41 protein-coding genes and 1 pseudogene are annotated in these 43401 nt (G+C 68.3%); 24 read left to right on the top strand and 18 right to left on the bottom strand.

Annotated features, from left to right (window positions below; genetic code table 11):
* A pseudogene (locus ACN675_RS14155) lies at positions 1-420 on the bottom strand (hypothetical protein); the annotation flags it as partial.
* Positions 421-486: 66 nt separating this feature from the next.
* On the opposite strand from ACN675_RS14155, the gene lspA reads away from it, so the two are divergent.
* From lspA to rarD, 6 genes are all read left to right on the top strand, one after another.
* Positions 487-1086 carry a signal peptidase II gene (lspA, locus tag ACN675_RS14160; RefSeq protein ID WP_420751444.1) on the top strand — a complete coding sequence of 200 codons (600 nt, stop codon included), beginning with the start codon at positions 487-489 and terminating at the stop codon, positions 1084-1086.
* A 17-nt stretch (positions 1087-1103) separates the two neighbouring features.
* Entirely contained in the window at positions 1104-2012 is a 909-nt protein-coding gene (locus ACN675_RS14165; protein WP_420751483.1) for an RluA family pseudouridine synthase, read from the top strand.
* Positions 2013-2021: 9 nt separating this feature from the next.
* The gene (locus tag ACN675_RS14170; protein WP_420751484.1) at positions 2022-2666 is read left to right on the top strand and encodes a hypothetical protein; all 645 of its coding nucleotides are present in this window, start codon (positions 2022-2024) and stop codon (positions 2664-2666) included.
* A gap of 65 nt (positions 2667-2731) precedes the next feature.
* Positions 2732-3079: a hypothetical protein gene (locus ACN675_RS14175; RefSeq protein WP_420751445.1), complete on the top strand. Its 348-nt coding sequence runs from the start codon at positions 2732-2734 to the stop codon at positions 3077-3079.
* A 178-nt stretch (positions 3080-3257) separates the two neighbouring features.
* On the top strand, positions 3258-4934 hold the full coding sequence (locus ACN675_RS14180; protein WP_420751446.1) for a hypothetical protein: 1677 nt from the start codon (positions 3258-3260) through the stop codon (positions 4932-4934).
* 55 nt (positions 4935-4989) lie between these two features.
* Positions 4990-5916 carry an EamA family transporter RarD gene (gene rarD / locus ACN675_RS14185; RefSeq protein ID WP_420751447.1) on the top strand — a complete coding sequence of 309 codons (927 nt, stop codon included), beginning with the start codon at positions 4990-4992 and terminating at the stop codon, positions 5914-5916.
* A gap of 97 nt (positions 5917-6013) precedes the next feature.
* Here rarD and ACN675_RS14190 read toward each other — a convergent pair whose 3' ends face one another.
* From ACN675_RS14190 to ACN675_RS14200, 3 genes are all read right to left on the bottom strand, one after another.
* Positions 6014-6463, bottom strand: a complete 450-nt coding sequence (locus ACN675_RS14190) for a hypothetical protein (RefSeq protein ID WP_420751448.1) — start codon at positions 6461-6463, stop codon at positions 6014-6016.
* A gap of 151 nt (positions 6464-6614) precedes the next feature.
* A complete protein-coding gene (locus tag ACN675_RS14195; RefSeq protein ID WP_420751449.1) occupies positions 6615-6926 on the bottom strand; it encodes a hypothetical protein in 312 nt (103 codons plus the stop codon).
* A 4-nt stretch (positions 6927-6930) separates the two neighbouring features.
* Positions 6931-7254: a hypothetical protein gene (locus ACN675_RS14200; protein ID WP_420751450.1), complete on the bottom strand. Its 324-nt coding sequence runs from the start codon at positions 7252-7254 to the stop codon at positions 6931-6933.
* 475 nt (positions 7255-7729) lie between these two features.
* Here ACN675_RS14200 and ACN675_RS14205 point away from each other — a divergent pair, with 475 nt between their 5' ends.
* Positions 7730-7891, top strand: coding sequence for a hypothetical protein (locus ACN675_RS14205; protein ID WP_420751451.1), 162 nt, complete (start codon positions 7730-7732; stop codon positions 7889-7891).
* Between the two features lie 91 nt (positions 7892-7982).
* On the opposite strand, the gene ACN675_RS14210 is transcribed toward ACN675_RS14205, so the two are convergent.
* From ACN675_RS14210 to ACN675_RS14220, 3 genes are read right to left on the bottom strand one after another with little or no spacing between them, the layout of a single operon-like run.
* Complete coding sequence (locus ACN675_RS14210; protein ID WP_420751452.1) at positions 7983-8744, bottom strand: hypothetical protein; 762 nt, start codon at positions 8742-8744, stop codon at positions 7983-7985.
* A complete protein-coding gene (locus ACN675_RS14215) occupies positions 8741-10942 on the bottom strand; it encodes a hypothetical protein (protein ID WP_420751453.1) in 2202 nt (733 codons plus the stop codon). The genes ACN675_RS14210 and ACN675_RS14215 overlap by 4 nt, the downstream gene beginning before the upstream one ends.
* Positions 10939-11286, bottom strand: coding sequence for a hypothetical protein (locus tag ACN675_RS14220; protein ID WP_420751454.1), 348 nt, complete (start codon positions 11284-11286; stop codon positions 10939-10941). The genes ACN675_RS14215 and ACN675_RS14220 overlap by 4 nt, the downstream gene beginning before the upstream one ends.
* Positions 11287-11504: 218 nt before the next feature.
* Between ACN675_RS14220 and dnaE the strand changes: the two genes are divergently transcribed.
* Together dnaE and ACN675_RS14230 are read left to right on the top strand one after the other, a co-directional pair.
* Complete coding sequence (gene dnaE, locus ACN675_RS14225; RefSeq protein WP_420751455.1) at positions 11505-15041, top strand: DNA polymerase III subunit alpha; 3537 nt, start codon at positions 11505-11507, stop codon at positions 15039-15041.
* A gap of 391 nt (positions 15042-15432) precedes the next feature.
* Positions 15433-17010: an FMN-binding glutamate synthase family protein gene (locus tag ACN675_RS14230; protein ID WP_420751456.1), complete on the top strand. Its 1578-nt coding sequence runs from the start codon at positions 15433-15435 to the stop codon at positions 17008-17010.
* On the opposite strand, the gene ACN675_RS14235 is transcribed toward ACN675_RS14230, so the two are convergent.
* Entirely contained in the window at positions 17007-17261 is a 255-nt protein-coding gene (locus ACN675_RS14235) for a hypothetical protein (protein WP_420751457.1), read from the bottom strand. The genes ACN675_RS14230 and ACN675_RS14235 overlap by 4 nt on opposite strands.
* 118 nt (positions 17262-17379) lie before the next feature.
* On the opposite strand from ACN675_RS14235, the gene ACN675_RS14240 reads away from it, so the two are divergent.
* A complete protein-coding gene (locus ACN675_RS14240; RefSeq protein ID WP_420751458.1) occupies positions 17380-17814 on the top strand; it encodes a nitroreductase family deazaflavin-dependent oxidoreductase in 435 nt (144 codons plus the stop codon).
* Positions 17815-17845: 31 nt separating this feature from the next.
* Here ACN675_RS14240 and ACN675_RS14245 read toward each other — a convergent pair whose 3' ends face one another.
* Positions 17846-19099 (bottom strand): peptidoglycan DD-metalloendopeptidase family protein, encoded by a 1254-nt coding sequence (locus tag ACN675_RS14245; protein WP_420751459.1) that lies wholly within the window; start codon positions 19097-19099, stop codon positions 17846-17848.
* 162 nt (positions 19100-19261) lie between these two features.
* Between ACN675_RS14245 and ilvA the strand changes: the two genes are divergently transcribed.
* On the top strand, positions 19262-20614 hold the full coding sequence (gene ilvA / locus ACN675_RS14250) for a threonine ammonia-lyase IlvA (protein WP_420751460.1): 1353 nt from the start codon (positions 19262-19264) through the stop codon (positions 20612-20614).
* Positions 20615-20677: 63 nt separating this feature from the next.
* Here the strand turns inward: ilvA and ACN675_RS14255 are convergent, their stop codons facing one another.
* A complete protein-coding gene (locus tag ACN675_RS14255) occupies positions 20678-20980 on the bottom strand; it encodes a hypothetical protein (protein ID WP_420751461.1) in 303 nt (100 codons plus the stop codon).
* A 59-nt stretch (positions 20981-21039) separates the two neighbouring features.
* Positions 21040-21630, bottom strand: a complete 591-nt coding sequence (locus tag ACN675_RS14260) for a TetR/AcrR family transcriptional regulator (RefSeq protein ID WP_420751462.1) — start codon at positions 21628-21630, stop codon at positions 21040-21042.
* A gap of 108 nt (positions 21631-21738) precedes the next feature.
* Here ACN675_RS14260 and ACN675_RS14265 point away from each other — a divergent pair, with 108 nt between their 5' ends.
* Positions 21739-23247, top strand: coding sequence for an MFS transporter (locus tag ACN675_RS14265; protein WP_420751463.1), 1509 nt, complete (start codon positions 21739-21741; stop codon positions 23245-23247).
* Positions 23248-23254: 7 nt separating this feature from the next.
* Here the strand turns inward: ACN675_RS14265 and treZ are convergent, their stop codons facing one another.
* Positions 23255-25003 (bottom strand): malto-oligosyltrehalose trehalohydrolase, encoded by a 1749-nt coding sequence (gene treZ / locus ACN675_RS14270; protein WP_420751464.1) that lies wholly within the window; start codon positions 25001-25003, stop codon positions 23255-23257.
* 104 nt (positions 25004-25107) lie between these two features.
* Here treZ and ACN675_RS14275 point away from each other — a divergent pair, with 104 nt between their 5' ends.
* On the top strand, positions 25108-25746 hold the full coding sequence (locus tag ACN675_RS14275; RefSeq protein WP_420751465.1) for a TetR/AcrR family transcriptional regulator: 639 nt from the start codon (positions 25108-25110) through the stop codon (positions 25744-25746).
* A gap of 18 nt (positions 25747-25764) precedes the next feature.
* Here the strand turns inward: ACN675_RS14275 and ACN675_RS14280 are convergent, their stop codons facing one another.
* Positions 25765-26193 carry a PPOX class F420-dependent oxidoreductase gene (locus ACN675_RS14280; protein WP_420751466.1) on the bottom strand — a complete coding sequence of 143 codons (429 nt, stop codon included), beginning with the start codon at positions 26191-26193 and terminating at the stop codon, positions 25765-25767.
* A gap of 24 nt (positions 26194-26217) precedes the next feature.
* Positions 26218-26631, bottom strand: a complete 414-nt coding sequence (locus ACN675_RS14285; protein WP_420751467.1) for a YchJ family protein — start codon at positions 26629-26631, stop codon at positions 26218-26220.
* A gap of 64 nt (positions 26632-26695) precedes the next feature.
* Between ACN675_RS14285 and ACN675_RS14290 the strand changes: the two genes are divergently transcribed.
* Positions 26696-27316 carry an FHA domain-containing protein gene (locus ACN675_RS14290; RefSeq protein WP_420751468.1) on the top strand — a complete coding sequence of 207 codons (621 nt, stop codon included), beginning with the start codon at positions 26696-26698 and terminating at the stop codon, positions 27314-27316.
* 20 nt (positions 27317-27336) lie between these two features.
* Here ACN675_RS14290 and ACN675_RS14295 read toward each other — a convergent pair whose 3' ends face one another.
* On the bottom strand, positions 27337-28239 hold the full coding sequence (locus tag ACN675_RS14295; protein WP_420751469.1) for an alpha/beta fold hydrolase: 903 nt from the start codon (positions 28237-28239) through the stop codon (positions 27337-27339).
* Between the two features lie 110 nt (positions 28240-28349).
* Here ACN675_RS14295 and ACN675_RS14300 point away from each other — a divergent pair, with 110 nt between their 5' ends.
* The 5 genes from ACN675_RS14300 (at position 28350) to ACN675_RS14320 (ending at position 31857) form a co-directional block, all read left to right on the top strand.
* Positions 28350-28838, top strand: a complete 489-nt coding sequence (locus ACN675_RS14300; protein WP_420751470.1) for a TIGR00725 family protein — start codon at positions 28350-28352, stop codon at positions 28836-28838.
* Between the two features lie 121 nt (positions 28839-28959).
* Positions 28960-29922, top strand: coding sequence for an ATP-binding cassette domain-containing protein (locus ACN675_RS14305; RefSeq protein WP_420751471.1), 963 nt, complete (start codon positions 28960-28962; stop codon positions 29920-29922).
* Positions 29919-30701, top strand: coding sequence for an ABC transporter permease (locus tag ACN675_RS14310; RefSeq protein WP_420751472.1), 783 nt, complete (start codon positions 29919-29921; stop codon positions 30699-30701). The genes ACN675_RS14305 and ACN675_RS14310 overlap by 4 nt, the downstream gene beginning before the upstream one ends.
* Before the next feature lie 29 nt (positions 30702-30730).
* Positions 30731-31549 carry an ABC transporter permease gene (locus ACN675_RS14315; protein WP_420751473.1) on the top strand — a complete coding sequence of 273 codons (819 nt, stop codon included), beginning with the start codon at positions 30731-30733 and terminating at the stop codon, positions 31547-31549.
* 50 nt (positions 31550-31599) lie between these two features.
* On the top strand, positions 31600-31857 hold the full coding sequence (locus tag ACN675_RS14320; RefSeq protein WP_420751474.1) for a chorismate mutase: 258 nt from the start codon (positions 31600-31602) through the stop codon (positions 31855-31857).
* A gap of 40 nt (positions 31858-31897) precedes the next feature.
* On the opposite strand, the gene ACN675_RS14325 is transcribed toward ACN675_RS14320, so the two are convergent.
* Positions 31898-32746: a TetR/AcrR family transcriptional regulator gene (locus ACN675_RS14325; RefSeq protein WP_420751475.1), complete on the bottom strand. Its 849-nt coding sequence runs from the start codon at positions 32744-32746 to the stop codon at positions 31898-31900.
* A 59-nt stretch (positions 32747-32805) separates the two neighbouring features.
* Here ACN675_RS14325 and ACN675_RS14330 point away from each other — a divergent pair, with 59 nt between their 5' ends.
* Positions 32806-33801 (top strand): ABC transporter ATP-binding protein, encoded by a 996-nt coding sequence (locus tag ACN675_RS14330; RefSeq protein WP_420751476.1) that lies wholly within the window; start codon positions 32806-32808, stop codon positions 33799-33801.
* Between the two features lie 85 nt (positions 33802-33886).
* Positions 33887-34621 carry an ABC transporter permease gene (locus tag ACN675_RS14335; protein WP_420751477.1) on the top strand — a complete coding sequence of 245 codons (735 nt, stop codon included), beginning with the start codon at positions 33887-33889 and terminating at the stop codon, positions 34619-34621.
* On the opposite strand, the gene ACN675_RS14340 is transcribed toward ACN675_RS14335, so the two are convergent.
* Positions 34605-36806 carry a molybdopterin-dependent oxidoreductase gene (locus ACN675_RS14340; RefSeq protein ID WP_420751478.1) on the bottom strand — a complete coding sequence of 734 codons (2202 nt, stop codon included), beginning with the start codon at positions 36804-36806 and terminating at the stop codon, positions 34605-34607. The two genes, ACN675_RS14335 and ACN675_RS14340, sit on opposite strands and share 17 nt — an antisense overlap.
* A 57-nt stretch (positions 36807-36863) precedes the next feature.
* The gene (gene treY, locus ACN675_RS14345) at positions 36864-39218 is read right to left on the bottom strand and encodes a malto-oligosyltrehalose synthase (RefSeq protein WP_420751479.1); all 2355 of its coding nucleotides are present in this window, start codon (positions 39216-39218) and stop codon (positions 36864-36866) included.
* A gap of 78 nt (positions 39219-39296) precedes the next feature.
* On the opposite strand from treY, the gene ACN675_RS14350 reads away from it, so the two are divergent.
* The 3 genes from ACN675_RS14350 to ACN675_RS14360 all read left to right on the top strand — a co-directional run.
* A complete protein-coding gene (locus ACN675_RS14350; RefSeq protein ID WP_420751480.1) occupies positions 39297-40439 on the top strand; it encodes a DUF222 domain-containing protein in 1143 nt (380 codons plus the stop codon).
* A gap of 59 nt (positions 40440-40498) precedes the next feature.
* Complete coding sequence (locus tag ACN675_RS14355) at positions 40499-40843, top strand: HNH endonuclease (protein WP_420751481.1); 345 nt, start codon at positions 40499-40501, stop codon at positions 40841-40843.
* A gap of 229 nt (positions 40844-41072) precedes the next feature.
* Positions 41073-43401 (top strand): AMP-binding protein (locus ACN675_RS14360; RefSeq protein WP_420751482.1); only part of this gene is annotated, 2329 nt, incomplete at its 3' end.

The raw sequence follows: 43401 nt of genomic DNA on the forward strand, positions 1-43401 counted from the left end.
CATCAGGGCCCGGTCGGGGGAAGTCGCGTCGCCCAACGTCAGATCCACGACGGTGCTGGGATCTCCGTTCGACACCGCCCGCGTGACCGTCGCCGTCAGCGGCAGCGTGATCTCGGGAGACGAGAAGTCCTGGCGGGGCTGATCACCGATCTGCTGGAAGACCTGCGAACTGGTGGTCAGGTCGATGTGCTGGACCGTGTCCAGGGCCGGCGTCACCCGGATCACGTCGCGAGGCTCGGCACCCGGGTCGAGGACCGCGGTCGTCACCGCCGACACCGGCACGGTGACCTCGGTGGACGTGGAACCGATGTCGGTCGCCGCGTCCGGGGAACTGCTGCACCCGGCGACGACGGCGGTCAAGGAGAGGGCAGCAGCGAGCGCGCGGGGCCTCGGGGGAGCGAATCTGGACAGCACTGGCACGTCACCCAGGGTAGCCACGAAGGGTGGGGTGGCCGTCGTCTCGCCAGGGTGAGGGATGATGGCACGGTGACCGACGACGCCTCCCGCGAAGACCCCAGCCCCGAAACACCGGGGCCCGACGCCGCCCCCGCGCCGGCCGGACGCCGGCTGATCGCGCTGCTGGGCGTGGCCGTCGTGGTCTTCGCGCTCGACCTGATCACCAAGGTTCTCGCCGTCGCCCACATCGATCCCCGCGATCCGATCTCCATCATCGGCGACACGGTGACCCTGACGCTGGTGCGCAACCCCGGCGCAGCGTTCTCCATGGCGACCGGCATGACGTGGGTGTTGACGATCGTCGCCATCGCCGTCGTGATCGGTGTCGTCAAGATCGGCCGCACCCTGCAGTCCGGATGGTGGGCCCTGGGTCTGGGCCTCGTGCTCGGCGGCGCACTCGGTAATCTTGTCGATCGGATCTTCCGTTCACCCGGCCCTCTGCAGGGACACGTCGTGGACTTCGTGTCGGTCGGATGGTGGCCGGTGTTCAACGTCGCCGACTCGGCGATCGTGTGCGGAGCGATCCTGCTCGTGGCGCTCACCGTGTTCGGGATCGATCCGGACGGGTCGCGCGCGGGCAAAGCGAACGACGCGGACGCAGCCGAGGAAACGGAAAAGGGAGCACGCTAGTGAGAGAAACCCGGGCGATGCCCGTACCGGACGGGCTCGACGGGATGAGGGTCGACGCGGGACTGGCCAGGCTGCTCGGGCTGTCGCGGACCGTGGTCGCCGCGCTCACCGAGGAAGGCGCGGTACTCGTCGACGGTGCGCCCGCCGGCAAGTCGGACCGACTGTCCGCCGGATCGTGGCTCGAGGTGGAACTGCCCGAGCCCCCACGGCCGCTGACCATCGAAGCACAGCCCGTCGAGGGCATGGAGATCCTGTACGCCGACGACGACATCGTCGCCGTCGACAAGCCCGTCGGGGTCGCCGCGCACGCCAGCGTCGGCTGGACCGGCCCGACCGTCATCGGCGGACTCGCCGCCGCCGGATTCCGGATCTCCACGTCCGGTGCTCACGAGCGCCAGGGCATCGTCCACCGCCTCGACGTCGGCACCTCCGGTGTCATGGTGGTGGCAACCTCGGAACGCGCGTACACGGTGCTCAAGCGGGCCTTCAAGCAGCGCACCATCGACAAGCGGTACCACGCGCTCGTGCAGGGACACCCGGACCCGAGCAGCGGCACCATCGACGCCCCCATCGGCCGGCACCGCAGCAGCGACTGGAAGTTCGCGGTGACCGCGGACGGCAAGCCCAGCATCACGCACTACGACACCGTCGAGGCGTTCCAGGCGGCGAGCCTGCTCGACATCCACCTCGAAACCGGGCGCACCCATCAGATCCGGGTGCACTTCTCGGCGCTGCGGCACCCCTGCTGCGGTGATCTCACCTACGGCGCCGACCCGCGTCTCGCTGCCCGTCTCGGCCTCGAACGGCAGTGGCTGCACGCCCGGTCGCTCGGGTTCGCGCATCCCACGCAGGGCCACTGGGTGGAGATCACCAGCAAGTACCCTGCAGATCTCGAACATGCGCTGGCCGTGCTGCGCGATGCCTGAGTTGTCGTGATCCGCCGGGTACTTCCGTGGGCGTGCGTGGCACTGCTGGTGCTCGCCGTGCTGCTCGCGGGGGTCCTCAACCCGGTGCGGCCCGCCTCGGTGCGTTCGGACGCCCTCGGTCCGGATTCGGGTGAGCTCGTCGCCGACTATCTGAGCCGTGCGGCCGAGAGCCTCGACGACCCGGCCGACACGAGCACCCCCCGCTGGGCGCTCGTGTCGTTCACCGAGCCGGTCGACGTCGCGACCGTCGCGGAGCTCGGCGACGGCTTGCGGGTCGCGCAGGTACTGTTCCGGGTCCCGATCGACCGGGTGCAGACCCCGTTGGTGACGGTCGCGGTGCCGCAGCATCCGGAAGCACTGCGCCGCGCACCGACCGTCGCGGCTTCACGGTTGCAGGTCCCGGCGAGCGGGAACGATCGCGCCGCGCGGGTTGCGGCGGTGTCGGCCGAGCGCCTCGCCTCCGGCTGCGCGTGCGTCGTCGGGATCGTCGTGTGGACGACCTCGGAGGACCTGCGGGCCCTGGCCGACGATGCCCGCGTGCGGGCAGTGGAAGCGCTGCCGGCCGACGCGGTCGCGGGACGGTTCGCGGTGTCGCCGCTGCTACCCGAGCAGGTGGAGGTCGTGACACCGGGACCCGACGACGGCGAACCCTGAGACACGGCACACTGGAGAGAGGTCCCGCCACGCCGGCGGGCTCGTCTCCGCCGAGGAGGTCCGTGATGGACAACGACCGGCCGTTCGGATTCGACCCCGACGACATCGACCGCGTGATGCGGGAAGCAGGTGATCAGTTCCGGCAGTTGCAGGAGCAGTTCGTCAGGTTCCTCGGGCAATCGAGCGGCCCGGGGCCGCGTCGCGCCCCCGAACCCGAAACGACCGGCAGCGCGGGTGACGGCGTGTGGGCGGTCTATTCGGTCGACGCCGAGGGCTTCGCCCGGGTCGAGCAGGTGTATCGCACCGAACTCGACGCGCTGCGCGCCCACAAGAACAACACGGATCCAAGTCGATCCGTTCGCTTCCTGCCCTACGGCGTGAGCGTCGGCGTGCTCGACGAGACCGACGACTGATTTTCATCGGTGTGTACTTCTGGCGGTTGGCGCCGCCATATGTGCACACCAGGCGCCCAGCGCCCAGCCGCCGAGGCAGAAGACAGCCGCGCGGTGCCCGCATCGCGCGGCTGTCAGCCGCGACGGCGGGAACGCTGGCGGGTGGCCCAGGCTGCTCAGGGGCTCTACCCTCGGCCCCATGACAACAGACGACTTCGGGGCCTCGACATCGGATCTCGCAGAGAGCCTCGGTGTTCCCGAGGACGCGGTGCTCGCCGCGACCGGATTCGTGACACTCGTCGGTGGCTGCAGCGGCGACCCCGAAGCCGGCGACAGATTCGCCGAGACCTTGTCCCTGTACGGTCCGGACCTGTTCCTCGATCTCGCCGATCCTGCTGTCGTCACCGCCGTCTTTGACCGCGTGCTCGAGTTCCAGGCCTTCGACACCGAGTCGATCGGCCGTGCAGCGGATTGGCTGATCGAGCACGGCCCGCGGCAGGTCGCTGCCGCCGCACACTGGATCGCCGGGGCCGCCGCAAGCTCCGGGCACATCGAGGACGCGGAGGGACACTACCTCCGTTCCCTCGCGGCCGACAGCGACTTCGGACCGGCGCTGCTGTACCTGGCGCAATACGAATCCGACCGTGGCAACGCCGAACGTGCGTTGGATCTGTACGGGCGGTTGGAGGACGGACGCGAACATCCGATGTATCAGCTGCTGTCCGGCTACCGCGAGAACAGGGACTACAGCCTGGCGGAACGTGCCCGCTGGCTGTACGCGAAGATCGGCCAGTTCGTGGAGCTGTCGCACTGGCGTATCCGGGCCGTGGAGTTGGCGTTGGTGCGCGCGTCCCACCTGCCGGGCGGTCACGAGAACCCGTCACTCGGCCTCGACGACTTCGTCTGGGATGTCGCACTTTTCGAAACCGGAGCGTTCGCCGAATTTCTGAGGACCCGGGGGAAACTGCTACCCGACGACGAACAGCTGCTCGCGCAGCAATGGCTGCGCGTCGGCAGATCCCTGTTCGAGGTCGACGCTGTCCGGCCTGGATCCGGTATCACGATGCGAGACCTGCGCACCGGTGATCGCATCGACGTCACCGAGAGGACCGCCAGCCGGCAGGTCAAGGCGGGGGAGCTGTACTGCACGCGGATCGTGCCCGTCGGCGACGGCCTCTGGAACATCTTCGGAGGCGCGGAAGCTGTCACCCTGCCGCAGCGGGGACCGCTGATGGCGCTGCTCGATGACGCCGAGGCCGACCCGGAAGAACTCGTGTCGTTCCTCAGCGCCCGTTTCGCGCCGCCTCGACTCGTGACGGCCGGCGGAGACGAGATGGTCTTCTGCACCGCCGAGTTCTCGGTGCCTTCCTCCGCAACCCTCCGGCGCAAGCTCAGTCGTCGCTTCGGTGCCGCTCGCGGTGACGAGTGGGCGTGGACCGACGGCGAGCGCGTACTCGGTGTGGTGCGCCTGGACCGCACGGGAGAGCCGTGGACGCTGACCGTCGAGGCGATGAGCGAATTCGACTTCGACGACATGATCGAACTGGTCGTCGCAGCGGCGCCGAACGCACGTGAGATCACCGAGTCACGAACCCCGGCTGCGGAGATGTTGGCGCAGGCGCAGCAGTCCGCGTCGGAGGTTCCCGGCGACCTCGACGACGAGGAGCTCGCGGCCATTCTCGACGAGCGGATCCGCGAATACGAGCAGGCGTGGCTCGACGAACAGATTCCTGCGCTCGACGGGCTGACCCCGCGGCAGGCCGCCGCGGACCCGACGCGCCGCGACGACCTGATCCACCTGCTCGGCACGCTTCCCGCCGAGGAACGACCCGGGGTCATGAGCGCGCGGCGGCTTCGCGAAGCCCTCGGTCTCTGAGGCGGTACCTGTCGCGTAGTCGGCCGGTACCGTCGCGGAGGAATAGGGTTGGCGGGTGACCGCCGTCGACCGTAGTACCAACAACGTCGGAGTCCTGTGCGGGATCGGCGCCTACCTGGCCTGGGGTATGTTCCCTGCGTTCTTCGGGCTTCTGGCGCCGGCCGGCGCGGTCGAGATCCTCGCCCACCGGGTGTTGTGGACGCTGCTGCTCATGCTGTTGTTGCTCGCGGTACTGGGCAAACTCGGCACCTTGCGCGGACTGGGTCTTCGAACGTGGGCGCTGGTCGCGGCGGCGTCGGCGGCGATCGCCGTGAACTGGGGAACCTACATCTACGGCGTGACGTCCGGCCGCGTCGTGGAAACCGCGCTCGGTTACTTCATCAACCCCCTCGTCAGTGTGCTGTTCGGTGTGCTGTTCTTCCGGGAACGGTTGTACCGTGCGCAGATCGCGGCGCTGCTGCTCGCCACGGTCGCGGTCGTCGTCATCACCGTCGACTACGGACGCCCGCCGATCATCGCGCTGACGTTGGCGTTGTCGTTCGCGTTGTACGGCGTGATCAAGAAGATCGTGCCCCTCGACCCGCGCACCTCCCTCACCGGGGAGGGGGTGGTCGCGGTGCCGTTCGCGCTCGGCTATCTGCTGTTCCTCACGGCGACGGGTACCGGAACATTTCTGACGGAGGGTCCCGGCCACGCGTTTCTGCTCGTCTCGGCCGGTCTCGTCACCGCAGTTCCGTTGCTGTTGTTCGGGGCGGCGGCGCAGCGCGTGCCGCTCGCAACATTAGGAATGCTGCAGTACCTGACGCCGAGCCTGCAGATGGCGTGGGGTGTGCTGGTTCTGCACGAAGCCATGCCCGCGTCGCGATGGATCGGGTTCTCGCTCATCTGGGTGGCGCTGGTGATCTACAGCGCGGACGCGCTGCGGCGGGCTCATCGTGCACCCCGCCGCGTGCTCGTCGACGACGTAGACGTAGATCGTTGACCGTCCCGGCCACGACCGCGGCATCAACAGCAGTCATCATCGAAAACCGCCGTGGCTTGGCGTCCATGCGATCAGGCGCACCCATCGGATGCTCGCTCTATTGCTCGGCGATCGTTGTCAGCACGATCTCATCGACCGGCAACGCTGCGATCCGAATGTCGCTGACGGCGAAACCACCCTGGCCGCTCGTGTTCTTCTTTGCCGACAGAGATGCGCTAGGTGGCCTGATCACGGGGCCGGGGCCGGGGGATCCAGACACTGAATCAGCTGCCAGGGTCAGAGCGAACGATTCGTGGCCTGTGGAGGAGAGAGAAGGGTTTGCCGAGAATTCGGTCTTCGATTCTATTTGCGCCACAATCCCGGTCCGTATCGACAAACGGACCGTCACCGTCTCGTTGCGGTCGAGCGATGCGGCCCACACGGTTCCGGTGGCGATGACGAGGTAGGAGCCGCCACTTTCAAGTTCGAGCCGGGCCATCGACTCGAAGGTGGTCTTTGTGACCAGGTGGTGGTTATCGTCCTGGAGGGCAAGTAGCTTGATGGACATGCGGGACCTCCATGCATGGATATGGCGAAACCGGGCAGGGGATCCGAGACGAATCGGAATTTCCGTCCTGGGACCAGAAGTACCGCCACGATGCCTTCGACGACGTGGAGATTGAAGTCCGGAGGCTCATCGCTATCCGCCAGTCGTCGTCTCAGCGTTCCCGCTCCACGGCCACGAGCGTCTTCCGTTCGTGATCGACTCGATAGGACTGCCCGCGTTTCAGTTGTTGAGGGTCGACGCTCAAGACCGCCAAACCGGCTTCCGCCTGTTCTCTTGCCTGAGGGGAGACGTAACTCAGAGCGGTCTGCTCCATCTGCTCGCGGCTGGGCGCCTCGGCCCCCGGCAGGTTGACCACTTGGTGAGTATGAAGGATTGTCCCGTCGCCCTTGTCGTACACGAAGAACACATATTCTGTCTCGGGTTCCAGCGCTCCGGAGTTTTCGGAGATGTCTCGTGACGCCATGTGGTCAGCTCCATTTGAAGATGTTGCAGACACCGGTGGCTTCCTGGCGGGCGCCGAGCGCGAGCGCGAAGGTGACGCTGCTCAGGAAGTCGTCGGTAACCGTGTTCGGCCAGTCGTAGAAGTTGGGGCCGAAGTCCGTCACGACCTCCGGCCCAGACGGGTTCGGGCGCGCCCGGAATCCGCGGATGCCCGAGTTGAGGAGCCCGCCGCCGTCGGCCTGCCCGAGGCTGATCTGGCCCACGGCATCGCGTGCGGCGAAGTTCACCTCTTTCGTGATGCTGCCGGTGGCGGACCAAATGAGTGTCCATTGCATGGCCGAAATCGGCATCGGCGGCCTCCTCCTCGTGCGGGCGTCAGGCAGCTAATTCACAGGCTATCACCGCTGGTAAAGCCATTGTCGTTGTTCTCGGCGCGAAAACTACAGGGCCCCAGATGTGGTCATCTAGCCATCAGGTCGGGTGCTCGAACGCACTCCCATATTCCTTGCCGCCTCGACTTGGCATGGACTCGGATATTCATGCTGTTCGATCACGGCTGTGTAGCTGATTGGCGTTCCAACAATTACGGTTCCGACCTGGCTCAGGTGCGTTCGTACCTCGGGCCCGATCAAGCACGAAAACCATCCGCTGATTCGCCTTTGCCCCAAGACCGCCGGCGATCGTCGTCCGAACAAATCAATTCGGATTGCCGACCAGCAGCTTTCCGCGACCGTCTGCGTACAGCCGCAACGACTGCGACCGGTCCCTGCGAACCTCTGACGTCGATGATGTACATCGACGATCGATACATCAGAGGAGGTCTCCGTGTACGTCGACATCTACCAGGCGATTATCGACAACATCCATCCCGCAGGCTTTGTGGATCCGCCGATGCCCACCTTGTGGGAAATATTCCTTACCGTAGTTCAGGGGTTCCTCACCTCGGGTTCGGCCTACTTCTCCGGCTCGACTGATGGGATCTTTTGAGACGCCACGGCTCTGATCGGCGGCGTATCGTCTCTGGCCTCGTACTCGGCGAGCATGAGGCCAGAGACGAGCGTCGCCAACTGATCGCTCATCACTGGGAGCTCGACCATCCTGGGTAGGGCGGCAGGGTTTGGTACGGCGCTGAGAACGTCTCGTATCTCCGTTGTGGGCGGGTTTCCGGTGGATCCGGGAACTTGTCGACGCAGGTGAGGTTGTCGTCGAAGTTCTTGGTCGAGAGGGCGTGTCGCGTGACAGTCCAGCCGCCGAACATGTCGGTCTGGGGTGCTCGTGCAGGACCCTCCGCGGCTCGTGTGTCCTGGGTGGTGCCATTCGGTCCGGGTGCGAGCTCTACCACTGCGGGGCTGGGGATTCGTGATCCGAAGTTGACGTATCCGCCCTCTGGTACGGCCGTCATGAGCGAGTAGTTCCCCTGGCAGACTACAGCTCGGAATGATTGGTCGGATCTCTCCACGGACAGGATGTGTGCGTAGAAGGTGCCGGTGTGGGGTAGGTCTTCGAAGTTTGTGCGGTCGTTGATATCTCTTTCCCGGGGTGGGTCGTAGACGAGGACTTGCGTGGCCTTTTCGAATCCTGGGTAGCCGGCTGCGGTGGAGTGAGCGAAGCTGGCGATGTAGTAGGACTCCAAGTAGGCGCGTACCGCGATCTCGGGGGAGCCGAAAAGATCGATACCGGGTTCGGCACTCCACCGGTAGTTGTACTGGATGAGACCGGGAAGTTCATAACGGACTGCTTCTGGCTGTTGTGTCGGTTGGGGAGCACTACAGCCCGACAAACAGAATGCGGTGACGAGTGCGGCGCTTATGATCCATCGCGACGTTGTAGGTCTGTTCATCTAGGTACTTCCTGTCGCGCGCTTTCGAATTCGGAGAAGAATGCATCGATCGGCATCCCGGACGACACAAGGGTGTCTCTCACTTGCGTATTGAATTCGGCCAGTCGAGTGTCGCGGTCGTCGGCTTCGATCGCTGCCGATGACAGAAGGCTGCCGTCAGCGGTTCTGTAGTCGTCCCAACCCGCATCCATCGGAAGATGCCCCCCATTCGCGGCTTGCGCGCCGAGTGCCATGTTGTAGTAGGAGGCCGTACGCGATGTATCCGTCGAAGCATTCGCCGTCATCGATTCGATCCGGTCGGCCGTGCTCAAGTACGCATCGCGCACCGATGGCGATGCGACGTCGATTCCTGTCGCCAGGAACGGACCCGCCACCGGGACAAACGAAGCCGACCCGTACAGGGCCGCTTTCGCGCTGTCGAACACCAACCCTCTCCTGTCCAGTGCATCTTCGGCGTCGTTCCGCCGGTTCTCCAGTTCGAGGGCAAGTCCGGTTTCGACCACGCCGGCCAGTCGTCCCGCCCACACTCCGTAGTGGATTCGCGAATCGGTGTTCGTCGCACCGGATGTCGCCCACACCTGCTCCAGCGACGCGACCGACGTCGACGCCTGTGCGGTCAGGTGCCCGGCCGCGTCGACGTCGCTCGACAGCACTGCGTAGAGCAGTGGCGCGTTCCGGAAGCCGAGTGCCCCGTATCCGTGTGTTCCGGTCTCCTCACCGGGAACGCCGACCATGTCGGCCAGATAGGGTGCCACGGCCTTCGCGAGACCTTGGGTCACAGCGGGATTCAGCTCACCGATCGATTTTCCGTCGGACCCGGGAACGTCGAGCAGTTCCGCATGGTGGCCGGACAGCAATTGCGAAAGGCCGAAAGCGGTTTCGCCTGCACGCGTGGCACGTTCGACCGACACGGGGTCGTCGCCGGTCGCTGTTGCATCGTCCGCAATCCACTCGAACATCCTCGCCACCGCTGGCTCGCCGGAGTCCGACCAATCATGTTGCAGGAGAGGCAGTATCCGCTCTTCACGGCTGCCCGGATCGACCACCATCTCGTGCACGCTCTCCTGGTCACGCCCACCGGCGGCGACCAGATGCTCGAGGAGCCCGTCGAACGTCGTCGATCCGGCATCCCGTAATTCGATGGCGCTTCGGGGGCCCGGATCGAGTGCGGCCAACTCGCCGGCCCGCTCGAGCAGTGCGCGATTGATCGGATTGTCCTGCTGCAACGCCGCGTCACCGGCCCCGTACGACTGCGCAAACCGGTCGAGCAGACCCGAGTCCGGAACGGCGGTGAGGAACACCGGGGGATTACCCACCACGACGTTGGTCGTGCCCGGCTTCTCGAAGAACTCCGCCACCCCTGCCGGCATACCGCCGAGGCCGGTCTCGGGTCCGGCGGCGAGTGCCAAACCGTTCGCCAGGAGCCGCTGCCCGTCGGCGGACCCTTCCGTACCCAACTGCTCGGACAGTTTCACGAACCCGTCGACCCCGAGCGTGCCGTACAGCTCCCGCACGTAGTCGAGCGTTGCCTGGGACATCACGATCTGTTCCCCGCGCGCCAGGGCTTCGAGCTGTTCGACGGTCGGTTGGATCCCGCGCAGGTCACGCAGCAGATTGTCGATGTCGACGGCGCTCAATTGCGTGCCGCCGGTGATCTTCACCGCGAGTTCGCGGGCTTCGAGGCCGGACATTCCCAGCGCGTCGGGGACGAGCGCGCGTAGGGCGTCGAGGGCGTTCCGGACCGCCTGTGCGGCCTCGGCGTCGGCGTCGGTCAGGGCGGTCACCGCCTGGCCGACCCGCCAGCGCCAGTAGTCGACCTCCTGAGGATCGTCGACGGACCCGGCCGCGACCTGCCAGTCGTCGCCCACGGAGGCGCCGGCGGCGTGAGCTGCGGCGACCGTGTCGAGCAGGTGGGTTCTCGCCGCACCGATGCTTCCCAGTGCGGACCGGTACGCCGCGCCGACGGTCTCCACGCCTTCGGCGCACCGGAGCATCCGGCGGCTTTCGAACTCGGCGCGTTCCTCCGCGGCAACCTGAGCATCGCTGACCCAGTAGTCGTGGTCGCGCATCAGCGACACATCGCGATGCACCGCGCGGGCGATGGCAACGAGCCGCCGCTGTGCTCCGTCGATCGCGTCCGCGGTTCCGCCCAGGTGCTGTGGTTGCCACCTCGCCACGGACGTCTGCCTCGGCGTCACGCGACCTCCCCGGCATTGCGGATGAGGGACGCGAACTCGTCCTCGGCGATCACGTAGCCCTGCGCACCGCCCCCGGCGATGTAGGCCATCTGGTCGATCGGCCCGGCGAGCACGTCGAAGGCTCCCGCCAGCACAGCGACCGCCTCCGCCGAGACCGCGGCGAGTTGCGACCCCTCCAGCGAATGCGGCAGTTGCTCGAGGTCGTACCACGGGCCGGTCCGGTGGGAGTTTCCCGCGCGCCGGACCTCGTCCGCGTGGTTCATCAGCGTGGTGGCGAGCGCGGCGAGCATCTCCGGATCGACCTTCACCGCGACCGCCCGCCGCGGCCGGGAAAACGCACGCATGCCGAACAGAACAAGATCACCATGGCCCCCCTGTGGTGTCGGGTTCACCCCGATCGCAGGGTCCCCCGACCCCGACGCAGAGGGCAGCTTACACACGGGTGTGTGACGGTCACCATGCCGGGAACGAAGACCCGCAGCAGGCGCGGTGTGGCTGACCGAACACGTCGCCGTGGGGGCCTACACTCATCGGTGCCCACTGACTTCCGGGAGTGACACGCGTGGCTGACTCGTTCGTTCATCTGCACAACCACACCGAGTACTCGATGCTCGACGGTGCCGCGAAGGTCGGGCCCCTGTTCAAGGAGGCCGAACGGCTCGGGATGACGGCGGTCGGCATGACCGACCACGGAAACATGTACGGCGCGAGCGAGTTCTACAACGCCGCGAAGAAGTTCGGGATCAAGCCGATCATCGGCATCGAGGCGTACATCGCCCCGGAGTCCCGGTTCAACACCAAGCGTGTGCTGTGGGGCGATCCCAGCCAGAAATCCGACGACGTGTCCGGCTCGGGCTCCTACACCCACATGACGATGGTCGCGGAGAACGCGACGGGCCTGCGGAACCTGTTCAAGCTGTCTTCGCTCGCCTCCATCGAGGGTCAGCTCGGCAAGTGGGCCCGCATGGACGAGGAACTGATCGCCGCGCACGCCGAGGGCATCATCGCCACGACGGGCTGCCCGTCCGGTGAGATCCAGACGCGGCTGCGTCTCGGTCACGACCGCGAGGCACTCGAGGCCGCCGCGAAGTGGCAGGAGATCTGGGGCAAGGACAATTTCTTCCTCGAACTGATGGACCACGGCCTGTCCATCGAGCGGCGCGTCCGCGAGGGCCTGCTCGAGATCGGACGCAAGCTGGGTATCCCTCCGCTCGCGACGAACGACTGCCACTACGTGACGAAGGACGCCGCCGAGAACCACGAGGCGCTGCTGTGCATCCAGACCGGTAAGACGCTCTCGGATCCGACCCGCTTCAAGTTCGACGGTGACGGCTACTACCTCAAGTCCGCCGAGGAGATGCGTGCCATCTGGGACTCGGAGGTTCCCGGCGCGTGCGACAACTCGGTGCTCATCGGCGAGCGCGTCCAGTCCTACGACGACGTGTGGAAGCACCGCGATCGCATGCCGATCTTCCCGGTGCCCGAGGGACACACGCAGGAGAGCTTCCTGCGGCACGAGGTGATGCGCGGCCTGGAGCGGAGGTTCCCGGGCGGTCCGCCGGAGGAATACCTCGCCCGCGCCGACTACGAGATCGGCGTCATCAACGAGATGGGATTCCCCGCCTACTTCCTGGTGGTCGGCGACCTCATCAACCACGCCAGGAGCGTCGGCATCCGGGTCGGCCCGGGCCGTGGTTCGGCGGCCGGTTCGCTCGTCGCCTACGCGATGGGCATCACGAACATCGACCCGATCCCGCACGGTCTGCTGTTCGAGCGGTTCCTCAACCCCGAACGTGTCTCCATGCCCGATATCGATATCGACTTCGACGATCGTCGCCGCGGCGAGATGGTGCGCTACGCGTCGGAGAAGTGGGGCAACGACAAGGTCGCCCAGGTCATCACGTTCGGCACCATCAAGACCAAGGCCGCCATCAAGGACTCGGCCCGCGTGCAGTTCGGTCAGCCCGGCTTCGCGATCGCCGACCAGATCACCAAGGCCCTGCCGCCGCCGATCATGGCGAAGGACATCTCGGTCTCCGGCATCACCGACCCGAATCACGAGCGGTACAAGGAAGCCACCGAGGTTCGCGCGCTGATCGACTCGAACCCGGACGTGAAGAAGATCTACGAGACCGCGCTCGGCCTCGAGGGTCTGATCCGCAACGCCGGCGTGCACGCCTGCGCGGTCATCATGTCGTCCGAGCCGCTGATGGATGCGATCCCGGTGTGGAAACGCGCCCAGGACGGCGCGATCATCACCGGCTGGGACTACCCGTCCTGCGAGGCCATCGGCCTGCTGAAGATGGACTTCCTGGGCCTGCGCAACCTCACGGTGATCGGCGACGCGATCGAGCTGATCAAGGAGAACCGCGGGATCGACATCGACCTCGACACCCTCCCTCTCGAGGACGAACCGACCTACGAACTGCTTGCGCGCGGCGACACGCTCGGCGTGTTCCAGCTCGACGGCAGTGCCATGCGCGACCTGCTGCGACGCATGCAGCCGACCGGCTTCGACGACATCGTCGCCGTCCTCGCGCTGTACCGGCCGGGTCCGATGGGCATGAACGCCCACAACGACTACGCGGACCGCAAGAACAATCGGCAAGAGGTCAAGCCGATCCATCCGGAACTCGAGGAACCGCTGCGCGACATCCTGAAGGACACGTTCGGTCTGATCGTGTACCAGGAGCAGATCATGCAGATCGCGCAGAAGGTCGCCGGGTACAGCCTCGGCCAGGCCGACCTGCTGCGTCGCGCGATGGGTAAGAAGAAGAAGGAGATCCTCGACGAGGCCTACGACGGCTTCGCCGAAGGCATGCGGAACAACGGCTTCTCCCAGCCGGCGATCACTGCGCTGTGGGACACCGTTCTGCCCTTCGCCGGCTACGCGTTCAACAAGTCGCACGCCGCCGGCTACGGCCTCGTCTCCTTCTGGACCGCTTACCTCAAGGCCAACTACCCGGCCGAGTACATGGCCGCGTTGCTCACCTCGGTCGGTGACGACAAGGACAAGGCCGCGCTGTACCTGGCGGACTGCCGCAAGATGGGCATCACCGTGCTGCCGCCGGACGTCAACGCCTCGCGCGTCGACTTCGCCGCGGTCGGCGAGGACATCCGGTTCGGTATGGGCGCAGTGCGCAACGTCGGTGCGAACGTCGTCGCGTCGATCATCAAGGCCCGCGAGGAGAAGGGTGCGTTCACCGACTTCTCCGACTATCTCGGCAAGATCGACACGCTGGCATGCTCGAAGAAGGTCACCGAATCGCTCATCAAGGCCGGTGCCTTCGACTCGCTCGGTCATCCCCGTAAGGGGTTGATGCTCGTCCACGCCGACGCGATCGACGCGGTGATGAGCACCAAGAAGGCCGAGGCCATCGGCCAGTTCGACCTGTTCGGCGGCGCCGACGCCGACGAGTCGGTGACGTCGGTGTTCAACGTGAAGATCCCCGACGAGGAGTGGGACACCAAGCACCGGCTCGCGCTCGAGCGGGAGATGCTCGGCCTGTACGTCTCGGGGCACCCCCTCAACGGCATCGAGCACGTGCTCGCCGCGCAGGCGGACACCCAGATCCCGGCCATCCTCGAAGGCGACATCAAGGACGGCACCCAGGTCACCGTCGGCGGCATTCTCGCCTCGGTGAACCGGCGCATCAACAAGAACGGTCTGGCCTGGGCGTCCGCGCAGATCGAGGATCTGTCCGGTGGCATCGAGGTGCTGTTCTTCCCGCAGTCCTACTCGGTGTACGGGATGGACGTCGTCGAGGACTCCGTGGTCCTGGTCAAGGCACGCGTGTCGATCCGCGACGACCGGATCTCCCTCATCGCCAACGACCTTGCGGTACCGGATCTTTCGCAGATCGGTGTCGCCAAGCCGCTGTCGGTGTCGATGCCGACGCGGCTGTGCACACCGGACAAGGTGGGGGCGCTCAAGAACGTCCTGACCCGCCATCCGGGCACCTCGGATGTCCACGTGCGGCTGATCTCCGGCAGCAAGGTCACCTTGCTCAAGGTCGACGACAGCCTGCGGGTCGAACCGTCGTCGGCGTTGATGGGCGATCTCAAGGCGCTCCTCGGCCCGGGCTGCCTGGCAACCTGACACGCACGCGCGGAAGCGTCCCGAAAATCGGGTACTCGCGCGCTTCGGCGACCGTCGGGCCGGCATCGAATGCGTATCACTCGGGCATTCATGCGAGACGAAGATCATGAACAGGATCGGCGATCGGGCGGTTGTTCTCGGGGGCAGTACGGGCGGGCTGTCGGCGGCCCGCGCGCTGGCCGAGTTCTACGGCACGGTGACCGTGGTCGAGCGGGACGTGCTCCCCTCGGGGCGGAGAACCGGCACGGGGTGCCGCAGGGACGGCACGTCCACGAGCTGCTCGCGTCCGGAGCGGAGGCGATGGACGAACTCCTGCCCGGGCTGCTCGAACCGATTGGGCGGTATCGGCCATCCCGACGTGAGCTGCCCGCAACGGACCTACCGTGGACCCATGGACTGGTCGAAGGCTCTCGGAATCCCTGCTGCGGCGCTGGCCGCGGTGGCGTCGTACGACCTGCTCCAGCGTCGGCACGCGCTGCTGAGGAACTTCCCGGTCCTCGGTCACGGGCGGTATCTGCTCGAGGCGATCGGTCCCGAACTGCGTCAGTACATCGTCACCCGCAACGACGAGGAGCGGCCGTTCACTCGCGACCAGCGGCACTGGGTGTACGCGGCGTCGAAGCGGCAGAACGACACGTTCGGCTTCGGCACGGACAACGACATCGAGTTCACCGACGGGTACACGATCATCAAACACCGCACGTTCTCCCGGATCCCGCCGTCCGGAGCGCCGCACAGCGGTGAGGGACTGGCGGTTCCGTCGGCGAAGATCCTCGGTGGGCCGCGTGGGCGTGCGAAGGCGTTCCGGCCGGAATCGTTCGTCAACGTCTCGGCGATGAGTTTCGGATCGTTGTCGGCGCCGGCGGTGGTGGCGCTGAACAAGGGGGCGGCTGGCGCCGGCTGTATGCACAACACGGGGGAGGGCGGGCTGTCGCGGTACCACCGCAACGGCGCCGACCTGATCTTCCAGATCGGCACGGCCTACTTCGGCTGCCGCGACAGCGAGGGCCGTTTCGATCTCGACCGGCTCGTCGCGCTCACCGAATCGGCACCGGTGAAGGCCATCGAGATCAAGTTGAGCCAGGGCGCCAAACCGGGTCTCGGTGGTCTGCTGCCCGGCGCCAAGGTCACAGAGGAGATCGCCGAGATCCGCGGCGTGCCGGTGGGCCGCGACGTGGTGAGCCCGTCTCGGCACACCGCGTTCCACGACGTCGACAGCATGCTCGATTTCGTGGAGACGGTCGCATCGGCCACCGGTCTTCCCGTCGGGATCAAATCGGCGGTCGGCGACCCGACGTTCTGGCAGTTGCTCGTCGACGCCATGCGCGACGGTGAGCGTGGCGTCGACTTCGTCACCGTCGACGGTGGCGAGGGCGGTACCGGGGCGGCGCCGCTCGTGTTCACCGATTCGGTGTCGCTGCCGTTCCGCAGTGGATTCGCCCGGGTCTACCGGGAGTTCGCCCTGGCGGGGCTGGCCGAGCGCGTGACCTTCATCGGATCGGGCAAGCTCGGTGTTCCCGACAATGCCGTTGCCGCAATGGCTCTCGGGTGCGACATGGTGAACGTTGCCCGCGAGCCGATGTTCGCGGTGGGCTGTATCCAGGCGCAGAAGTGCCACACCGACCGGTGCCCGACCGGCGTGGCCACCCAGAACGCTTGGCTGTCACGAGGTTTGGATGTCCCGTCGAAGGCCGATCGGGTCGAGCAGTATCTGCGGGCGCTGCGCCGGGAGGTGTTCAAGGTGGCGGAGGCGTGCGGCGTGGCGCATCCGAGCCTGATCACCACCGAGGACGTCGAGGTCGCCGACGGAAACCGGCATTCGGTGACCTTCGCCGAGTTGTACGACTACCGGGAGGGCTGGGGCCTGCCCGGGATCGCCGACCGCGACGAGATCACCCGCATCATGGCGGCGACCGCCGCGCAGCGCCCGGGTGACACCGGATCGCACGGCGCGAAGACGAAACCCTAGAAGAACGAAACTCCAGAAGACGAACACTGGCTGCGGCTGTAGTGCGCCAGGCGAGCCCACCAGGTCACGGTGGCTGCGGCCGCCGCCGAGAGCACGGCGATCTGCCCGGACCCGGTGATGACGAACAGCGCGAACAGCACCAGGAAGCCGGCGACCAGGGCTTCGAGCTTGTACAGCGGCCACTCCGTGCCGGCGAGGTCGACGCCAGCCACGCGACGGGCCCGACGGGCCGGGCTGTCGAGTGCGGTCATCACGATGCTCCTACGGTGCTGGAAAGTCTGTCATCAGGGTAGTCGCAGTCGAGAATTCGGGTCAACGAACTTTCTGCTCCGGGTGTGCCGGATCACAGAAACGTGTTGACTGTTCGGTATGCCTCTGATCGGAGAATACGAACCCAGCCCGGCCACATGGGCCGCCGACCAGGTCGAGAAGTACGAATCCTCGGGCGGTACCGAGGGGAACACCATGCAGGGCCGACCGGTGGTCATCCTCACCACCCGGGGAGCCAAGAGCGGCAAGCTGCGCAAGACGCCGCTGATGCGCGTCGAACACGAGGGCACCTACGCCGTCGTGGCCTCGCTGGGCGGTGCGCCGAAGAACCCGGTCTGGTACTACAACGTCGTCGCGAATCCGCAGGTGGAGCTGCGGGACGGTGCCGAGGTGAAGGACATGACCGCTCGCGAGGTCCACGGCGACGAGAAGGCCGTGTGGTGGAAACGCGCGGTCGAGGCGTTCCCCGACTACGCCGAGTACCAGAAGAAGACGGACCGGCAGATCCCCGTGTTCGTCCTCGAACCGAGATAGGGACCGACGGCCCGCCACATCACCCGCGCGCTCAGTCGAAGTCCACGACGGTCAGCACGAGCGGCAGGGCGTCACGACGCGGCCCGGGGTTCGGCTCGTCGAGCAGCTCGCCGCTCTCGGCGTCGAGCGTGCCCACGACGCTGAACTCGTCGAGCACGTACGGGACGTTGTCGGACGAGAAGACGAGCGGCGTGCGACTCAACTGGAAGTGCAGGTGGGCCGCCGACGAGTTGCCCGAATTGCCGAGCCGGGCGATCTCGTCCCCTTCGGACACACGGTCTCCGACCTCCACCGTGGGAGAACCGGGAGCCAGGTGGTAGTAGACGGCGAAGAGGTCGGGGGCCAGTTCGAGGGCGACCATGTTCCCGCCGAGGTTGGCGAGCGTGAAGCCCGGCCCGAGGGGCAGTTCTCCGGGCGGCGTGTCGGGATCGGAGGCGTGGACGGCCACGACGGTGGCGTCGGCGACCGCGAGCACCGGGGTGCCGTAGGCGAGGTAGTTCTCGTTCTGTGCCGGATCGCCGTCGACCTCGACGCTCGGTTCGTAGCCGTGCTCACGGGTCGCCGCGACGTCGATCCTGCTCATGTCGATCGCGAACCGCTCGGCTCCGTTGATCCGGCCGCCCACCGGGAGGAGGACGTTGCGATGCGCGTTGAGAGTGCAGCATCCGTTCTCGACGATCCACCCCTGCCCGCGGAGCGGTGCGCCGACGACGACCGGCTGGTCGGTCGAGATCGTCACCGTCCCGCCCGTCTGCGTTACCTCGTCGGGCCAGAGAACCGCGATGCCGCCGTCGCCCGATTCCGGGGAGCCGAACGTGGTGGTGATCCGATGCGTGACGGTCGCGGGAACGGCATCCCGGCTGGGATAGGTGTCGTCGAGCACCAGCAGGGCGGTCTTGCCCGCCGGGATCCGGATTGCCGGGCCACCCTCCTCCACGGGTTCCGCACCGCCGTAGTCGGCGAGGATCATCGTCCGGGCGGCGACCTCGTCCTCCGTCAGTGAGGCCAGGACCTCGCCGTCGGGGGTGAGCGTCTCGACCGACGTGATGACGGCGGGCCGCGGGGCGAAGTTCAGCACCGTCAGCTCGTAGGCCACGTGGAAGAGTTCGTCCGAGCCCAGGACTGGGATCGGGTCGGGTGCAACCGCGCCGATGACGAGCGGGGAGATCTCGTCGGTGCCGACGGCCTCGGACGACGATCCCGCCGGGCCGCTCTCAGGCGTCGAAGTCGACGATGCCTCGCCGTCCGGGAGCAATGTGCAGGCGGTGAGGACGCTCGCACTCACCAGGAAGACCATCGCCGATCGGACTCGCCCGATCCATGCCGGCCCAGGCATGTCGTCAGTAGACCGTGTGCGCTGCGAATCCGCAAGCGATTGTCGGCGCAGATCGCCGCGGTCACGTGACCTGCTTTGGATGATCGGCGAGGTGGGTGGCAGCATTGACGGGTGACCACCTACCCGCACACCGCTGAACCGACTCGGACGCCCGTTGTGAACGTGGCCGACATCGACGCGGCGGCGGAGCGAATTTCCCCGGCGGTGGCACCGACTCCCCTCGAACATTGCCCGCGTCTGTCCGCGCTGACCGGCGCGAACGTCTACCTCAAGCGTGAGGACCTCACCCGGGTGCGGTCGTTCAAGCTGCGCGGCGCCTACAACGTGATGGCCCAGCTCAGCGACGCAGAACGGGCTGCGGGGGTCGTGACGGCCAGTGCCGGCAACCACGCGCAGGGTGTCGCGTACGCGTGCCGGTCGATGGGAATCCAGGGGCGCATCTACGTGCCCGCGCGTACCCCCAAGCAGAAGTGCGACCGGATCCGCGTCCACGGTGGCGAATTCGTCGAACTCATCCCGATCGGCGACACCTTCGACGCCGCGGCCGCGGCGGCCCGTGACGATGCCGAGCGCACCGGTGCGACGATGGTCGCCCCGTTCGACGATGCGCGCACCGCCGCCGGGCAGGGCACGATCGCCCGCGAGATCCTCGCGCAGTTGCCGGCGTCACCGGATCTGGTGGTCGTGCCCGTCGGTGGTGGCGGCCTGTTGGCCGGCATCGCGGCCTACCTGCACGAGAAGTCGCCGACCACGTCGATCGTCGGCGTCGAACCGGCCGGTGCCGCGTCCATGACCGCAGCGCTCGTCGCGGGCGGACCGGTGACGCTGCCGGAGGTCGAGCCGTTCGTCGACGGTGCCGCGGTCCAGCGGATCGGAAACGTGCCCTACGAGGTGGTGTCGCAGCTCGGCGCCGAGGTGGTGTCGCACTCGAGCCTGCCGCTGGTCGCGACGATCCGTCAGGACACGCTCGGCACTGCGGCGTTCGGGATGACCCAGGTCGACGAGGGCGCGATCTGCACCGCGATGCTCGAGCTGTATCAGAACGAGGGCGTCATCGCGGAGCCCGCCGGTGCGCTGTCCGTCGCGGCGCTCGACCACATCGCCGCGGAGCCGGGATCGACGATCGTGTGCCTGATCTCGGGTGGCAACAACGACGTCTCCCGGTACGGCGAGATCATCGAGCGGTCGCTGGTGCACCGGGGGCTCAAGCACTACTTCCTGGTGGATTTCCCGCAGGAGCCGGGCGCGTTGCGGCGGTTCCTGGACGAGGTGCTCGGGCCGGACGACGACATCACCCTGTTCGAGTACGTCAAGCGCAACAACCGCGAGACGGGCGCGGCGCTGGTCGGCATCGAACTCGGCGCCGCCGACGGTCTGGCGCCGTTGCTGGCACGCATGGATGCGTCCCGGCTCGAAGTGCAACGCCTCGAGCCGGGCTCACCGGCCTACCGGTACCTGACCTAGCGCCGGGCGCCGGGAGCGGGACGGTGTGCAGGTTCGCTGTGCAGGATCACTCCCTGTGCAGGGTCACCAGGGGCTGCACACCAGCCACGGTCCGAACCAGAAGCAGTCCGCGCGCCACGGGTTGTCCCAGCGGTTGTTCCAGCCGCGGTCCCAATCCCGGCCGCGATCGCGGTCCTTCTTGTTCCAATCCTTGTTCCAGTCGTTCCGGTCCTTGTCGTGCCGGTCGTACGGGTTGTGGTTGACGGGCTGCACGGCGGTCACCCCGGGCGAAGGATCGACCGCCGGGGTAGCGGCGGCGATGCTGGCCGGTGCGACGAGAAGTGTGGTGGTGAGGAACGTACCCGCCAGCATTTTCTTGAGATTCATGACGATCACCTCGGAAATGTGGCTGTATTCGCGACGGTACTCGTCCCGATGAGGCATAATCAAACGTTTTGGCCACCCTCGGTTTCATGGTCCGTGCGAGTCGCAGGCGAGTCCGCGGAAACGTCGTGGCGGAGCAGTCGTGCGACGACCCGGCGATGGAGATCGGGGTCGGTGCGCGGCAGACCGAGCAACGCTCCGAGGTAGATGCCGTCGCCGACGAGTCGCACGATTTCGGCGTCGACGGGGTCGTCGAATTCGGCCCGGAGTCCGTCGTCCCAGGACCGCATCACCTCGACGACGGCGCGCTGCACCTCGTCGTGCTGCCCGTCGGCGCTGCGCATCGCGGCGACCATCGACCGGAACAGCGAGATCTCCGCGGCCTCGCCCAGGTCGTCCGGATAGGACAGGTACCACTCGGCGACCCGGGTGCCGCCCGCGACGGCCTCGGCGAGTCGCTCGTCGCTGCGAGCGCCGAGTCGGTGCACCATGGCGGCGAGCATCGCTTCCTTGGTCGGGAAGTGGTAGAGCAGGCCACCTTTCGAGACACCGGCGGCCGCGGCCACCGACTCGAGGGTGACCTGGGCGACGCCGACGTCGAGCAGTGTGCGTTCGAGTGCGTCGAGGATCCGGTCGCGGGTGTCGAAGGCCATGGTGTGAGCCTAGCCAATGAACTGTACCGGCCGGACGGTTCGTTGCTACCCTGGAAAACTGTACCGGCTGGACGGTTCAGCAAATCCTCGAAGTCCCAGGAAGAAGTCATGCGCGCACACACCGGCATCGCGACCACCGACGCCCCCGTGAGGGCCGACGCCCGCACGTGGCTGGGCCTCGCCGTGCTCGCGTGCGCCGTGTTGCTCATCGCGATCGACGCGACCGTGCTCGATCTCGCCCTGCCGTTCATCAGCGCCGATCTCGCCCCGACCGGGGTGCAGCTGCTGTGGATCATCGACGTGTACTCGTTCGCCGTCGCGGGCCTGCTCGTGACGATGGGCGTGCTCGGCGACCGCATCGGGCGCCGCCGCCTGCTGCTCGTCGGCGCGACCGGCTTCGCCGCCGCCTCCGTACTCGCCGCCTGGGCGGCCGGTCCCGAGATGCTCATCGCGGCACGAGTGCTGCAGGGCATCGCCGGAGCCACCCTGATGCCGGCGACCCTCGGCCTGATTCGGCACATGTTCGCCGACGCGCGCCAGCGCACGCTGGCGATCGGTGTGTGGAGCGCGATGGCGGCCGGCGGCGCCGCAGCCGGGCCGATCGTCGGCGGATGGCTGCTCGAGCACTTCTGGTGGGGCTCGGTGTTTCTCGTCAATCTGCCGATCATGGCGATTCTCGTGATCGCCGCGCCGCGGTTGATCCCCGAGTCCCGCGACCCGGCGCCGGGTCGATTCGATCTCGTCGGGGCGCTCGCGTCGCTGGCCGCGGTGCTGCCGCTCGTCTACGCGATCAAGGAGTCCGCGCTGCACGGCCTGCAGCCGGAATACCTCGTCGCCGGCGGTGTCGGCGTACTCGCGGCTCTGTTCTTCGTCCACCGGCAGCGCACCACGTCGTCGCCGTTGCTGGACCTGTCGCTGTTCGCCGAGCGCACCTTCTCCACCGCCGTGGTGGCGAATCTGCTGTCGGTGTTCGCGCTCGCCGGCGTGCTGTTCTTCGGCTCGCAATATCTGCAGCTGGTGCTCGACGTGAGCCCGCTGACCGCCGGACTGCTCATGCTCCCGGGCACGGCGGCCAGCGCGCTCGGCTCGCTCGCCGCCGGACCGCTGACCCGTCGTCTCCCGATCGGTGGCGTACTGGCGGGTTCGCTCGCGGCCGCCGCAGCCGGTGCCGGGGCACTGCTGGCGCTGGGTGCCGACGGCGGTGCCGGGGTGTTCGTCGCCGGCTTCACCGTCGTCGGTGCGGGTGTCGGCGTCGCACTGACGCTCACCACCGATCTCGTGGTGGCCGCAGCGCCACCGGACCGAGCGGGCGCGGCATCCGCTGTGTCGGAAACCGCGTACGAACTGGGGATGGCGCTGGGCGTGGCGGTGCTCGGCAGCGTCGTCAGCGCGACCTATCAGGGTCGGCTCGCGGAACTGTTCGCGTCGAACGAGGGACTCGACACGCTCGGCAATCTCGTGGAGACGGCACGGCACCTGCCCGAGTCCGCCGCCGGAGCGCTCCTCGTGGAGGGCCGCGAGGCCTTCGTCGCCGGAATGCACAGTGCCTCGGCCGCCACCGCCGTCATCCTCGCGGTGACCGCGCTGTTCACGTGGAGGATGCTGCGCCGACGCTGAGGCGGTGTCACCGTTCGTGGTGGTCGATGTCGCCCTCGAACACCGCGAACGAGTGTCCCGGGATCAAGGCGGCCGAACGGGTCCGGTTGACCACCGGTTCGTCCCACCACATCAGCGGAACACCGCCGACCGGAATCGTGACCGGATCGGCCCCGAGATTGCAGGCGACGCGAATCGTCCCGCGGTGCACGACGATCCAGCGTTCCTCCTCGTCGTAGTCGACCTGGAGGTTCTCGAGCCACGGATCCGTCAGCTCGGCACGGGCCCGCCGCAACGCGAGCAGGTCCCGGTAACACGCCAGCAGTCGCGCGTGCTCGGGCTCGGTGCGTTCGGTGCGATTCAGGACCGAACTTCGGAACGTCTCCGGATCCTGCGGGTCGGGCACGTCGCCGACGTCCCAGCCGTGTTCGGCGAACTCGCGCCGCCGACCCTCGACGACCGCGGCGGCGAGTTCCGGCTCCGGATGCGAGGTGAAGTACCGGAACGGGGTGCCGGCACCCCACTCCTCGCCCATGAACAGCATCGGCGTGTAGGGGGAGGTCAGCACGAGCGCCGCCTTGACGGCGAGCTGTCCGTGATCGAGATACCTGCCCGGCCGGTCGCCGCGTGCGCGGTTGCCGACCTGGTCGTGCGTGCACGTGTACGCCAGCAGGGAACTGGCGGGGGTGCGGCGTACGTCGAGCGGACGCCCGTGGATGCGACCGCGGAAACTCGAATACGTCCCGGCATGGAAGAAGCCGTGTTGCAGGGTGCGGGCGAGGCAGTCGAGAGAGCCGAAATCTCCGTAGTACCCCTGCCTTTCGCCGGACACCGCCGCGTGCACGGCGTGGTGGATGTCGTCGTCCCACTGCGCGTGCAGGCCGTAGCCACCTGCCGAGCGCGGAGTGATCAGGCGCGGATCGTTGAGGTCGCTCTCGGCGATCAACGTCAGCGGGCGACCCAGATGTACGGACAGCCTGAAGGTTTCGGTCGACAGATCCTCGAGCACGTGTGTGGCGGTGTGGTCCACGAGCGCGTGGACCGCGTCGAGCCGCAGCGCGTCGATGTGGAAGTCGCGGAACCAGCGCAGGGCGTTGTCGATGATGTAGCGGCGCACCTCGGCGGACCCGGGGCCGTCGAGATTCACCGTCTCACCCCACGTTCCCGCGCCGCCGGTCAGATAGGGACCGAAACGGCCCAGATAGTTTCCGGACGGGCCGAGATGGTTGTACACCACGTCGAGCACTACTCCGAGTCCGCGCGCGTGCGCGGCATCGACGAAGCGCTGCAGCGCGTCCGGCCCGCCGTACGGCTCGTGCACCGCGTACCAGAGCACCCCGTCGTAACCCCAGCCGTGGGTTCCGTTGAACGCGTTGACCGGCATGAGTTCGACGAAGCCGACCCCGAGCTCGACGAGCTCGTCGAGATGCTCGATCGCCGCGTCCAGCGTGCCGGCCTCGGTGAACGTGCCGATGTGCAGTTCGTAGACGACGCTGCCCGGGAGTTGCCGACCGGTCCACGACGAGTCCGTCCAGACCGCGGGATCGAGCCGGTGCAGCTGCGACAGGCCGTGTACCCCGTCGGGCTGCCGGGGCGAACGCGGATCCGGCAGCACCGTGTCGTCCTCACCCACGACGAAGCCGTAGCGGGCGCCGGGGGAGGCATCGACCTCGGCGCGCCACCAGCCGTGCTCGTCGCGATGCATCGGATGGACGGTGCCGTCGAGGTGCAGACGGACAGACTCGGGGACGGGGGCCCAGACCTCGAAGGTGTGCACGGGTCCAGCATGCACGGTCCGCGAGATACGCGCAGCTTCACCCGATTCGGATGCCCCGATTCGGATGCATCGAGGATGCATCCGATGGGCTAGGGTTGCTCGCGATGTCCGAGAACACCGGGAAGAGGACGTACAAGTCCCCGCTTCGGGAAGAAGCCGCTCGTCGCACCCGCGCCGCCGTCCGTGCCGCGGGTGCGCGGTTGTTCGTCCGCGACGGCTACGTGTGCACCACGGTCAAGCAGATCGCCGACGAGGCCGGGGTCGCGGTCCGGACGGTGTTCACGGCGTTCCCCGGAGGCAAGTCGGAACTGTTCCGTGAGGCACTCGACGACGCGGTCGCCGGGACCGGTGACCCCGCCGTCCCAGCGCGACGGGAGAGCGCGCACGGGGGTTCCGACGCCGACCTGATCCTCGAGCACGTGGTCGGATTCGGCACCGACATGCTCGAACGGGCCGGCGGCCTGCTCATGACGTCGATCGAGTCGTCGGGCGCGGACGAGGACATGCGGCGCTTCGCGGACGAGGACGCCCGCGCGACCGCCGAGAACGCCCGCACCATCGCCGAGGGCCTGCGCGCGAGCGGGCTGCTCCGGGACGGGGTGAGCGTCGAGCACGCCGCGGATGTGCTCTTCACGCTCAGCTCGCCCCAGGTGCACGCGTTGCTGCGCCGCACTTGCGGCTGGGACGTCGAGCAGTATCGGACGTGGTTGACGGACACCCTGCGCGCGACGTTGCTGCGCTGAGATGCTCCTGCGCGGAGTTCAGGCGCCCGCCGGCGGACCGTGCACCGTCCGCCGCGGCTCGTGCCACTCGCTCCCGGCGGGTTCGCCGGACAGGTTCCAGCTCCACGAGATCGTCGGCGTGATCCGGGAGAAGATGCCCGGCCCGACCATCCCGACCCGTTCGATCGGTGGTTCGGCGCGGCCGTAGATCCGGATCGACCGCGCGACGAACAGATCGAACGAGACGAGGTCGTCGACGACGAGCGCGACCTTGTCGTTGCCGGCCAGGATGTTACGGAATTTGCGGGTGCCCAGGACCGCCTCGCCGACGCCGCCGACCCACACGTACGGGCCGTCGAGTTCGAATGCGACGGGCACGACGTCGGGCTGACCGTCCGGGCCGACCGTAGAGAAGCGTGCCAGCGGCTGCGACTGCAGGTAGGCGATCTCTTCCTCGGTGAACGACACGTCTCCTCCTTGTGGGATGCCGGGTCAGGGCAGGGCGTCGAGATACAGCCAGCGGCCGTCCTCGCGCACGAATCGACTGTGCTCGTGCAGGATGTCCTCGACGCCGTTGTACGTGTAGTGGGCGCGAAACTCGACGGTGCCCTCGGTGTGCAGGAAACCGCCGCCGGTCGTGTGCAACACCTCGAGTCCCGTCCACCGCTGGTCCGGATCCAGCTCGAGGCGGGCCGGACGGGCGCTCGGATGCCACGTGCGCTCGAGATGCTCGACGTTCCCGACCGCGAACGCCGTGTACCGGGACCGCATCAACCGCTCTGCGGTCGGTGCGTCCGCGCCGTCGAGCAACGGGCCACAGCACTCCCCGAACGGCACTCCGCGACCACACGGGCACGGGGAATCAGCGGCAGGTACTCGGGTACGTCGACGGTTCACGACATCCATTATCGCGGCCCTTGCCGAGTCAATCGGTGACGGGCACGATGGATTCCGTCTCCGGGAGGTCGCAGTGAGCGTCGGTATCGAGTCACGACTGAGCTACATCGACAAGCAGGGCCGGCAGCATCGTTTCGAACTGTCGCCCGCGACACCGCGTGTCACGATCGGCCGGTCACCGGACTCGGATGTGCCGTTCACCGGCGACGAGGAGGTGTCGCGGCTTCACGCGGTCGTCGAATGGCTCGGGACGCACTGGACGATCGTCGACGACGGATTGTCGCGCAACGGAACGTTCGTCAACGGTGAGCGCATCACCGGGCGACGGCGGCTGCGAGAAGGCGACAGTATCCGTATCGGCTCGATCCGGTTGACATTCCAGGAGATCGGGGTCGGGCCGGACGAGGCGACCCGGGTCGCGTCGGAGTTGCCGACGGTCCGCTCCGTCACGGAAACCCAGCGCAATGTGCTGGTCGCCCTGTGCCGCCCGTACAAGCACGGCGCCGCGTTCGCCACCCCCGCCTCGAATCAGGCGATCGCCGCGGAGCTCTACCTCAGCGTCGACGCCGTGAAGACCCACCTGCGCGCGTTGTTCACCAAGTTCGGTGTCGAGGATCTGCCGCAGAACCTCAAGCGGGTGCGGCTCGCCGAGCTGGCCCTGCACAGCGGCGTCATCACCGAGCGGGATCTCTGAGGCGACCCCGGCCGGCCTGCTCAGGCGACCCTCCGCAGCAGGCCCGCCAGCGCCTGCGCGACCTCGTCGGCCCGCTCGCCGATCACCGAGTGCCCGGCCCCGTCGACGCGCACCAGCTCCGCGAGCGGCAGCCGCGATGCCAGCCCCGACGACAACTCGAACGGGGTCCACTCGTCGGCGGAACCGCACAGCACCAGTGCCGGCACCGCCGCGAGCACCGTCAGGGCCGCCGACTCGTCGAGGGCCGCGAACGACCGCAGGAACCCGGCCATCGTCACCACCGACGTATCGCTGTGCAGGACCTTCAACAACGCAGCCCAGCGGCCCTCCGAGCCCGGACGGTCCGCGGGCGGCACCAGCAACACGCCCACGCGTCCGCCGAACCGGATCGCTCGCTGCATGATGCGCGGCGCCCGCGTCACCGCCCGGTGGAACAGCTCCACCGCCGGGCTGTGCAGGTACCGCCCGAGACCGGACCGGTGCAGATCGCCGGCTGCCGTCGCGATCAGGCCGATCCCCGCCACCCGGCGGCCGATCTCGTGCGGATGCTGCCGCGCGTACGACAGGATCGCCATGCCGCCCATCGAATGCCCGACCAGCACAACCGGGCCGGACGCCACCGCGTTCAGCACCGCGCCGAGATCCCGGCCCAGCTGCTCGACGGTGTACGTCTCGGCGGGAGCGCCACCGGAGCGGCCGTGCCCGCGGTGGTCGAAGAACACCATCCGCACCGACGGGCCCGTCAGCCGCAGAAGCGAATCCCGAAGCGGCGACCAGCTTTCCGTGTGATTGCAGTGACCGTGGACGAACAGAACCGTCAGCGGCGCGGTGGCGGCCCCGACCTCCCGGACGGCCAGCGGAACTCCGTCGTCCGCAAGTACCGTGACGCGCCGGACGAGCCGGGCACTGCGAATGGTGGTCATGGCGATCAGGGTGCGCCCGGCACCGCGGTGACCACGACCGATCCAGGCGGTGGAAGTCCGCAACCCCGGAGTGGACTCCACAACACCTTGGGTTGGTGGACAATCGAAAAATGCACGAGCAGCGGTATGTCGGCGTCGTCGGACCCGGCGACGCCACCCCGGAGCAGCGCCGCGTCGCCCGTCGCGTCGGCGGACTGCTGGCCGGGCGGCGCGCGGTGGTCGTGACCGGCGGATTGGGCGGGGTGATGGCGGCGGCGTCGCGCGGCGCGATCGAGGCCGGCGGCACCACGATCGGCCTCTTGCCCGGTGACGAACGGCTCGACGGCAACCCCTACCTGACGGTGTCGATACCCACCGGGATGGGGGAGATGCGCAACGCCCTGCTCGTGCGCACCAGCGACGCGTTGATCGCGGTCGGAGGAAGCTGGGGCACCATGAGCGAGATCGCGCTGTCGGTCCGGACCGGTGTTCCCGTCGTGTCGATCGGGGGCTGGCAGATGCCCGGCCCCGGCGTGCTGGCCGTCGCCGACCCCGAAGAGGCCGTCGAATGCCTGCACGCCCTGCTCTGGCGGAAGGATCCGCTCGAGGGACGGCAGTAGGAGCTGCCGGGAACGGAGGTCGCCGAGGTGGTGGCGGACCACCTCTGGGGTGGGTATCGCGGAGGACGCGGCCGGGAGAGCGTGGACATCACGCCTTTCCGCCGTCAGCCAGGAGGACCCCGTGCCGGACCGAACACAGTCGCTGCTCGTCGAAGATGTCACCAAGAGCTTCGGCCCGGTCGAGGCATTGCGCGGAGTGAGCTTCGCCGCCGCCCCCGGTGAGGTGCTCGGGGTCCTCGGGCCGAACGGGGCCGGCAAGACCACCGTGGTGAACATCCTCGCGACACTCCTCCGCCCGGATTCCGGGCGGGCCGTCGTCGCCGGGCACGATGTGGTCACCGACGCGGCCGGTGTCCGGCGATCGATCATGCTCACCGGCCAGTACGCCGCGCTCGACGACTCGCTCACCGGATTCGAGAATCTCGTGCTGTTCGCGCGGCTCCTCGGCATGCGACGACGCGCCGCCCGTGCCCGCGCCCGGGAACTGATCGCGGAATTCGACCTGGACGACGCTGCCGACCGCCCCGTCGGCCGGTACTCCGGTGGCATGCGCCGCCGCATCGACATCGCCTGCGGCCTCGTCGTCCCACCCCGGGTGGTGTTTCTCGACGAACCCACCACCGGGCTCGACCCGCGCAGCCGGCAACGAGTGTGGGACCTGGTCGCCGGATTCAAGGCGCAGGGCATCACGACGCTGCTGACCACCCAGTACCTCGAGGAAGCGGACCTGCTCGCCGACCGCATCGTCGTCGTCGATCGGGGTGTCGTCGTCGCCGACGACACCGCCGTCCGGCTCAAGGACCGCGTCGGCGGCAGTTTCTGCGAGGTGGTGCCGCTGCGCCCCGGCGACGTCACCGAGATCGCGGACGTCGTCCGCACCCTCACCTACGGAGCGGTCGAGATCGGAGCCGACCGGATCGCGGTGCCCGCCCCCGACGGGGCCGGCACCCTCGCCCGGGTCGCCGCCGCGGTCGCGGCCCGGGGCATCGAGATCGCGGACATCGCGCTGCGCCGCCCGTCGCTCGACGAGGTGTTCCTCGCCCTCACCGGAAGCGAAACGGCGCCGCTGGAGGTCGCGGCATGACCGGCCTCGCCCCCGAAAGCACACCGATCCGCCAGTGGTGGGTGCTCACGGCCCGCGGGCTGGGATCGGCGCTGCGCGGCGGATCGATGCTGACCGCGCTGATCGCGCCGATCGTGTTCACCCTCGGCTTCTACGTCCCGTTGCATGCGGTGATCACGCGGTTCTCCGGTGGCACCGTCGAATACGGGCGGTACCTCATGCCGCTGATCGCCTTACAGGCAGTGTCCTTCACGGCGATCACCGCCGCGTTCGTCGCGGCCACCGACGCGGTGCGCGGCGTCGACCGGCGGTTCGCGGCGATGCCGATACCCGCGGTCGTCCCGGTCACCGCACGGGTCTCGGCGAGCACCGTGCGCTGCGTGCTCGCGGTCGCCGTTGCCGTGGTGTGCGGTCACGTGATCGGTTTCCGTTTCGATGCCGGACCCACCGCCGCTGTTGCGTTCTGCGCGGCAGCACTGGCGATCGGGGTGATCCTCGCTCTCGCCGCCGACGTCCTGGGCACACTCTCGCGCAGCCCGGAGGCCACCACTCGCGCGCTGGCCGTTCCGCAACTCGTCCTGGGCATGTTCTCGTGCGGATTCCTTCCCCTCGAACAGTTTCCGCAGTGGGCACAGCCGATCGTCCGCAATCAGCCGGTCTCCCAGTTCACGGTCACGCTGCGCGCACTGGCCGACGGTGCCTTCGACGCTCACCTGGTGGTTCCGACGTTGCTGTGGCTGTGCGCCCTGCTCGGGATCGTCGGATGGATGGCCGTGCGCGTCATCGGGAGGCGGGCATGACCACGGCGGGCACAACCTCGACAACCGGCATGACCACGACTCAGGGGATTCCTGTGACGACAATCGTTCCCCCGGCGGAGAACTCGATCCGGATGTTGCTGCCGCACACCTGGTTGCAGTCGCACCGACTGCTCACCCGCTGGCGCCGGGACCCCATGACCGTGGTCCAGACCCTCGCCTATCCGGTCGCGATGCTGGTGATGCTCGACGTCGTGCTGGGCCGGCAGGTCACCGCCTTCGCCGGTCACGACGCGCTGTACGGCACGGTGCCCATGGTCGCGGTGATGAGCGCGTTGCTCGGTTCGCTCGCCGGAACGATCACCCTCCGTCGTGAATGCGAGGCGGGCCTGCCGGGACGGCTGTGGACACTGCCGGTCCACCGGGCGTCGGCGTTGTTGTCGCGCTCGGTTGCAGAGGCGGTGCGGATCGCCGCGACCACCACGGTGATCGTGGCCATCGGGATGGCGCTCGGATTCCGGTTCCACGCCGGAGCTCTCGCCGCGCTCGGTTTCGTGGCGGTGCCGGTGATCTTCGGAGTCGGCTTCGCGGTCCTCGTCACCACCATCGGTCTGACCTGGTCGAATACCGGTGTGGTCGAGGCTGTTTCACTCCTGTGCACGCTGTTGCTGTTCTTCAACCCGGGTTTCGTTCCGGTGACCGCCTATCCCGGCTGGATCCGACCGTTGGTGGAGAACCAGCCGATGACCGCGGCGGTCGAGACCATGCAGGCGTTCTCACTCGGTGGTCCCGTCGCCGAACCGCTGGTCCGGATACTCGCGTGGTCGGCCGTCCTGATCGCCGGATGCGCGATCCCGCTCGTGCGCCGGTACCGCCGCGCTCTGTGCTGACCATCCGGTCGGACCGAAATCAGTTCCCATCACCAGAAGGAGAAAACGACGTGACCGCGATCATCAGACCCACACTCGCCGAACTCGAGGTCGGCCGGCTCTACGACGAGATGGACCGGCTCGACGCCGGCATTGTCGCCGCAGTGCAGCAGCGCACGGAACTGGCCCGGCGCATCGCGGAGGCGCGTGTCGTCGCAGGGTCGCCGCGGGTGACCCACGCGGACGACATCGACGTGATCCGCCGGTACACCAGCGAACTCGGGGGATCCGGGACGGCGATGGCGATGAGTCTGCTCCGGCTGCGCTGACGCCACACCGGCCGACGGGGGACTGCGGAAGCTCAGGGGCTCATGCGTCGGCTGTGTCGACGTCCGCACAGCCGGCCGGGTCGGGTCCGGACATGCGAACGCACTCGTCGAACGACGGGACAGCAGTTCCGGAGCCGCCGGCCCGCTCGATGAGCAGCTCGATGGTGTCGAGCAGCGCGCCGATGCGCAGGTCGAACGGAGTGGCGGCGTCGTCGAACGCTCCCATCGTCCACAACCGCGTCATCGTCGGGTAGCGGGCCGGGTCGAAGGTGTTCTCCCAGAAGTCGGTCTGCGCGGACCAGTACGCCTCGTAGTCGGTGCCCTGGTCGCGTTCGTCGGCGATCTCCGCGGCGGCGGCGCGCGCGAACCCGGACACGGCCTGCCGCACGATGCCGATCGTCTCGACGACCTGGTTCGCGGTCAGGCCGGTGTCGACGAGGATCCGGAAGGCGGCCTCGTCCGCGTCGAAGACGTGGGGTGCCAACGGCATTCGCCAGGTGTTCACGGTGAGGAGCCAGGAATGGGACCGCAGCAGCGAAAAGTACCCGCGCGCATAGGTTTCGAGTGCGGTTCGCCACGGCAGGTCCGGGTCGGGCAGTGCGAAGTCGGCGTAGGCGCGGTCGATCATGGCATCGATCAGATGGTCCCGGGACGGCACATGCGAATAGAGGGTCATCGTGCCGACGCCGAGCGCCCGCGCGACCGAGCGCATCGACACCGCGTCGAGTCCGCGCTCGTCGGCGATCGCGACCGCGGCGTCGACGATCTGTGTGCGGTTCACGCGTGCGGGCCGGCCACGCGTCGGCGCCGGCGGCGGTTCCCACAGGGGTGCGAATCGCTTGCCACCCGCCGGGGGCGCGGTGTTGTCGGCCGGATCGATCTCGACCACTCGAACTCCTCGGAAAAATGCCGTTGCGCGTGCTTTTCGTACAGCGTACCGTCAAATCTGTGACTGAATCGGTACACCGTACGGAAAACGCGATTCGGGCGAGGGGACTCACCAAGACCTTTCGTCGCAGGAAAGAGACCGTCGAGGCAGTCAAAGGCATCGACCTCGATGTCGCCCGAGGGGAACTCGTGGCGATCCTCGGCCCCAACGGCGCCGGAAAGTCCACCACCATCAGGATGCTCACCTCGGTGCTGACGCCGACCTCCGGAACCGCCGAGGTCGCCGGCCGCGACGTCGTGCGCGAGCCGGCTGCGGTGCGGGCCCGCATCGGGTACGTCGGACAGGGCAACGCCGGGGGCTACTCGTACCGGGTCGGCGACGAACTGCGGAACCAGGCGCGGTTCTATTCCGTCCCCGGAGACGTCGCGAAACGGCGTGCCGCCGACCTGCTCGAGGCGCTGGAGCTGACCGGACTGGAGAAGCGCACCGTGCAATCCCTCTCGGGCGGACAGCGCCGCCGGCTCGACGTCGCGATGGGCCTGATGAACCGTCCGCGCCTGCTGTTCCTGGACGAGCCCACCACCGGGCTCGACCCGCACGCCCGCGCGAACCTGTGGGAGCACGTCCTGCGGTTGCGCGAGGAGAACGGAATGACGCTGCTGCTCACCACCCACTACCTCGACGAGGCCGACGCGATGGCCGAGCGGATCGTGCTGATCGACCACGGCACCGTCATCGCAGACGCCGCACCCGAGGTACTCGAACGGGACTACGCCGACGACGTCGTCACCGTCGAACTGGCCGCGGGGCAGAGCCCGGCGACCGCACGGTCGGTGCTGCCGTCCGCTGTCGTGTCCGTGACCGAATCGGTGACCGGCGCGGGCGCGGTGCGGCTCGCGCTCAGCACACGCAACGGCCCCGAGCTGGTTCCGCCGCTGATGCGAGCCTTGGAAGCCGCGGGCGTGTCCGTCACCTCGACCGATGTGAAACCCGCGTCGCTCGACGACGTGTTCCTCAATCTGACCGGCAGGTCCCTGCGCGAGGAGGCGGCATGACCTACGTGATCGACCGGACCGCGGCCGGATCATATGCCTGGAAGATCGCTCGCGGCTCAGATAGTGGCTCCACGACACCGGGGCGGTGTTCACGCGCGAGATCCTCGTCGTGCTGCACGATCCGTTCACGCTGATCTTCTCGCTGCTGCAGCCGCTGGTGTTCCTCGCGTTGTTCGGTCCGCTGCTGGACGGCATGCTCGGCGCGGGTGGCATCGGCGGGGAGACGGCGCTGCAGTGGTTCCTGCCCGGTGTGCTCGTGATGATCGCGATCTTCGGCACCGGCATGGTCGGCGGCAACCTGCTGTACGAGTTGATGACCGGTGCCTACGAACGCATCCTCGCAACGCCCCTGGACCGCTCGTCCATCCTCGTCGGCCGCGCGCTCAAGGAGTTCGCACCGCTCGTCGGGCAGGCACTGCTCATCACGGTCGCCGCGATCCCGTTCGGCTTGGCCTTCTATCCGATCCAGGTGCTCGTGGGCCTGTTGATCCTGGGCATCTTCGGGATCGGTCTCGGTGCGCTGTCCTACGCGCTGGGCCTGGCCGCGAAGGGCCGGGAGTGGCTGTTCTGGGGCGTCCAGCAGTCCGTGATCTTCCCCCTGCTGCTGCTCGCCGGCATGATGCTGCCGCTCGACTCCGGACCCGCGTGGATGCAGGCGGCGGCGAAGGCGAACCCGCTGACCTACATCGTCGACGCCGAGCGTGCGTTGTTCACCGGCACGCTGTGGGACAGCGACGTCGCGTGGGGTTTCGTCGCCGCGTTCGCAACCTGCGCGGTCGGGTTGTGGGTCGGCATCCGCACGGTCAATCGGACGGTCTGACGGCGGTGCCCGCGGTGGTCGCGGCCACGTTCACCATCGTCGCGTTCACGGCGGCGTTGCCGGTGAAGGTGTCGGTCACCGCCGGATCGTGCAGCAGGTTGACGTTGGCGCCGGGGTGCGCGGCGGCCGTGGACCAGCCGACACCCTTCTCGTCGTGACCCCAGCCGTGCGGAATCGCGACGGTGCCGGCCCGGATCTCGTCGCTGACCTCGACGGGCACCACGATGCTGCCGATCCGGGAGCGCACGGTCACCGGCTGGCCGTGGACGAGCGAGCGGGACGCGGCGTCGTCGGGATGCATCAGGACCGTGCACCGGTCGCGGCCCTTGACCATCGTCGGAATGTTGTGCATCCACGAGTTGTTCGACCGCAGGTGCCGCCGTCCGATCAGGCGCAGGTCGAATTCGGTGTCCCGCGCGTCGTTCTCGGTCCCGGCGAGCAGACGGCGTGTCTCGTCGACGAATTCCGGCGGCGCCACGTGCACACGGCGGTCCCGGGTGGCCACCAGGGACCGCAGCCGCGGTTGCAGCGGCCCGAGGTCGACCCCGCCGGGGGAGCGCCGGATCTTCCCGAGCGTCAGCCCCCGACGCCCGCGGCGCAGCACACCGTGCGGGCCGGTCAGGACACCGAGCGCACCGAGCCGCAGCGGGCTGAGCCGGTCGAGCAGGGTGCGGAGAGGACGAGTCAGTCGCGATCGCAACGGAAGCGGAAGCACCTCGAGGGTCAGGCGCGACAGGATCTGCCAGTCTTCGAGCGCATCCGCCGCCGGCTCGAACACCCGGGCGTTGAACCGTGCGTTGTTGCGGACGGAGAAGACCGGGAACAGGAAGTCGAACTCCTCCCGCTCGAGGTGGGACACCGGCGGCAGGATCAGGTCGGCGTGCCGGGACGTCTCGGTGAGATACATGTCGACCGCGACGAAGAAGTCGAGACCCTCGAGGGCCTCGTCGAGGCGACCGCCCTGCGGGGTGGACAGCACCGGGTTTCCGGCGTAGGTGACCAGCGCGCGGACGGGGCCGGCGGAACCCTTTCCGTCACCGAGCATCTCGTCGGCCAAACCCACCACCGGCAGTTCCGTCCGGAACGACTTGTGCTCGCCGGTGCGGCTGCTCCACAGGCCGTAGCCCGAACCGAGCAGCCGTACGAGACGGGCCGCGTCGATCGGTGGTGTCGCGAACATCTGTCCGCCCGGCCGGTCGAGATTTCCGGTCACGGCGTTGAGGGTGTTCACCAGCCAGTGGGTGAGGGTGCCGGTGACCTGGTGGCAGACGCCGATGCGGGCGTACGCGATCGCGGACCGGGCCGCGACGTGGTCGCGGGCCAGGCGCCGGATCGTGTCCGCGTCCACCCCGGCACGGGACGCCATCGCCTCGGGCGTGCAGGGTGCGACCAGCTCGGCGAGCTCCTCGACGCCGGTCAGCGGCACGGTGCCCGGTGCCGGGCCGGTGCCCTCGGTGAGGATCGTGTGCAGCATGCCGAGCAGCAAATACGGATCGCCGCCCGGACGTACCGCGACGTGCTCGTCCGCCAGCCGTGCCGTCTCGGTGCGCCGCGGGTCGACGACGACCACGGTGCCACCGCGGCGACGGATCGCGGCGATCCGCCCGCGGGCGTCGGGCATCGTGGTGATCGAGCCGTTGGACACCGCGGGATTGGCGCCGAGGACCAGCAGTCGGTCGGTGCGGTCGATGTCCGCGATCGGCATCAGTACGTTCGAGCCGAACATCTTCCACGCCGCGAACTCCTGCGGGAACTGATCGATCGAGGACGCCGAGTAGAACTTCCGGGTCAGAAGGGCGACGCGCAGCGCGATGCCGTAGACGACCGACGAGCTGTGTGCGGCCGGGTTCCCCAGGTACATCGCGATCGCGTCGCGGCCGTGCCGTCGCCGGACGGCACGCAGGCGCTTCCCGGCGAGAGCGAACGCCTCGTCCCAGCCGATCTCCTCGAAGCCGTCGCCGACACGACGCATCGGGCGACGCAGCCGGTCCGGGTCGTGGTGCAGACCCGCGAGCGCGGTGGCCTTCGGGCAGATGTAGCCGCGCGAGAGCACGTCATCGGGATCGCCTTCGATGCGGGTGACCCGGTCGTGGTCGACGGTGACGCGTATTCCGCAGTGCGCCTCACACAGGGTGCACTGACGAGCGACGGTACGTGTGGACACAGCGGCCCCCTCCGCGGTCATGTGTGCAACCTAGCACTGTCGCGAGTCGCTCGTGACGAAGGTCGACAGTACGGATGTTCACCCGTCGTCGCGGGCGAGGGCCGCGACCGGCAGCGTGCCGAGGATCTCGCTCACGGGCACCGAGCCGGCAAATGTCCGGCCGGTGAGCCGATCCGCCCAGCGTCCCGAGGGAAGATCGAGAACCGTTCCCTCCCAGCCGATATCGTCGAGTATCACGGTGTGCAGAGTGGCCACCGCGACGACGTCGAGGTCGTCGGCAGCCGGTCCGCGTCCGAATGCCAGGACGTGCCCGGCAGCAGGACCCGACGCGACCAACGGCACGTACGCGCCGCCGACGAAACTCGACGGCCGTGCCCGGCGCAGTTGCAGCGACTCGCGCACGACCCGGAACTTCGGCGGCGCCGCCGCGGGGTCGGCGAGCAGCCGGCAGCGGGCGTCGAAGTCCACCGGGCGCCGGTTGTCGGGATCGACGAGCGAGTCGTCCCACAGTTCGGTGCCCTGATACACGTCGGGAATCCCCGGTCCGAGCAGTTGCAGCAGCTTCTGGCCGAGCGACACCGCCGCGACGTGCCGGGAGACCGAGCCGACGAACGAGGTCATCGCGTCGTGCACCGGACCGTCGATCACGGCGTCGATCCAGCCCGCGACCGCGGCCTCGAACTCGTCGTCGACCTGCGTCCACGTCGTTCGTGTCCCGTTTTCCCGCAGTGCCTTTCGCGCGTACTCGTGAACCCGTCCGCGTAGCTCGCTGGTGACCGCCCCGTCCTCGGGCCACACCCCGAACAGGGTTTGCCGCAGGAACGATCCGAAGGCGGGGTCGGGACTCGGCGCGAGATCGTCCCACTCGGCCAGGTGAGCGGCCCACTGCGTTGCGACCTGGGAGAGCACCGAGATGCGGGCGCGGACGTCCTCGCTGCGTTTGGTGTCGTGTGTCGACAGGGCGGTCATCGCCTGCGGCCACCGTTGTGCTCGCTCCTGCCATGCCAGATGGAACTGCGAGACCGGCATTGCGAACCGTCCCGGCTGCCCGCCCACCTCCTGCAGCGAGATCAGCCGGGAGGCACGGTAGAACAGCCGGTCCTCCACCGCCTTCGCGGTCGCGGCGCCGCACACCTGGCCGAACCGGGCCGCTGCTTCCCCTCCCGTCGACAATGCCCGGACGAGAAGCTGCAGCGCCGCCTCGAGTTCGGGGCGAGCACCCGCGACCTCGCCGACGATCCGCGGCAGCAGGCCCGCGAGCGGCGCATAGTCGGCCCGATACACCGGCAGCGCCGCCGCGACCGCGACCACCGCCTCGCGCAGCGCACCCGAGTCGACACCGGCCGTGCCCGCATCGCGCCGCACCGCACGCACGAGCCGGCGTACCTCCGGTGCCAGTCCCTCGGTCAGGACCGCGCGTTTCGACTGCACCTCCTGCTCGTGGAACCACGCCGCGTCCTCGGCCGTGCCGGTACATCTACGGGACACTTCGGTCAGAGCCGATTCACCTCGTGGATCGACGAATACGGCCGCGAGCTCGTTCAACGCGTCGTACCCGGTGGTGCCGTCCACCGGCAGCGTCGGATCGAGCGGTTCGTCGGCGCCGAGGATCTTCTCGATCACCAGCCAGCGGTCCTGCCCGAGCAGCGCTCGCAACCGGACGAGATAGCCGGTCGGGTCCGCAAGACCGTCCGGGTGGTCGACCCGGATTCCGTCGACAAGTCCGTCCGCCACCCACTCGGCGACCTGTACGTGCGCGTCGTCGAACACGACGGGATCCTCGACGCGCACCGCGGCGAGATCGTCGATCGTGAAGAACCGCCGATAGCCGACGAGCCCCGAGTCCCACGGCACCAACCGGTACGCCTGCCGCTCGTGTACCTCGGCGGCGGTTCCGGTGTCGGTGCCGGGTGCGACGGGAAAGCGCTTGTCGTAGTAGGCGAGCATGGGTTCCGGCCCGGTGCGATCCACCGTCAGGTCGTCGGGGCCGGCGCCGGAGCCCAGTGCGGGCAGCGCGATCTTCCCGTCGGTGCCGTCCGATTCCCGATCGACGTCGAAGTACCGGGTGTACCGGGATTGCTGCCCGTGCTGCAGCAGATCCCACCACCAGCGGTTCTGGCGGGCGTCGGCGACGCCGACGTGGTTGGGCACGATGTCGATCACCAGGCCCATGCCGCGGGATCGCGCGCGAGCAGCGAGCGCTTCGAGCCCGGCGCGGCCACCGAGCGCCTCGGAGACAGTGGCCGGGTCGGTGACGTCGTAGCCGTGGGTTGATCCGACCGTCGCCGTGAGGACGGGGGACAGATAGAGGTGGCTGATCCCGAGCTCGGCGAGGTACTCGACGAGGGCTGCGGCGTCGTCGAATCGCAGCCCGTCGCCCCGCAGTTGCAGGCGGTAGGTTGCCTGGACCGCAGGTACCTCGGATGGCTCCATGTGCAGTCACCTTAGACGGAATTGCGGCGGTCGACTCGTTCACCGGTTCTTGTCGGACCCCTTCGCTAATATTCGAACATGCTTTCGATGGGGATCGAAGAGGGCGCGGTCCGGGCGCGGTTGGGCGCGCTTGATCAGGCCCTCGAGCGCCTGCTCGTCGACGACCTCACCGGCCTGACCGACGACGACATCGTCGCCGTCCTGCAACGCCTGGAAACCTCCCTACGCAAGGCCTCGGCGGTCGGGCACCGCCTGGTCGTCGAGACCACCGAACGCATGATCCCGGGCCAGCTCGGCTGCCGCTCGGTCAACGACTTCCTCATCGGCATGCTGCGGATCTCCGCCGCGGATGCGGCGCGGCGGGTCAAGGGCGCGAAGAAGGTCGGCACCTGGCATTGCCTCGACGGTGAGGACCTCGAACCCGAACTGCCGGTCATGGCAGTCGCGGCGCGTTCTGGTGCGATCGGGCCGGATCATGTCGCGGCGGTGGCGAAGGTGATGCGGAAGGTGCCGCACGGGGTCGGGTTCGACGAGATCACCGTCGCGGAGAAGATCCTGGCGGATGCGGCGTGTTCGGTCACGCCCGACGATCTGGTGAAACTCGGTGCGCATCTGCTCGCGTATCTGAATCCGGACGGGGACGTGCCGGACGAGAAGGAACGCAAACGGCGTCGCGGTCTGCGGATCGGCAAGCAGGGTGTCGATCTCATGACCCCGATCTCCGGACTCATCGATCCGGAAACCCGGGCACTGCTCGAACCGGTGCTGGCGAAACTCGCCCGGCCGGGCATGAACAATCCGGACGATCCCGAATCACCGTCCGGTGATATCGAATCCGAGGCCCTCGACCGGGATGCGCTGGCCAAGGCCGCGGCCCGCGACACCCGCACCGCGGTGCAGCGCAACCACGACGCGTTGAAGGTCGCCCTGCGGCAGTTGTTGTCGTCGGGTGTGCTGGGCAGTCACCGGGGGTTGCCGGTGACCGCGATCCTGACCATGACCGTGAAACAGCTCGAGGAAGCAACCGGCATCGTGACCACCGCCTCCGGTGGGCTGGTGCCGATCCGGGACGCGTTGCGGATGGCCGAGAAGGCGCATCCGGTGCTGGCGGTTGGGGGCACCTCCCTGCACGGAGTGCTTGGGGGATCGATCACTACGGCCGGCCGCTGCACCTCGGTCGCGCGAAGCGTTTGGCGTCGGCGGATCAGCGGCTCGCGTTGATCGCCGCCTCGGGTGGTTGCACCCGGCCGGGTTGCGATGCGCCCGCGACATTGACGGCGGTGCATCACATCACCGAATGGAGGGACGGCGGTCGCACCGACATCGGCAACGAGGACCTGGCGTGCGACGCCTGCCACGCGCTGGTGCACGACGGGCCCGGCGGCTGGGAAACCCGCGTCGCACCGGCAATCTCCGAGCACCCGGGCCGTACGGAATGGATTCCACCGCCGCACATCGATCCCGAGCAGAGACCGCGGGTCAACCACCGCCATCACCTCGGTGATCTGCTGTCGGCGGCGTTGGCGCACTACCGTGCCCGTCGCGAAACCGAGCTGCGCGAGCACCGACAGCGGTGGATGCGGGAACCGGCCGGGGACGGCGCAGGTGACGAGGGCTCCCCGTAGCGGCGACCGGCGCGCCGAGCTCTCCGTTCTCTAGGACTTTGTCCGGTAAGGCTTCTCCGTTCCCGCGCCGGTCGGCGACGCGCGAAGGGGACGGCATTTCAGGATTGCCTAACTGAAGGTAGGCTCAGCTAACTGTTGACTCGGGTGGGATGTGTGACCCGAGTCGAACTTGCCGTGTCCGCTCGCCCTCGGAGAAGCCTCCGAGGGCGCTGTCCTGGGAGTTTCATTCATGATGTCGACTGCCGTCGTTCGCGCCATCCCCGTCACCGGTGCTCAAGCCGGTGTGTGGTTCGGACAGCAGGCAGTCGAGGAACCCGCGGTCTACGTGGTCTCGCACGCCTGGGAACTCCGCGGCGCCCTCGACTCGAGGGCACTCGTCGACGCCGTTTCCGCGACCCTCGGTGAGGCCGACGGCCTCTCGGCTCGTTTCGGTGAAGAGGACGGACGGGTCGTCCAGTGGATCGGCGCCCACGACATCACCGCGGTCCCCATCGAGGACCTCAGCGCTCTGCCCGACTCGGAAGCAGCGGCCCGGGAGCGACTCGGCGTCCGGCAGGTCATAGACCCGGCAACCGACCCTTGTGTCACGGCCCGGGTCCTCCTGCTCGCCGACGATCACGCGATCGTGGTGCTCACCGCGCACCACATCGTCCTCGACGCTTTCGGTCTCGGTCTTCTCGGACGCCGCGCCGCCGAGCGATACTCGGCCGCCGTGCGCGGCGAGGCCGACCCCGACTCGTGGTTCGGGACGGTCGACGCGGTCGTCGCGGAGTACGAGGAGTACGAGACGTCGGAGAAATCCGAACAGGACCGCGCATTCTGGACGCAGACCCTGACCGGCGCCCCCGACGCTGTGACCCTGTCCACCGGGAACTCCGCGGCCGGATTCGCGGCGCGCGTGCGCTCCCACGCCCACGTGCTCGACCCCGAGCTGACCACCGCGCTGTCCGCGCTCGGCCGCACCGCCCGCGGAACGTGGGGCGACGCACTGGCCGCGCTCACCGCGGCGTTCGTCGCCGGCTGGACCGGGAGCGGCGAGGTCGTGCTCGAGTTCCCGCTGATGAACCGCTTCGGCTCCGCTGCGATGACGGTCCCGACGATGGCGGTCAACGTCGTGCCGCTGCGTATTCCGGTCGCCGCCGACGCCACCGCGGAGTCCGTGACCGCCGCCGCGGTAGCCGCGATCCGTGCAGCCGGTTCCCACGGGCGGTACCGCGGGGAGCGGATCGCCCGCGACGTTCGCGCCGAATCCGGTGCCGCCGTGTCCGGACCGTGGCTCAACATCAAACCGTTCGGCGACGAGCTGCGCTTCCACGGACTCGACGCCCGGGTGCATTCGCTCGCGCGCGGACCGGTCCGCGATCTGTCCCTGACCGTGCGCCAGACCGCCGCCGGCGCCGTCGAGCTCCAGTTCGACGCCGACGCCGACCGCTACAGCGAAAAGGACCTGGAACTCGTCGCGCTGCGGCTGGCCCGCTTCGTCGAGGCGGCGCTCTCCGCCGACGGCACGCCCGTCGCGCGCACCGCGATGCTCCTGGACACCGATCTCGCAACGATCGCCGAACTCGGCGCCGGAGCCGTCCGCGAACTCGAACCCGTCACCCTCGACGACCTGCTCGTCCGGCAGGTGCGCCGGACTCCTGACGCCCCGGCCGTCCGGTTCGAGGACCGCACGCTGAGCTACCGCGAATTCGAGGCGGCCGTCGAGCGATTCGCGAATCACCTGCGCGAGCACGGAGTCCGGGTGGGAGATCGGGTCGCGGTGCTCCTCGCCCGCTCCGAGCGGCTGCCGCTGGTGCTGTGCGCAATCCTGCGCACCGGCGCCGCCTACGTCCCCGTCGACACCGCCTACCCGGCGGACCGGATCGCCTACATCCTCGACGATGCCGAGCCCGCCGCGGTCGTCACCGATGCCACCGCCGCCGATCGGACCGATCTCCTCGCGGACCTGACCGTGCCCGTCATCGCCGCGGACACCGCCGCCGACGCCGGCCTGCGGACCCGCACCGAAGCGATTCCCGTGCACGCCGACCGGGCGCTCACCGTCCGCGACGCCGCGTACCTGATCTACACATCCGGGTCCACCGGCCGACCCAAGGGCGTCGTCGTCACCCATGGGGCGATCGTGAACCGCCTGGTGTGGATGCAGGACACCTACCCGCTCACCGCCGACGACCGGGTCCTGCAGAAGACTCCCTCGAGCTTCGACGTGTCGGTGTGGGAGTTCTTCTGGCCGTTGATCACCGGCGCCACCCTCGTGATGGCGCGACCCGACGGTCACCGCGACCCCCAGTACCTCATCGACGTGATCGCCGCGGAGCGGATCACCACGCTGCACTTCGTGCCGTCCATGCTGGCCGCATTCGTCGAATCCGCGCCGTCACCGGACCGCCTCGCGACCGTCCGCCGCATCTTCTGCTCGGGTGAGGCGCTGCCGGCCGCGACCGCCCGCGCGGCAGCCGAACTGGTCGGCGACCGGGTACACAACCTCTACGGCCCCACCGAGGCCGCGGTCGACGTCACGTACCACGCCTACGGGCCCGCCGACGACGACCGCG

The organism is Rhodococcus sp. O3 (assembly GCF_048897285.1).
In the GTDB taxonomy this organism is placed as follows: domain Bacteria; phylum Actinomycetota; class Actinomycetes; order Mycobacteriales; family Mycobacteriaceae; genus Rhodococcus.

Excerpts from the sequence above, each read along its gene's own strand:
- ACN675_RS14165 (WP_420751483.1), top strand. The coding sequence starts at position 1,104 with ATGCCCGTACCGGACGGGCTCGACGGGATGAGGGTCGACGCGGGACTG.
- ACN675_RS14175 (WP_420751445.1), top strand. The coding sequence starts at position 2,732 with ATGGACAACGACCGGCCGTTCGGATTCGACCCCGACGACATCGACCGC.
- ACN675_RS14180 (WP_420751446.1), top strand. The coding sequence starts at position 3,258 with ATGACAACAGACGACTTCGGGGCCTCGACATCGGATCTCGCAGAGAGC.
- ACN675_RS14190 (WP_420751448.1), bottom strand. The coding sequence starts at position 6,463 with ATGTCCATCAAGCTACTTGCCCTCCAGGACGATAACCACCACCTGGTC.
- ACN675_RS14195 (WP_420751449.1), bottom strand. The coding sequence starts at position 6,926 with ATGGCGTCACGAGACATCTCCGAAAACTCCGGAGCGCTGGAACCCGAG.
- ACN675_RS14200 (WP_420751450.1), bottom strand. The coding sequence starts at position 7,254 with ATGCCGATTTCGGCCATGCAATGGACACTCATTTGGTCCGCCACCGGC.
- ACN675_RS14210 (WP_420751452.1), bottom strand. The coding sequence starts at position 8,744 with ATGAACAGACCTACAACGTCGCGATGGATCATAAGCGCCGCACTCGTC.
- ACN675_RS14220 (WP_420751454.1), bottom strand. The coding sequence starts at position 11,286 with ATGCGTGCGTTTTCCCGGCCGCGGCGGGCGGTCGCGGTGAAGGTCGAT.
- ACN675_RS14230 (WP_420751456.1), top strand. The coding sequence starts at position 15,433 with ATGGACTGGTCGAAGGCTCTCGGAATCCCTGCTGCGGCGCTGGCCGCG.
- ACN675_RS14235 (WP_420751457.1), bottom strand. The coding sequence starts at position 17,261 with ATGACCGCACTCGACAGCCCGGCCCGTCGGGCCCGTCGCGTGGCTGGC.
- ACN675_RS14240 (WP_420751458.1), top strand. The coding sequence starts at position 17,380 with ATGCCTCTGATCGGAGAATACGAACCCAGCCCGGCCACATGGGCCGCC.
- ACN675_RS14255 (WP_420751461.1), bottom strand. The coding sequence starts at position 20,980 with ATGAATCTCAAGAAAATGCTGGCGGGTACGTTCCTCACCACCACACTT.
- ACN675_RS14260 (WP_420751462.1), bottom strand. The coding sequence starts at position 21,630 with ATGGCCTTCGACACCCGCGACCGGATCCTCGACGCACTCGAACGCACA.
- ACN675_RS14265 (WP_420751463.1), top strand. The coding sequence starts at position 21,739 with ATGCGCGCACACACCGGCATCGCGACCACCGACGCCCCCGTGAGGGCC.
- ACN675_RS14275 (WP_420751465.1), top strand. The coding sequence starts at position 25,108 with ATGTCCGAGAACACCGGGAAGAGGACGTACAAGTCCCCGCTTCGGGAA.
- ACN675_RS14285 (WP_420751467.1), bottom strand. The coding sequence starts at position 26,631 with ATGGATGTCGTGAACCGTCGACGTACCCGAGTACCTGCCGCTGATTCC.
- ACN675_RS14295 (WP_420751469.1), bottom strand. The coding sequence starts at position 28,239 with ATGACCACCATTCGCAGTGCCCGGCTCGTCCGGCGCGTCACGGTACTT.
- ACN675_RS14300 (WP_420751470.1), top strand. The coding sequence starts at position 28,350 with ATGCACGAGCAGCGGTATGTCGGCGTCGTCGGACCCGGCGACGCCACC.
- ACN675_RS14310 (WP_420751472.1), top strand. The coding sequence starts at position 29,919 with ATGACCGGCCTCGCCCCCGAAAGCACACCGATCCGCCAGTGGTGGGTG.
- ACN675_RS14315 (WP_420751473.1), top strand. The coding sequence starts at position 30,731 with ATGACCACGACTCAGGGGATTCCTGTGACGACAATCGTTCCCCCGGCG.
- ACN675_RS14340 (WP_420751478.1), bottom strand. The coding sequence starts at position 36,806 with ATGACCGCGGAGGGGGCCGCTGTGTCCACACGTACCGTCGCTCGTCAG.
- treY (WP_420751479.1), bottom strand. The coding sequence starts at position 39,218 with ATGGAGCCATCCGAGGTACCTGCGGTCCAGGCAACCTACCGCCTGCAA.
- ACN675_RS14350 (WP_420751480.1), top strand. The coding sequence starts at position 39,297 with ATGCTTTCGATGGGGATCGAAGAGGGCGCGGTCCGGGCGCGGTTGGGC.